Source organism: Pseudonocardia adelaidensis (genome assembly GCF_039543345.1).
Taxonomy (GTDB): domain Bacteria; phylum Actinomycetota; class Actinomycetes; order Mycobacteriales; family Pseudonocardiaceae; genus Pseudonocardia; species Pseudonocardia adelaidensis.
This window is the reverse complement of record NZ_BAABJO010000030.1, coordinates 57672-112822: the sequence shown is the minus strand read 5'-3', so window position 1 is coordinate 112822 and position 55151 is coordinate 57672. Positions and strand designations below refer to the sequence as shown.

The following is a 55151-nucleotide window of genomic DNA, read 5'->3' as shown; positions in this document are numbered from 1 at the left end:
GATCCTGCTGGTGGTGGTGCGACCGCGCCCGTCGGCGTTCAGCAGGCGCGGGTTGGTCACGGCCGTCGCGCTCGGGGTGGTGACTGCCGCGCTCACCCTGTTCTTCATGGCCGCGGTCGCCCGCCTGCCGCTCGGCACGGCGAGCGCACTGGAGTTCCTCGGCCCGCTCGGGGTGGCGGTCGCCCGCGGGCGCGGCGTGGCGAAAGCGTGGGCGCTGGTCGCCGCTGCCGGGGTCGTGCTGCTGACCGAGCCGTGGCAGGGCGGAGCCGATCCGGTCGGGGTGGCGTACGCGCTCGCCGCGGCCTCGTGCTGGGCGGCCTACATCCTGCTCACCCAGCGGGTCGGCGACGAGGTGGCGGGGCTGCGCGGGCTGGCGGTCTCGATGCCCGTCGCCGGGCTGGCGGCGACCGCGGTGGTGAGCGTGTCCGACGGCCCCGAGGTGTTCGGCCACCTGACCGGTGAGCTGCTCCTGGTCGGGCTCGGCCTTGCGGTCCTGCTGCCCGTCGTCCCGTTCAGCCTCGAGATGCTCGCACTGCGCCGGCTGACCACCGCCGCGTTCGGCGTGCTGATGGCGCTGGAACCGGCGATCGCGCTGGTCGTCGGCGTGGTGGCGCTGCGCCAGCTGCCCGGGTGGTGGCCCGTCGCCGGGATCGCGCTGGTGGTGGCGGCCGGCATCGGGGCCGAGCGGGCAGGCGCCCGGCAGGTCCCGGAGGTCGACGGGATCACCAACCGCGCCTGACCCACTCGTCGAGCCGGGGACGCTCGATCGCGACGGTGGTGCCGGGGCCGTGGCCGGGATGGATCAAGGTCTCACCCGGGAGGGCGAGGAGCCTGCGCACCGAGCCGATGATCGTGGGGAAGTCGGAGAGCGGAGGACCGGTGAGCCCGGGCCCGCCGGGGAAGAGCGTGTCGCCGCTCAGCAGGTGGTCCCCGACGAGGAGGCCGATCCCACCCGGCGTGTGGCCGGGTGTGTGCAGCACCCGGGCGGTGAGCGGCCCGATCGGGATGTCCTCGAGGTCGGCGACGGGGGTGAACGCACCGTCCCACAGCCGGTCCGGCGCTGCGAGCCGCGAAGGGTCGACGGCGAGTACGTCGGCCGTCGCCGTACCGGCGTCCCAGTGCCCGTCCCGCCGGACGGTGGCCAGCTCGTGCGGCCACACCGGCGCCTCGGCGGGGTGGGCCAGCACGGGCACCGCCCACGCGTCGACCAGCGCGGGCACCGCCAGCACGTGGTCGAAGTGGGCGTGGGTGAGCAGGATGGCCGTGACGTCCAGGCCCTCGGTCGCCGCGAGGATCCGGTCGGGCTGGTCGCCGGGGTCGACGACGAGTGTCTGGCCGCCTGCGTCGACGATCCAGCAGTTGGTCTCGAGCACGCCGACGACCACCCTGCGCAGGGTCATCCGGCGCGCCGGAGGAGCTCGTCGTACACGCCTGCGTCGTGGGCGTCCACGACCGGGAAGCCCGCGGCGAACGGCCCCTCCCAGTGCACCTCGATCCCCGGGTTGGCAACCGTGGTGCCGTCCGCGAAGCGGAGCGTGGGGCTGGTGGGGATCGCGTCGGTGGCGGCGACGGCGAAGTCGGCCATCACATGCTTGCGGTGCCGTCCGTCGTCGAGCGCCGCGGTCAGCTCCTCGACGTCGACCTGCGCGACCCCCGCGGCGACGTCGAGGATCACCCGCCGGTGGCCGATCGAGCGCGACTCGGTCCAGAACGCACGGCGCAGCGCCAGGTCGAGCTCCACGCCCGCGGCGAGCCCCTGCGCGCTCGCGGCGTGCACGGCCTCGGCGGCGAGCAGCACGGTGTGCGGGTAGAGGTCGTCCGCTGCCGTCCACACCCGGAACCCGGCCTCGGGCTCGATCTGCCCCAGCCCGACGGCCTCGGTGTCGGTGCCCCGGCGCCGGTGCGGCCCGTCGAACAGCTCCAGCGGGAACGTGTGGTGCTCGATCCGCACGTCGAGCCCGAGCCGTTCGCGGGCGCGACGCAGCCGCAGCAGCCCCACGTAGGCGAACGGGCAGAGCAGGTCGGACCACACCTCGATCGTGGACATCGGCATCAGTTCTCCTCGTGCTCGGTGCCGGGCGGGTTGCTCGTGAACCGCGCAGGCCGCAGCAGCACCGCGGTGCGCCGCTCGGCGGCCATCGCCCGGTCGTACTCGTCGAGGTCGGGGTGCTCGCCTCCGGCGGCGACGTAGATGTCGCGCAGCAGCTCCCGCAGGTCCACGCCGGCGAGCGGGTCGTCAGGGCCGGCCAGCTCGACCGGCCCGCGGACGGCCACCCACTCCCACCCCGACCGGAACACGAGCGTGGCCCGCGGACCCTTGCGCAGGTTCGCGAGCTTGGCGGTCGCGCCGCGCGCGACGAACGCGACCGTCGGATCGCCGGTCACGGGGTGCGGCAGCACGCCTGCGTTGACGAGGCTGACCGACGGCGCGTCGCGTCCGCTGGTGACCAGCACCGCGAGCCAGTGCTCCGCGGCGCCGTAGGCGCGCACGAGGCGAAGTCCCTCCCCGGTGGGCAAGCTCATGGGCGGGACGATACGGACTGCGGTCCGATTACGTCAACGTTAGAGTCGAGCGGTGGACCTGCTGGCCGGCGACGCTCCCAAGGAGCGGGCCGACGCCGTGCGCAACCGGCGCAAGGTGCTCGCCGCCGCGGCCGAGCTGTTCGCGGAGCGCGGCGTCGCGAGGGTCAGCATGGACGACGTCGCGGCCGCCGCAGGCGTGGGAAAGGGCACCCTGTACCGGCGGTTCGGCGACAAGTCGGGGCTGGCCGCGGCACTGCTCGACGAGCGCGAGACGCAGCTGCAGCAGCAGCTGCTCAGCGGCCCGCCCCCGCTCGGCCCCGGCGCACCCGCCGTCGAGCGGCTCGCCGCGTTCACCGAGGCGTACCTCGCCTACGTCGACGCGCACGTCGACGTCGTCGCGCTCTCCCAGACCGCGAGCCCCGGCGCCCGGTTGCGGACCGGCTCGCATAGGTTCTGGCGCCTGCACTGCCGGATCCTGTTCGCCGAGGCCGGCGCGCCCGACCCGGACGTGCGCGCGGACGTGCTCCTCGCCGCGCTCACCGCGGAACAGGTCCGGCACTGGCGCCACGACGAGGGCCACCGGCTCGCCGACCTCAGGCGCGCGATGGGCGGCCTCGCCCACAGCCTCGCCGCAGGCTGACGCCATGGATGCCGACGAGGTCCACACCGTTCTGGACGCGCTCGCCGCCGCCGGTTGCGACGCGTGGATCAGCGGCGGGTGGGGGGTCGACGCGCTGGTCGGGCGCCGGACCCGCCCCCACCGCGACCTGGACCTCGCCATCGCCGCCGAGCACGAACCCGCTGCGTTGCGGGCCCTCGGCCGGCTGGGGTACCTCATCGAGACCGACTGGCGGCCGGTCCGGGTCGAGGTCGTCGCCGAGGGACGAGGCCGGGTGGACCTCCACCCCCTGACGTTCGACGACGCCGGCGATGGCCACCAGGCGGGCCTCGACGGTCACGTCTTCCACTGGCCCAGGGCCTGCTTCACCACCGGAACGATCGCCGGCCGCCCGGTCGGCTGCATCTCCGTGGAGCAGCAACTGCTGTTCCACAGCGGGTACGAGCCCCGCGACGTCGACCACGCCGACCTGGCCTCGCTGCGCGGGATCGCTGCGGCACCGCCCTACGCCCCGGCCCAGCTCGTCGACACCGCGCCCGGGGACGTGGCCCGCGACGACCCCACCTGACCGTCGGGGAGCAGCCGGACGCGCACCACCAGCAGGTCGGCGCCGAGCACCCGGACGTTCATGGCGTTGAGCATCCGCAGCGGGTGCCAGCGGATGATCGCCCGCTGCCGTGCCAGCGCGTCCTCGTCGGGGAGGATCTCGGCGAGTCCGGGGACCCAGCGGTAGCCCCAGCCGACGCGCAGCCGGACCCGCACCCGCGGGTCGCGCATGATGTTGCGCACGTACCCGGCCCGCGTCCCGTGCTCGGCGATGATCCAGAACTCGTCGCCGACCCGGCCGTTGCCGACCGGGGTCCGGCGTGGCTCGCCGCTCACCCTGCCCCGGGTCTCCAGCATCGCGAGGCCCAACGGGTTGAGCCCGAGCTGGTAGAGCAGCCGGACCAGCGGGTTCACCACGAACCCCTGCACCGCCCGCACGATGCGGACCTTCGTTCGCCTGCTCCTCGCCGTCACCACCAGGTTGGCCAGGTAGATCGTGGTCTGCGCGATCACGCCCGGCAGTCCCGGCCATGCGCCCGGATCGAGCAGGAACAGGCCCCACGCCAGGGTGATCGCCGCGGCGGTGCCCGCCATCAGCCCTCGCGGCAGCCCCATACGAGCGTATGCCCCCATACGACTGTATGGTTCCCGGGTGTGGCAGAACTGTCAACCCGCCCCACGAAGGACGTCCTCACCGACGTCCTCCTGGACATCACGGCGCAGCACGGCCTGGAGGCGGTGAGCGTCCGGCAGGTGGCGGCCGCCGCCGGCGTCTCGATCGGGACCGTCCAGCACCACTTCCCGACGAAGGACGCGATGTTGGGCGCCGCGTTCACCGAGGTGGTGCGGCGCATCCGCGAGCGCGTCGCGAACGTCGTGCTCGGTCCCGACGTGCAACGCAACCTGACCACGGTGCTGCGCGAGCTGCTGCCGCTCGACGAGCGGCGGGCCACCGAGGTCCGCATCCAGGTGGCGTTCGCCGCCCGCGCCGCCACGGCCCCGGCACTGGCGGCCGTTCAGGCCGACATCCTGGCCGAGGTCACCGAGTCGATCGCCCGGGTGATCGCACTGGCCGGACACGGCACGGACGGTCCGGAGACCTCCCGCCGGAAGGCGCACATCGCGCTCGCGGCCGTCGACGGGCTCGCGCTGCACGCCGTCAGCTCCGGCTCGTGGCTGGACCCGGCCACGCTGACCGACGCGCTGGACCACCTGATCGGCATGCTGCTCGTGCCGTGAGTGCACGCCACCGGCCACGGGGCCGCTACGCGAGCCCGAGCGCCGCGACCTCGTCGGGCGTCACCGTCTCCTCCGGCTCCACGCGGAGCGCTTGGGCGACGACGAGCGCGGCGAGGTGGCGCTCGTCCGGCGCCACGAGGCGCACCGCCGTCCCGCCGTCGTCGTTCGGCCCGACGCAGACGTGATCACCGCCGTCGCGGCCGTGGCCACGGGCCCACGTGGCGCGGACCGTGAAGCGCATCCGGCCGTTCAGGTGGCGCGGTTCGGCCAGGATCAGGGTCGTGGCGTCGTCCGGCGTCTCGACCCGGCACCGCACTCCCGCCCGTCGGACGATGCTCGCCACCAGGTTCATGTCCAGGTCCACCGCGGGGAGGGTGGCGACCCCCGGCGAGGTGGGCAGCGGGCTGTGGCCGGTGCGGCACGCGTGCATGTGGTACGGCCTCTCGGGGTGGGGCGGGCGGTTCGGCGGTCGAGGGCGGTGGTCCGGCGCGGTCGGCGGGGAGCTCCTCCCGGTCGACGAGGCGGCAGGCCGTTCCGAGGAGCCGCTGGACGGTGGTGCGCGTGTCCGCGGCCCAGACCGTCCAGCCGGCCGCCGTGCGGCGCAGGGCGATGTCGCCGATGCGTCGCCGCGGCCCGGCCGCAGCCGCCGTCACCGGGCGACCGAGCGCGTCCCGCACCAGGAGCTGCCCGGTGGAGGGCCGGCCCTCTGCCCGTCCTCGGGCACCTCCCACACTGCCGGTGGGGGGAGTCGCCGGCAGGGGCCGGCCTCGGCGAACTTCTCGCCCACGACATTGCCGAGGTCCGGCAGCGATCAGGCGCTGCTCACGCCGAAGCCGTACCGGGTCCCTCCGGTGGCCGAACAGTCCAGGCGGTCCCGGACGATCGCGATCGGGCAACGGGCGTGGCGCAGGACCGAGCGGCTCACGGAACCGCGCACCGTCCCGGTCAGCCTGCGGCGCCCCCTCGACCCGACGACGACCAGTGCTGCGCCGTGGGACTCGGCGGTGACGGCACGGGCGGGATCGTCGCGCACGAGCCGGGTGACGACCGGGACGTCGGGGTACTGGGCGTGCCACCGGTGGAGCGCGCGCTCGAGGGCCCTGCGCTCGATGGCTTCGGCCGCCGTCGAGGCGCAGTGCACCGCCTCGAGGTCCGCGGGCGGGTCCGGGGACCACGCGTGCACGGCCGCGAGGGGGACGCCGCGTTGCCGGGCGGCCTGGAACGCGAACCCGAGCGCGGGGCTGCGCGTCGAGGCGCCGTCGACGCCGACCACGACCCGCGGCGGACCGGAACCGTCCTCCGCTCGTGCCGGCCGGATGACGACCACCGGGCACGACGCGTGCGCGGCGACGTGGACCGACACCGACCTGGCCAGCCGGGCGCGCAGCCCGCTCCGCTCCCGGTTGCCCAGGACGAGCAGCTGCGCGCGGACGGCCTCGTCCAGCAGGATCCCCACCGCCGACCCGCACACCAGCCGCGCCGTCAACTCGATGTCGGACACCACGCCGCGGGCGCGCGCGACGCCCTCCGACAGCACGGACTCGGCCGCGGCAAGCGCCGCGTGGAGGCTGTCGAACGGCGAGCCCACCCCGTAGGGATCCGCGGGGAGCATCGGGTGCACGACGTGCACGATCCGCAGCGGGCATCCCCGGGTCGCGGCCTCCGCGGCCGCCCAGTCCACGGCGTCGTCGGCGGATCCCGCGTGGTCCACCGCCACGACGACGGGCGCCCGCACCCCGGTGGGGCTCATCGCTGCGCCACCGCGTGCCGGACCGCGTCCCCGGTCTCCGCCCGGCCGATGTGCGCACCCCGCCCGGCGGCCGGATCGTCGATCGTCAACATCCTTCTCCTCCGGCTTCCGTCACGGGTCACGAGTTCTGCCGGTGCGCATCGCCCGCCCACCGCCACGCCAGCCAGACGACCCCGGTCGCGACGGCGAACAGCACCGCCCCGCCCGGAGACCCGGCGACCAGCACGAAGGCGCTGAGAAGGAGCCCGGCGACGACGAGGATCTTGATACCCGGACCACCCACGTGGCGGCGCAAGCGCTGGGCGCGGGCGTCGAAGGACCGGACGAACGCGGGATCCTCGTTCAGGATCTGACGTTCGACACCGCGCAGCACCTGTCGGTCCCGATCACTGAGCACGACGCACCTCCGTCGACCACCGCTTTCTATCGTAGCGCGATGTATCGTGAAGCGATATAAGTTGTGGCGATGCGACGGGCCGAGGTACGTGAGTGGTGTCATGTGACGGTGGCGGCGAACGACGAGCAGGCAGGCCCCGCGGCGCTGACGAAGGAGGACTTCGAGGCGCTGGCGCGGTTCCGCTTCGGGATCCGCCGCTACCTGCGCTTCAGCGAGGAGACGGTGCGCAGCCACGGCCTGGCCCCACAGCAGTACCAGCTGCTCCTGGCGTTGAAGGGCTTTCCCGGCCGGGAGTGGGCCACCGTGCGGGAGCTCGCCGACCGGCTCCAGCTGCGGCACCACAGCGTCGTCGAACTGGTCAACCGGGCGCAGGGACAGGGCCTGGTCGAGCGGGTGCCGCATCCCGAGGACGCACGCGCGGTGCGCGTGCAGCTGAGCCCCGACGGGGAGCGCGTCCTCGTTCGCCTCAGCGCGCTGCACCGCGACGAGCTGCGCCGCCTGCACTCCACGCTCGCACTTCCCGAGTGGCAGGACGATCCAGCGGCGAGCCGCCCCGACAGCTCCTGAGCGACGCAACCGGTTTGCCGGGCCCCGGCAGCGAAACCGTCCGGTACTTGGCTGAGGACAACCCCTGCCGCCCCCGGCGCGGGCGTGCATCGTGAAGAAGAGCGAGGGCTCGCCGCCCTGGAGCCGGCGCGTCGGGACGCCGGTCGTGGGAGGTCAGCCCGTGGAGGTCAGCATGGTGCAGTCGTCCCTCGCCCGGTCACGGCGGCAGCTGCCCGCCTTGCGGGAGGAGCTCGAGCGGCAGCGCGACTTCCGCGAGGAACAGCTCGCCCATCTCCTCGCGCACGACGAGATCCGCACGTCACCCTCCGGGCACGAGCCTCACGCGGCCGACGATGACGGGAGCCGGGCTCTGCGCGAGATCCGCGGACTGGTCGCCGTCGGCGCGCGGCAGGCCCTCGCGGACATCGAACTCGCGCTGGCCCGGATGGACGACGGCACCTATGGACGGTGCCGCGCTTGCGACTCCGCCATCGCGCCCGCCGTCCTCACCGCCATCCCGGCCACCACCCTGTGCCCGGCGTGCCAGGTAGGAACCGAGCCCTAGGAGGTCCACGAACGCCGGTGAGGCCACCATGCCGCCGTTCGCCCGTCGAGCACACGCTACTGTCCGTTTCGCACGTTTGTCAGCGGTTCGCGAAGGATGACAGAGGAGGGCGAACTCGGATGGGTCTGCTCGACAAGCTCAAGGCGAAGCTCGCGGGTCCCGCCGGTCAGGGCCAGGGCTCCGAGGCGCAGGGGTACGGGGCCCAGGGGTACGGGGCTCCGCAGCCGCCGCAGGACCCGGACCAGGCGGCCATCGAGAGGTACCGCTACATGCTGCGCACGGCGCCGCCGGAGACGGTGGAGCAGGCGCACGCGGAGGCGTTCGCGAAGCTGACGCCGGAGCAGCGCCAGAAGGTGCTCACCGACGTGGGGGCGTCGGTGCCGGAGTCCGAGCGGGCCACGTCGACCGATCCGCAGGCGATGGCCCGGATGGCCACCCGGGCGGAGATGCGCCAGCCCGGCACTATGGAACGGGCACTGGGCGGCGGCGGCGGCGGTGCGGGCGGCCGCGGCATGGGGATGGGCGGGATGATCGCCGGCACGCTCCTGGCGAGCGTTGCGGGCGCGTTCATCGGCAGCGCGATCGCCGACGCGTTCTTCGCCGACGACACCGGGTTCTCCGAGGAGGCGCAGGCCGCGGAGGAGCCGGTTGACGAGGGCGGCCAGGAGGACGTCGGCGGGTTCGACGACGGCGGGGATTTCGGGGAGTTCTGACGACTCGTCCCGTGTCCCAACATTCGGAACGTTCATTGCACACGTTGAGACACTGACCCTCCTGTCGGCCCCATGGCGGGTGCGGATCAGAGCTACGGGCAGGGCCACGCCGAGAGCGTGGTGCGCTCCCAGACGTGGCGCACGGCGGACAACTCCGCGCCTACCTCGCCCCGCACCTCCGCCCGGGGCTCGCGGTGCTCGACGTCGGCTGCGGGCCGGGCACGATCACCGTCGACCTGGCCGCCCGGGTGGATGATCGACCTGTCCGAGGCCGTCCTCGAACAGGCCCGGGGCACGGCCGCGGCCCGTGGCGTGCCGAACGTGCGGTTCGAGCCCGGCAGCGCGTACGCGATCGCGGCGGACGGCGCGTCGGTCGACGTCGTGCACGCGCACCAGGCGCTGCTGCACCTGACCGATCCCGTCGCCACGCTGCGCGTGTTCCTCCGCGTGACCCGGCCCGGTGGGGTGGTGGCGGCGAGCGACACGGACTACGGCGGAGCGTTCTGGTGGCCGGCCGACCCCCGGCTCGAGCTCTGGCGGCAGGTCTACCAGGCGGTGGCCCGCGGCAACGGCTCCGAGCCCGACGCCGGCCGCCGCCTGCTCTGCTGGGCGCGGGCCGCGGGCGCGACCGACGTCACGCCCAGCGCCTCGATCTGGTGCCACGCCGCCCCGCCGAGCGCGAGTGGTGGGGCGGCATGTGGGCGCAGCGCATCCTGGACTCCCGCATCGCCGAGCAGGCGCTCGAGGGCGGCCACGCCACGCGCGCGGAGCTGCAGGCGATCTCCGTGGCTGGCGGCAGTGGCCGAGCACCCCGATGCCTGGTTCGCGATCCCGCACGGCGAGATCCTCGGCCGGGTCGGGGTGCCGGCAGTGTGATCGCGGCGGCACTCGTTCCACCGTTCGGGCTCGATCGGGCTATGCGAGCCAGCGGTCGCGGTGCTCGGCGACGAACTCCTCGTCCAGCCAGCCGGGATGGCGGTCCCGTACGTCCTGGATGCGCTCCCGTTGCCCGGGCGAGAGCCGCTCGGCCGCGGAGAGGCAGCGGGCGGAGCGCAGCAGGCCCTGCTGGCGCAGCACCTCGTTGACGCCGGCGACGCAGCCGGCGAAGCCGTGGTCGACGTCGAAGACGGCGGCGTTGATCTCGACGAGGTCGGCCGCGGCCGCGAGGAGCGGGGTGGGCACCGCGCCTGCGTCGCGGGCGGCGCAGGCCTCCGCCACGAGCCCGACCGCTGCGGCGGTGCCGACCGCCCACTGCCCGAGCAGCCCGCCGGCCGTCCGCACCTCGCGGGTGCGACCGCCGACGGTGCGGCGCACGGGCGTGACCAGGTCGTGCACGATCGCGTCGTCGTTGCCGGTGAGCACGGCGACATCGGCCCACCGGTCGTGTTCCAGCAGTGCCTGCACGACGTCGTTGCTGCGGTACCGGTCGAACGGGGCCGACTTGACGGCCACGACCGTCTCGATGTCGAACAGGTCCCGCCAGAACGCGCGGCCGAGTCGCCGGCCGCCCACGCTCTCCTGCAGGTAGAAGCCGATCGTCGGGAGGATCTCCCCGACCGCCCGGGCCCGCTCCAGCAGCGCCTCGTCGGTCGCCTCCTCCATGCCCCACGGGCACAGCAGCGCGGCGTCGTAGCCGAGCGCCGCCGCCGTCCCGGCCTCCCGGACCGCGTCGGCGACGTCTCCGCACACGCCCGCGACCAGCAGCGCGCCCCGGCCGGCGGCGGCGGCAAGCCGCCACACCTCGGCGAGCAACCCCTGGTCGGCGTGCAGCGCGAACTGCGTGGTGTGCACGCCGACGGCGACGCCGTGCGCGCCCGCCTCGGCGTAGTACCGGGTGAGCGCCCGCTGCGCGACGAGGTCGACCGCGCCGTCCTCGGTCAGCGCGAGCGGGTGGGCCGGGATGACGACCCCGCCCCGGAGCCGGTCGGTGAGGCGGGACATCAGAACCGCCCCTCCCGCTGCTGGAACTTCGTCGCCTTGCCCAGCTGACGGCCGCCCGCTCCGACCCACTCGGCCACCCAGCCGACGAGCCGCCGCAGCGGCACCGTGGGGTAACCGAAGCGCTCGTGGCACTCGGCTGCGTCGTTCAGCAGCGCGTCCGGCGCCTCCGCGCCGGAGAAGGTGGGCTCGACCCCCATGCGCTCGGCGAGCAGCAGGGCCAGGCGCCGCACCGGCACGGTCTCCGGGCCGGTCGCGTTGAGCACGTGCGGCGGCACGCCGGCAAGCGAGAGGCTCCGCAGCGCCCACGCGTTCACGTCGCCCTGCCACACGACGTTGACCGCGGGCATGGTCAGGTCCACGGGCTCGCCGGCCGCGAGCTTCACCGCGATGTCGGCGACCACGCCGTAGCGCAGCTCGCAGGCGTAGTTCAGGCGGAAGACCGTGGTGGGGGTGCCCCACTCGTGCGCGGCGTGCGTGAAGATCCGCTCACGGGCGAGGCAGGACTGCGCGTACTCCCCGACCGGCTCGGCGGGGTCGCCCTCCACGGCTCCGCCCGCGGCGAGCGGCCGCAGCGGGTAGACGTTGCCGGTGGAGTAGACCACCGTCGGCACCCCGCGGTAGCGCGCCGCGACGAGCGTGGGGATCGCCGCGTTGGACCACCAGGTCAGGTGCTCCTGGCCGGTGGTGCCGAACTTCATCGCCGCGAGGAAGTACACCGCCGCCGCGCCCGGGAGGTCGGCGTAGGCGGCCGGGTCGGCGAGGTCCACCGCGAGCGTGTGCACCCCGTCCGCCTCCAGCCCCGCCCGCACCCCGGCGTCGGAGAACCGGGACACGGCGAGGACCCGTGCGTCGGAGCCTGCGTCGTCGAGGGCCCGGCGGGCCATCCGGGCCATCGACGGGCCGATCTTGCCGCCGGCGCCGAGCAGGACGATGTCGCCACCGGCGGCGGCCAGCGCCCCGGCCACCCCGGGAACCGGGCGGGAGAGGCGCTCGTCGAGCGCGGGCTCGTCGGTGGGCGGCTCGGTCGGGTCGGTCGGGTCGGTCACAGCAGGTTCCCCAGGTAGGTCAGGGCGAGCACGAGCAGGAAGGCGACACCGGCGCAGGCCAGCACCGTCTGGGCGGCACCGAGCCGCAGCCGGCCGCGGTCGGCGTGGCGGGCGAGTGCCACGAGGACGATCCCGACGAGCGGCACGGCGAAGATCGTCACGGCCTGCGCGGTGACGATGAGCTGCACCGGGATCCCGCCGAAGACGACCGCGACGACACCGCCGATGACCATCACGACCGTGATGCACACCTTGACGCGTGCCGAGGACAGCCCGCCGGACTCCACGTCGAGCGCGCCGGCGATCATGTGGCCGCCGATCGTGCTGTTGCCGATCAGCGAGGAGAACGCGGCGGCCCACAGCCCCACCGCGAACAGCGCCGACGCCCAGCCGCCGATCGTGGGTTCCAGGATCGCCGCCATCGTGGCGGGCGACGTCACCTTGATGCCCTCGGGGTGCAGCACCGCGGCGGCGGCCAGCATGATCACGAGCGAGAGCACGCCGAGCACGATGGTGCCGCTGATGGCGTCCCGGCGCGCCTCGCGGTAGTGCTCGGCGGTCCAGCCCTTCTCGCGGACGAGCTGGATCTGGTAGAGCGCTCCGACCACCGAGAACGTGGTGGCGGCCATGCCCACCACGATGGCAGCGGACCCCTCGGGCAGGTGCGGCACCAGGCCGGCGACCACCGCCCCGAGGTCCGGGCGGCTCAGCACCGCGGTCACCACGAAGACCACCAGCATCACGACGACGATCGCGACCATCAGGGTCTCGAGCGAGCGGTAGAACGACGGCAGCCACAGGAACCCGATCGCGAGCACGGTGAACAGCGCGGCGAACACCGCCACGTTGCCACCGAAGAGCACAGTGGCCGCCGCGCCGGTCCCGACCGAGTTGCCCGCCTGGAACGACGCCGTCACCAGGAACGACCCGATGCCGACGAGCACGCCGACCGGGCGGGAGTAGCGCCGGGACACGGTGGCCACCGGGCCGCGGTCGGTCGTCAGGCCGATGCGCACCGACAGGTCCACGAAGCACAGCATCAGGACGGTGGCGATCACCGGAACCCAGACGAGCTGGTAGGCGTGCTGGGCCCCGATCGAGCTCGCGGTCGTGATGCTGCCGGGCCCGAACACGAGCGCCGCCGTGACGAACGCGGGGCCCAGCCGCGCCCGGCGCGACCGCGTGGGCGCACTGCCGCCAGTAGCCATGAGAAAACCTTTTCTACGAGGTGCGCAGACGGTAGATCCCCGGACGTGGAGACGTCAACCGGACCGGGTCAGCGCTGCGCCGTTCCCAGTGCCGCTCCCAGCTCCTCCACCAGGCGCACCGGCGCGAGCAGGTCGTCGTCGGGCTGGGCGGACGACGGCGCGGCGCAGGCTGCGAGGAACGCCTCGGCGGCCGGCAGCAGGTAGTCCCGCCCGAGGTCCACCACCTCGGTCCGGACCTGGTCCGCAGTCACGGCACTGAGGTGGAACGGGATGGGGCCACTGTCGCCGGGCGGCACGAACGTGCAGGTCACCGGGGTGCCCGCGAGCCTGGTGGTGGCCACGACCGCCTGCGCGGTGGGCTGCACCGCCATCGGCGCCCGCTCCCACCCGGCCGTGCCGAGTACCTCGACCGCCGACTCGAGCAGGTGGATCCCGTAGAACGCGATGCCCGAGTACGGGCTCGCCGGATCCGCGGGGCCCACCAGGTGCAGGTGCCGCAGCTCACCCCCTGCGGCGAGCCGGGCCGCCCGCCGCACCGCCGCCGGGAAGCGCAGCGCTGATCGCGACCACACGAGGGCGCCTGCCCGGCGAGCGGTCCCGATCAGCGCCCGCGCGTCGGCGAGGGACGTGGTGAACGGCTTGTCCACCCACACCGGCAGGCCCGCGGCGAGCAGCGGCTCGGCGAGAGCGCGGTGCGTGGCGCCGTCCCGGGTCAGCACGAGGGCGGCGTCGACGGCACCGATCAGCTCGTCGGGCGACCCGGCCACCAGCGCCGGGTCGATCCCCGCGGCACGCGGGTCCACGTCGACCGGCACCACGGCGACCACCCGCGCACCGGGTACCCGCCCCTCGTCGTTGACCAGCCGCAACAGCTCGCCGGTGTGGCTGCTCTCCGCCCCGACGATGCCGATCCGCCGCACGTCCCGCCCGCCTCGCACGTCCCTATCCTTCTCGACGTGGCGGTCAACCTGCGTGACGTCGCGCGCCGGGCCGGTGTGTCGGTGCCCACGGCGTCGCGGGTCCTGTCCGGCAGCGACTACACGGTCCGGGCCGAGCTGCGGGCCCGCGTGGAGCAGGCCGCCCGCGAGCTGCACTACGTGCCGAACGCGCATGCCCGCGCCCTGCTGGGCGGCGACCTCGCCACGGTCGGGGTGCTCGCGGGCGACGTCGGCGACCCCTACTTCTCCCAGATCATCGACGGGGTCCAGGAGCTGGCCTCCCGGCACCGGATGCTGGTGACCATCTGCAACACCGGCCGCGACGTCGACCGGGAGCTCGAGTACCTCACCCTCCTGCACACCCACCGGACCGGTGTGATCATCGTCGCCGGGAGCGAGCTGGTGGACGAGCGGTACCGGTCGGGCCTGCGGGAGCGGGTGCGGGCGTACCTGACGACCGGCGGCCGCGTCGTCGCCATCGGGCACCCCGACCTCGACGTCGACGGCGTACTCGTCGACAACGCGCGCGGAGCCCGTGAGCTGGGCGAGCACCTGGCCGCGCACGGGCACCGCGAGGTGGGCGTGCTGGCCGGTATCGCCGACCTGACCTCGACGATCGACCGGATCGACGGCCTCCGCGCCGCGCTCGAGAACCACGGCGGCACCGTGCACGTGCGCCACGTCCCCGCCACCCGCGACGGCGGCCGCGACGGCGCGGGACACCTGCTCGCCGAGCACCCGGGGATCACCGCGCTCGTCGGCACCGCGGACCAGATGGCGGTCGGGGCCATGTCACACCTGCGGGAGCGCGGCGTCCGGGTGCCGGCCGAGGTGTCGGTCGCGGGGTTCAACGACATCCTGATCGCGCAGGACGTCACTCCCCCGCTCACCACGGTCCGGCTGCCGCTGGAGGACATGGGCGCCACCGCCCTGCGGCTGGCGATGGAGCCCGCCGGATCGGGCCTCCCACGCACCCGCCGGCTCACCCCGCGGCTCGTGGTCCGGGGGTCGACGGGCCCGGCACGGGCCCGCCGGTGAGGAAGGTCAGCACCGCGTCCAGGAACTCGGCAGGCCGCTCGACGTTCGCCATGTGCACGGTCGGCAGCACGGCGAGCCGCGCGCCCGGGACGATGGAGGCGATCTCCTTGCCGTGGGCGGCGGAGGTGACGGTGTCGTGCTCGCCCGCGATCACCAACGTCGGGTTGGGGATGAGCGCGGCCGTGCGGCGCAGGTCGTAGTCGCGCACCGCGGCCCAGCTGCCGGCCACGCCTTCGCGCCGCGTGGCCAGCAGCGTGCGGCGGAAGCCCTCGACGACCTCGTCGTCCCCCCGCAGCATGTGGGCCGGGAACCAGTTGTGGAGGAAGTTCTCCGTGGTGGCCTGCATGTCGGGGGCAGCCAGCAGTTCGGCGATCGGCCGGTCCCACTGCTGCGGCGGGCCGAGGTACGCGGCGGTGTTGGAGAGCACCAGGCGGTCCACGCGCTCGGGCACGTGGATCCCCAGCCACTGCGCGACGACCCCGCCGAGGGACAGGCCCAGCACGTGCACCCGCTGCAGGCCGAGCGCGTCCAGCAGCTCCACCACGTCACGCCCCAGCCGGTCCAGCGAGTAGGGGCCGCTCGGGACGTCGGAGGCGCCGTGGCCCCGCGCGTCGTAGCGCAGCAGCCGGAAGTGTTCGGTCAGGGCGGCGACCTGGCCGTCCCACATGTGCAGGTCGGTACCGATCGAGTTCGAGAGCAGCAGCACCGGCAAGCCCTGCTCACCGTCGAAGCGGTAGGCGATCCGTACGCCGTCACCGGTCGTGATCGAGCCGAGGGTCGGGGATTCCATGTCCTCAGCCTAGGAACGGCGCTGCAGAAATCCATTACAAAGATCGGACTTACCCTGTAGGCTGCACCGACAATGTCCAGCTTCACGCTGCACGAGTTGCAGTGCTTCGACGCCGTCGTGGACGACGGCGGCTTCCAGGCTGCCGCCGAGCGGCTGCACCGCTCGCACCCTTCGGTGTTCGCGGCGGTCGCCAAGCTGGAGCGCCAGCTCGGCCTGAGCCTGCTGGACCGCTCGGGTTACCGGGTGCGGCCCACCGAGGCGGGCCGGGCCTTCCACCGCAAGGTGCGCTTCCTGCTGCACGAGGCCGAGGACCTGCGCACGTACGCCACGCAGCTGGCGATGGGCGAGGAGGCCGAGCTGCGCGTGGTGCTCGGCGACCTGTGCCCGCTCCCACCGGTGCTCGCGCTGCTCAGCCGCTTCTTCGCGCAGCACCCGCAGACCCGGCTGCACCTGCAGTTCGAGGCGGTGACCGGCCCGTGGGAGCGGCTGCGGGAGGACGAGGCCGACCTCATCGTGCACCGCGTCCCCAAGAGCGACGTCCGGATGGAGTGGATCGACCTCGGCCGCGTCGCGATGGTGCCGGTCGTGGCGCCCGATTTCCTGCCCTTCCCCCCGGACACCGACCTCACGCCGCAGCGGATGCAGGCCTTCACCCAGTGCGTGATCCGGGACTCGGCGCGGCACCCGTCCGAGCCGGGCCACTTCCTGGTCGAGGGCGCGCCACGGTGCTCCGTGCCGGACCACCTGATGAAGAAGGAGCTGATCCTGCACGGCATGGCGTGGGGGCACCTGCCTCGGTTCATGATCGAGACGGAGCTGCGCGACCGGCGCCTGCTCTCGGTGGCCGGACGACACTTCCCCGGCGTCGTCGAGGAGCTGTCCGCCGCGCGCCGGCGCGACCGGCCGCACGGGCCGGTGGCCGACCAGCTGTGGGAGTTCCTGGCCCGGAACGCGCCGATCCTGCGGCCGGTGCTGGGCCGCGTACCCAAGGCGAGGACGCCACCGCGCTAGCGTTCCGAGATGGCGCGTTCCCCGCACCCGTCGTCGGGTTCTCGACAGCGTCGCCGGAGCCGGACCCTGACAATCCCGGCTGTGAACACGCCCGTCCCGGATGTCGTCCTCGACGTCGGCGGAGCGCTCTGCTTCGACGGACGCACGTTGGCGCTCGCCGACCGCCGGGTCACGGGCGCCGAGGTGGCCGCGACGATCGCCTCGCTGATCGGGTCCTGGGTCCGCGTCAGAGCCGCCAGGAGCGCAGCCAGACCGTCTGCGGCGACTGCCGCAGCGCGGACAGGGTGGCGTCCGACAGCACGGCGTCCGTGTCGGTCAGGACGTACCCGTGCCCGCCACGCGTCGACAGCGACTGGCCGACCACGTTCACCCCGGCGTCCGCGAGCAACCGGTTGATCCCGGCCAGCACGCCGGGCAGGTTCTCGTGCAGGTACCCCATCCGGAACGCGCCCTGGGGATGCGGCGGAGCCACCTGCGGCAGGTTGACCGAGAGCGCCGTGCCTCCCGCCTCGACGAACCCGATCAGCTTGTTCGCGACGAAGTGCCCGATCCCCTCCTGCGCCTCCTGCGTCGAGCCGCCGACGTGCGGGGTGAGGATGACGTTGTCGAGTCCCCGCAGCGGCGAGTCGAACGGGTCGCCCTGCGCCTTCGGCTCGAGCGGGAAGACGTCGATGGCGGCGCCGGACAGGTGCCCGGACCGGATGTGGTCGCGCAGGGCGATCTCGTCGACCACCATCCCGCGGGAGGCGTTGATGAACGCCGCACCGGGCTTCATCATCGCGAACTGCTCGGCGCCGAAGAGACCCGCGTTGCCCGGCCTGCCGTCGACGTGGATGCTCACCACGTCCGCCTCGGCCAGCAGCTGCTCCAGCGACCCGACCCGGCTGGCGTTGCCGTGGGCCAGCCGGTCCGCGGTGTCGAAGAAGATCACCCGCATGCCGAAGGCCTCGGCGATGGTGGACAGCTGGGTGCCGATGTTGCCGTAGCCGACGATGCCCAGCGTGCGGCGGCGGACCTCGTGGCTGCCCTTCGCCGACTTGTCCCACACCCCCTCGTGCATCCGCTGGGTCTTCTCCGTGAGCCGCCGGGCCAGCGCGACGATCTCGCCCATCACCAGCTCGACGACGCTGCGCGTGTTGGAGTAGGGCGCGTTGAACACCGCCACGCCCCGCTCGGCCGCGCTCTCCAGGTCCACCTGGTTCGTGCCGATGCAGAAGCACCCCACCGCGAGGAGGTCCTTCCCCGCGTCGAGCACCGCCGGGGTGACGGTCGTGTTGGACCTGATCCCGAGCACCGACACCCCGGGCAACGCGGCGATGAGCTCGTCCTCGCTCAGCGAGCCGGAACGCGCGTCGACCTCGAAGCCCGCACGCCGGAACGCCGCTGCCGCGACGGAGTGGATGTTCTCCAGCAGGATCGCCTTCACGCGGCCAATTTAGTGCCCCATCAGCCCTCACTTCACAAACCCCGCCCCGCCTTCACACAGGGCCGGCCTCATGTGAAGCCCGTGCTGGGTCTGTGAAGTTGCCCCCCATCCGGGCGCGTCGGTCCCTGGGGGCACCAGGTCCTTCGCCGTGGCCTGGGTGAGCTGCCGGGCGATGAGGGCGGCGGGAGGGCTGGCTGTCCGCGCGGCGGGTCAGGCACAGCGTGACCGGCGGCGCGTCGAGCACCGTGCCGGACCCGTCGGTGCTGCGCGCCCTGCGCTGCCGCTTCCCGGCCGGGTGACCGCAGGCGTTCTCAGCCCAGGTACGGCTGCGGATCGCCGCGGAGACCGTGGTCGATCCGAACGCGCATCCGCGGGTGGATGTCGAGGCCGTCGAGCGCGGCCGGCCCGACCCAGCGCACCTGCGTGGACTCGGGGCTCGTGCGCAGCTCGCCGCCGACCCGCCGGGCGCGGAAGCAGATCGAGAACTCCTGCCGCACCTCCCCGTCGTCGTAGGCGATGACGTGCCCGGGATGGGAGTAGATGCCGACGAGGCCCGTCACCTCGACCTCGATGCCGGTCTCCTCCACCGTCTCGCGGACCGCGGCCGCGGGTGTCGACTCGCCGGCCTCCTGGCCCCCGCCCGGCAACGCCCACTGCCCGTTGTCCTCCCGCTCGATGAGCAGCACCCGGCCGCGGTCGTCCTGGACGAACGTCGTCACCCCGACGACAAGGCTGTTCGGCTTCGGCGCCCTCGGGTCGTCGACGTAGTCGGTCTTGGTCACCCCGACTTGCTACCACGGGGTGTGTGCGAACAGCACCGAGTCGAACCGCGTGCGTCGTGCAGGACTTGTGTCCCGAACCTGCCGGGATGGCGTGACGCGCGCCGCCCCGAGCGGAGAAGCTCGGTGGCGCGGGAGCGTCGGGCGCCGCGGTGCAGGCGTCGGGAACCTGAGCCGAGGAGGGCAACAGTGATCGAGCCGTGAGCGCACCCGACGTCGCCGCAGCCGCCGCGGAGGTGCTCCGCCGCGAAGGCGTCGAGCTGCTCCTCGCCTATCCGCTGAACCCGCTCATCGAGTCGGCGGCCGCCGCGGGGATCCGGCCGCTGATCGTCCGGCAGGAACGGGTCGGCATCCACATGGCGGATGCGATCAGCAGGCTCGGGGACACCGTCGGCGTCTTCTGCATGCAGGCCGGCCCGGGCGTGGAGAACTCGTTCGGCGCGGTGGCCCAGGCCCACTCCGAAGGGGTTCCGCTGGTCGTGATCCCCGGCGGGTCGCCGCGCACGCAGACCTGGGTGCCGCCCGCGTTCAACGCCGCGCTGAACTTCCGGCACATCACGAAGGCCACGGAGCAGGTCACCACGGGTGCGGCGCTCGTTCCCGCGCTGCGGCGGGCGTTCACGCAGGCCCGCAACGGGCGCCCGGGGCCGGTGCTGGTGGAGATCGCGGCGGACGTGTGGACGGAGGAGGCACCGGGGCTCGACGCCTACGTGCCCTCGCGGCGGCTGCGCTCCGCGCCGGACACCGAGTCCGTCGACGCGGCCGCGGCCGCGCTGGTCGCGGCCGAGTGCCCGCTGCTCTACGCGGGCCAGGGCGTGCACCGGGCGAAGGCGTGGGAGCAGCTGCGCGTCCTCGCCGAGCTCCTGGAGGCGCCGGTCACCACCAGCCTGGAAGGCAAGAGCGCGTTCCCCGAGACGCACCCGCTCGCACTCGGCTCGGGCGGGGTCGCGATGCCGCGGGCGGTGTTCGAGCACGTCCGCGACGCCGACGTCGTGTTCGGGATCGGGGCGAGCTTCACCGCGACCCCGTTCGGGATCCGCTTCCCGACGGCCGGGAAGACGTTCGTGCACAACACCGTCGACGCGGGCGACCTGAACAAGAACGTGCCGACCGAGCACGCGCTGCTCGGCGACACCGCGCTCGCACTGGACCTGCTGATCGAGGCCGTCCGGGAGCGGCTCGGCGGTGGGCCGCGGGGCCGGGCGGGCGAGGTCGCCGCCCGGATCCGGGAGCAGGCCACGCGGTGGCTCGACTCCTGGATGCCGCTGCTCACCAGCGCGGAGACGCCGCTCTCGCCGTACCGCGTGATCTGGGACCTGCTGCACCTCGTCGACGTCGAGCGCACGATCGTCACGCACGACGCCGGGAGCCCCCGCGACGAGCTCTCCCCGTTCTGGCGGCCCGTCGCACCGCACAGCTACCTGGGGTGGGGCAAGTCCACCCAGCTCGGCTACGGCCTGGGACTGGCGATGGGGGCCAAGCTGGCCCGGCCGGACCGGTTGTGCGTCAACGTGTGGGGCGACGCCGCGATCGGCATGACCGGCATGGACCTGGAGACCTGCGCCCGCGCCGGCGTCCCGATCCTGTCGGTGCTGTTCAACAACTTCTCCATGGCCATGGAAGACCGGATCATGGCCACCTCGCGCGAGCGCTTCGGCAGCACCGACATCTCCGGCGACTACGCCACGATGGCGCGCGCCTTCGGGCTGCACGGCGAGCGGGTCACCGAGCCCGGGCGGATCGCGCCCGCGCTGCGGGAGGCGATCGCGGCGACGGAGGCGGGCACGCCCGCGCTCGTCGAGTTCGTCACCACCCGGGAGAAGAAGTACTCGACCTTCGACTACACGAGCTACCAGGGTTAGGAGTGGTCATGCGGGCAGTGCAGCTCGTGGCACCGGGCAGGCTGGAGACGGTCGAGGTCCCCGTCCCGGAGCTGGGCGACGACGAGGTGCTGGTCCGCTCGCACCGCGGCTCGATCTGCGGCAGCGACCTGCACATCGTCTTCGACGGCTTCCACCGCGGCGAGTTCCCGGCGGCGCCGGGGTTCCCGGGGCACGAGGGGGTGGGGACGGTCGCGGAGTCCCGGTCCCCCGGCTTCGCCCCTGGCGACGCCGTGCTCGTCGCGCCGGTGCCGCGCGACGCACGGTGCTTCGCCGAGTGGCAGGCCGTCGCGGCCCGGTCGCTCGTGAAGCTGCCCGACGGTGGGGACGTGGACCGGCTGCTGATGGCCCAGCAGCTCGGCACCACCGTGTACGCGATGCGCCGGTTCTGGCCGGAGGCCGTCGTCGGGTCCGCCACCGGGCGGACGGCCGCGATCTGCGGCGCCGGGTCAGCGGGCCTGTTCTTCGCCCAGCTGACGCGGCGCGCGGGCTTCTCCACGGTGGTGATCGCCGACAAGGCGCCGTCGCGGCTGCGGATCGCGAAGGAGTTCGGTGCCGACGTCGTCGTCGACGTCACCGAGGGGTCGTTCGTCGAGGCGGTGCGGGAGGCCACCGGTGGGGCGGGCGCCGATCTGGTGATCGAGGCCGTCGGGTACGACGAGACGCGCATCCAGAGCCTGCACGCGGTGCGGCCGCGGGGCCGCGTCGGCTACTTCGGCTTCCCGGAGAAGCCCGAGGGCCCCACGACCTGGGACTACAACGAGGCGTGGAACAAACAGCCCTCGATCGAGCACAACCACAGCACCCAGGTCGAGCCCGGGCTCACGGCCTTCCGCGAGGCGGTCGACCTGATCCACACCGGCGCGGTCGAGGTGGGCCCGTTCCTCGACCCGGTCTTCCCGCTGGAACGGGCGCAGGAGGCGTTCGAGGCGGCGCGGGACCAGCTGGGCGGCAAGATCGCGATCGCGCTGGGCGGTTGACCCGCACCTGCCCGCCTCACAACGCACCGGCGAACGGGGAGCTCGACGATGACGGGGCGGTGCGGCCGAGCACCCACTCGTAGCTGCCCTCGAACGTGTCCGGGATGGCGCCGAGCACGTGCTCGCCGACGATCCGGACAGGACGGTGGGGACGTCGGCCGGTGGTGGGGGCGGGGCCCCCACCGGACGCGGGAGGCGGGTGCGACGAGGTCCTCCTCGCCGAAGCCGGCATCACCCTGGACCGGGCGTTGTTCCCCCTGCTGGTGGGCATCCAGCGGTACGGCCCGATCGGGGTGGGCGAGCTCGCCGACCGGGCGGGACGCGACTACACCACGGTGAGCTACCGCGAGCCCGGCTGCCACCAGCGGCGGCGGGGCCGGACGTCTCGCAGTGACCGGAGCACCATGTCGATCAGCTCGGCCGGCTGTGCCGTGCTCCCCACCGCACCGCGGCACACGGCCTCGTCGTAGTGGGCGGCGCTGTTCGAAGAGCTGTAGATGACGAACGGGGCGTCATAGGCCCGCTCGCGCATCCAGTCCAGCAGAACGTAACCGGCGCGCGGGTCTTCCGGGCGTGCCATGTCGGAGATCACCAGGTCGTACGTGGTGCGGCGCTGGAGCTTGCGCTGGGCGTCCGCGGTCGACGTGCTGAGGTCCACGATCATGCCCATGCTCTCCAGGGCCGAGCGCTCGTGTCGGTTGTTGCTCGGCCGGTCGTCGACCCACAGCAGGCGAGGGCTGCGGCCGAGGCGCCGCACCGCGGCCCCGACCGCGCGCACCTGGTCCGCGACCTCGACCGCCGACACCGGCCGGCCGTCGCCGTCCCCGGCCGCACGGCCCGGCGTACCGCCGACTGCGCTGCGGTTCTTGTCCTCCTCCGCATCCAGCAGTGCCCCGGTGGCCCGACGGGCGCTGAACCCGATCCCACCTGGCCCGGTGAAGGACACGTCGTCCCTGGTGAGGATGTCCCGAACCGCTCTGCGGAACAGCAGAGCACTGAACACGACCACGATCGGCCACACCACGACCCCGATGAGATCGGTCCACTGCTGCATACCCGGCATGATCGCCCATTCCGGTGGTGCGCCGAACCGCAGGTGGGCATCGCGCGCCGACGTGACCGAGGCGGTGTCACTGGTGGCGGCCGCCACCATCCTCGCCGATGGGCTGATCACGCGTCCGGAGACGCCATGGAGGTGCTCGTCGACTGCAGAGAGGAGCGGCGGTGAGCGGCATGTTCGATCTCACCGGGAAGCTCGCGGTGGTCACGGGCGCAGGACGCGGGATCGGGCGGTCGATCGCCGAGGCGCTGGCCGCCGCGGGTGCCGACATCGTGGGCGTCAACGCCACGATGCCCGACGACGCCGGTGCCGTCGGAGAGACGGTTCGTTCGCTCGGCCGGTCGTTCGATGCCCACCGGGTCGACTTCGCCTCCCGCGAGGCGTGCGCGAGCTCGCCGGCACGCTTCGGGCCGGGCCCCGCCCGGTGGACGTCCTCGTCAACAACGCGGGCACGATCGCGCGACGCGCCGCCGCCGAACACCCGACGAGCTGTGGGACCGGGTCATCGAGGTCGACCTCACCGCCCCGTTCGTCCTGGCCCGCGAGGTCGGAGCGGCGATGATCGGGTCGGGCCGCCCAGGGAAGATCATTTTCACCGCCTCGCTGCTGAGCTTCCAGGGCGGTGTCAACGTTCCGGGCTACACCGCCGCGAAGACCGGCCTCGCCGGTCTGACGCGCGCGCTGTCGAACGAGTGGGCCGCGTCGGGGATCTGCGTCAACGCGATCGCGCCCGGCTACATCGCAACCGACAACACCAAGCCGCTGCGGGACGACCGGCAGCGCTCACGCGCCCTGCTCGACCGCATCCCGATGGGCCGCTTCGGCGAGCCCGACGACCTCGCAGGTGCCGCGGTCTTCCTGGCCAGCAGCGCGGCCGACTACGTCACGGGCATCGTTCCCGTGGACGGTGGCTGGCTCGCGCGCTGAGCCCGCCGGACGCCTCCGTGCCCGAGATCCCGGCGCCCGCATCCGATCCGTGGGACCGGGTACCCGCGACCGGCGATCCGGTCACCGGACCGATGGAACTGGACGCCCCCGGACGCGCGGACCCCGTCGCCGGTCTGAAGGATCGCCACCGCACCGCCGACGCGGCGACGAGAGGAACAACCCGTGGCACTCGAACAGATCCCGCAGCCGCACCCGACACCGCTGGTGGGCAACCTGCCCGACATGGATCCGCGGGGCACGGTGCAGGGCCTGATGCGGCTCGCCGCCGAGCACGGGCCGATCTACCGGCTCGACCTTCCGGGGACCGCTCTGGTGGTCGTCGGCGGCCAGGAGCTGGCTCACGAGCTGTGTGACGAGACGCGGTTCGAGAAGCAGTTGCACCGGCCGCTGCGGGAGGTGCGGGAGTTCGCGGGCGACGGGCTGTTCACCGCCGAGACCGGTGAGCACAACTGGCAGGTTGCGCACCGGATCCTCATGCCCGCGTTCGGCCCGCCCGCGCTGCGCACCATGTTCGACGGCATGGCCGACATCGCCGAGCAGCTGCTGCTCAAGTGGGAGCGGCTCGGCCCGGACAACGTCATCGACGTCGCCGACAACACCACCCGGCTCACCCTCGACACCATCGCGCTGTGCGCGTTCAGCTACCGGTTCAACAGCCTCTACCGCGACGAGATGCACCCGTTCGTCGGGGCGATGGTGCGCGCACTGGTCGAGTCCGGTACCCGGACCCGGCGGCTACCCCTGCAGAACCGGCTCATGCTCCTGTCCCGGCGGCAGTTCGACGAGGACAAGAGCATCATGTACTCGATCGCCGACCGGCTCATCGCCGAGCGCCGCCGACAGCCGTCCCCACCCGGGCAGCGCGACATCCTCGACACGATGCTCGAGGCGGCCGACCCGGAGACCGGTGAGCGGCTGTCGGACGAGAACATCCGCTACCAGCTCGTGACCTTCCTCATCGCCGGGCACGAGACCACCAGCGGCCTGCTCACGTTCACCCTCTACGAGCTGCTGCGCCACCCCGGGGTCCTCGCGCGGGCCCGGGCGCAGGTCGACGAGGTCCTCGGCGACCGGCGCGCCACCCTCGCCGACCTGCCCCGCCTCGGCTACCTCGACCAGATCCTGCGCGAGACGCTGCGGCTGTGGCCGACCGCGCCCGCGTTCGCGGTGCGGCCGCTCGACGAGGAGACGAGGATCGGTGGCGGCCGCTACGCGGTGCGTCGCGACGACGTGCTGCTGGTGCTCACCCCCGTGCTGCACCGCGACCCGGCGGTGTGGGAGGACCCGGAGCGGTTCGACCCCGACCGGTTCGCGTTCGACCGCGCCCAGCAGCTGCCGCCGGATGCGTGGAAGCCGTTCGGCAACGGTCGCCGCTCGTGCATCGGGCGGGGTTTCGCGCTGCAGGAGGCGCAGCTGTTCCTCGCGATGTTGCTGCAGCGCTTCGACCTCGAACCGGCCGACCCGGCCTACGAGCTGGTCATCCACGAGACGCTGACGATGAAGCCCGAGGGCTTCACGATGCGGGTGCGCCGCCGCCCCGTCGCCATCGTCGACGCCGGCGTCCGCTCCGCCGGGGACGAGGCGGCGGCCGAGCGGCCCGAGCCCGCCGTCACCGGCAACGGCGTTCCGATCCGGGTGCTGTACGGGTCGAACTCCGGCACCAGCGAGGCGTTCGCCCAGCGCATCGCGAACGACGCCCGCCGCCGCGGCTACACCCCGAGCATCGACCCGCTCGACACCGCGACCGGGCACCTGCCCACCGACGGCGTCGTCGTCATCGTGACCTCCTCCTACGAGGGGCAGCCGCCGGACAACGCCCGCCGCTTCACCGCGTGGACCGACTCGCTCGCCGCCGGCAGCCTCGACGGCGTCCGGTACGCGGTGTTCGGCTGCGGGAACACCGACTGGGCCCGCACCTACCAGGCCATCCCCACCCTGATCGACGACAAGCTCGCCGCCGCAGGCGCCGAGCGCCTCATGGAACGCGGCGCCGCCAACGCACGCGGCGACTTCTTCGGCGACTTCGACGCCTGGTACGAGGGGTTCTGGCCGGCGGTCGCGACCGCGCTCGGCCACGCGTCCGCCGAGCCGGAGCCGACCGCCGAGCTCGAGGTCGCCTTCGTCGGCGCGGTCCGCGAGCCGCTGCTGCGGACGAACGAGCTCGCGCTCGGCACGATCGTCGCGAACCGCGAGCTGACCAGCCCCGACGCGCCCCCGGGGCGCAGCAAGCGGCACCTGGAGATCGCGCTGCCCGAGGGCATGAGCTACCGCGCCGGGGACTACCTGGCCGTCCTGCCGCTCAACCCCGCTGCCGCCGTGGACCGCGCGCTCTCCCGCTACGACCTCGCCTACGACGCCCAGCTCGTCGTGCAGTTCTCCGGAACCGGCGACACGTTCCTGCCCACCGGGCAGCCGATCACCGCCGGGGAGCTGCTGTCGAGCTACGTCGAGCTCTCCGCACCGGCGGGCCGGCGCCAGATCGCCCAGCTCGCCGACAGCACCCCGTGCCCGCCCGAGCGCGACGCGCTGCGTGCCCTCGTCACCGACGACGACACCTACACCCGTGAGGTCCTCGACAAGCGGGTCAGCCTGCTCGACCTGCTCGTGCGGTACCCCTCGGTGCAGCTGCCGTTCGGCACGTTCCTCCAGACGCTGCCGCCGCTCGCACCGCGCCAGTACTCGATCTCCTCCTCGCCGCGGTGGAGCGACGACCACGTCACGCTCACCATCGCGGTGCTCACCGCACCGGCGCTGTCGGGCATCGGGGTCTACGAGGGGGCCGCGTCGACCTACCTGGCCGGCGCCCGCCCCGGCACGAAGGTCGCGGTGAGCGTGCGGCCCTCGCAGACCGCGTTCCACCCGCCGCAGTCCCTCGACACGCCGATCGTCATGGTCGCGGCCGGGTCCGGCATCGCCCCGTTCCGCGGCTTCCTGCAGGACCGCGCCCTGTGCGCGGCCGAGGAGGGCGTCACCCCGGCGCCTGCGCTGCTGTTCTTCGGCTGCGACCACCCGGACGTCGACCTCCTCTACCGCGACGAGCTCGCCGAGTGGGAGCAGGACGGCATCGTGTCGCTGCGCGCGGCGTTCTCCGGCCGGCCCGACGGCGACGTCCGCTACGTCCAGGACCGGCTGTGGGCCGACCGCGCCGACGTCGTCGACCTCGTCCGGCGCGGCGCGATCTTCTACGTCTGCGGCGACGGCCGCCGCATGGCCCCGGCCGTCTACGACACCTGCACGCGCATCTACCAGGAGGCCACCGGAGCCACCGCCGCCGACGCCGAGGCCTGGATCGCCGACATGCAACGCAACCGCGCCCGCTACGTCGCCGACGTCTTCGCCTGACCAGGCGAGGAGTTCGACGAGACCACGGATCTCGGCGAACGAACATGCCTCAGCTGCTCGCCATGCCGACCGGCGTCACCGCGGAGACGGCACGGATCACACCTGTCCGGTGAAGATCGCCGGCTCACCGAGGAAACCGGGGGTGACCTCGAGCTGCAGCTCGTCCACGGCCTCCCCGAGCGACAACGCGATGGTGAACGTGGTCGACTTGCCGGGCAGCACCGTCCCGGCGGGGTTCTCGCTGCCACCGTTCGCGCTGTCGAAGATCCTCGACACCTGGCGCCCACCGTGCGTGGCGTTCACGACCGTCATCACGGCGTCGTAAGGCTCGTCGGACCCGTTGACCACGGTGATGTCGAACGTGACGGCGCGGTCCCCGTCGTGGCCCGCCGCGTACCGGCTCGGCTTGTACGGCTGGGGCGTGCTGACCTCGACGGCGAGCCCGTCATCGAAGGTCGCCCGCTGCCCGAACGCGGTGGTCAGCGGCCCAGTTGCGCCGGCGGGCCGCTCGGCTTCGATGACGGGCTGCTGCCCAGCCGGGCCGGGCACCGCAGGGGCGGCGATGGGCGCCGGCCCGGACAGGTCCTCGGCGAGCTGGTCCACCGCTCCGAACACGATGGTCATCCCCCAGACACCGAGCGCCAACGCGCCGGCACCCAGGACCAGACCGGTCATCGCGGTCTTCCCGTTGGTCGCCTTGCCCCTCCTGACCCGGGACCAGCCGACGAGGGCAAGCGGAACAGCGACCAAGGCGCAGATCACGGCGATGAACCCGGTCAGCGGGACGAGACCGAAAACGATGCCGACCGGCGCGACGATCGCGGCAGCCAGTCCGAGGCCATTCCTGGCCACCGGCGCCACGGGCTGCGTCACGGCAGCGGTGGCGCCGTGCCGCGGCGCGGGCCCGTACGGATCGGCGATGGCGCGGCCCCGGGCGTCCGCATCGGCGACATCCCGCTCGGCGCGCAGACGAGCCACTGCGGCGTCGGCAGCCGCCCGCTCCTCTGGCGTGAGCCCGTCGGGCAGCCCGTAGCGCTGCTCCGGGCCGGCCTGCGGACGCCGAATCGGGTAGTTCGGGTGGGACATCGGGGTGTCTCCTATCTCGAATGATCGGCTCCCCACTCGCGGACCGTCGTCGAGTCGTTACGGCTCACCCCGAACCGCGCCGTTACGTTCTGCAGCGGGCATCTCGACCCCGCTGCCGTTCGTGCACGCCAGAAGCAGCACCGGAGCGACCGGCCGGCCGACGCTGCCGCAGGTTCAGCGCGGCCGAGGCACGCACCCGGCACTCTGACTGCCAGCACGGGCAATGGGCGGCGCTGACCTGCGCGAACGGCGGTTCCGCCGGCCACGGGAGAATGGCGTGGGCGGACGAGCGTCGGCGACCGGGCGACGTGTCGGTCAGAGGGGGCGGCGCGCCACGACGTAGAGGCGGTCGGTGGGCGTCTCGACGTCGGGGAGCGGGGAACGCAGGTACCACTCGACGTCCACCAGCCCGGCGGCGGTGACGGCGGCGACCACTTCAGAGGGGTTGTGCAGCACGAGGTCCAGGTCGACGGGCGCGCCGAAGAGCTCGTCGACGTGGCGCACCTCCTCACCCGCGTGCAGGGCGAACGCCAACCGTCCGCCGGGGATCAGCACCCGGGCGAGGCCGGCGATCACGGCCGGGAGCTCGGAGGCGGCCATGTGCACGAACGCGTACCACGCCGTGATGGCCGACCACCCCGCCGCGGCGCGCGGGCGCAGCAGTCTGGTCAGGTCACCCACCTCGAACTCGACGTCCGGGAACAGGTTCCCGGCCGCGTCGATCATCGCAGGCGACAGGTCCACCCCGAGCACCGAGGCCCCGGATGCCGCGAGCCGGGCAGCGACGTGTCCCGGCCCGGTACCGACGTCCGCGACCGGTCCGCCGTCCGCGTCGCGGGCGATGCGGTCGAGCAGCCAGCAGTCGAACGGCTTGTGCGCCAGCTCGCCCGACAGCTCCCGCGCGTAGCCCGCCGCAGCGGCCTCGTATCCGGCGAGCACACGGGCGTTGCGGACGTCGGCACCCTCGGCGATGACGACGTCCCGATCGACCGGTGCGGGCGGGGGTGCCGCTTCCGGCAGCGGTCCGAGCAGATGGGCCCATCGGCGATCCTGCTGCCCCGGCCCGCGTTCCAGCTCGACGACCAACGGCTCCGGCAGCTCGGCGAGCCCGCGGAGCGTGGCCTCCACCTCGGCGCGGTCCTCGAACGGATGCAACCGCGCGGTCCGGGCCCGCAGCTCGCCGGGGGTCTGCGGCCCACGCAGCAACAACACGGTCAGCACCGCCAGCTCGGGCGCACCGACCCCGAGGTGCTCCTCGAGCCGCTGGTGGAACTTCACCACCCGGGATCCCGCGCCGGTCCACACCGGCCGGACCAGCTCGCGGTCCCTGAGCTCCTTGAGCGTCGCCTGCAGCACCGAGTCGTCGTAGTCGGTGACCGGCTCACGGCTGCTCGCCTGGTTGCACGCGGTGCGCAAGGAGTTGAGGGTGAGCGGGTAGCTCGCCGGGACCGTGCGCTGCTTCTCCAACAGCGCACCGAGCACTCGCTGCTCGACGGCGGACAGCTGCGGTCGCGACTCGGCCACGCCGGGAGCGTAGTACTCCTCACTCGTCCGACACCGAATGCAGCGAACAGCCGAAGAACCCGCGCTCGGCTCGTGCGGGCGCGGATGTCACCCCGTCTCGACCTCGGCCGAGCCGGGCCCCGGCAGCGGATCGACGTCGTGGGCGTGCATCGGCTCGCCGCAGTGGTCGCAGCGCAGGTCGACGTTGCTGATCTGCCCGCACGCGTGGTGCCGGTAGAGCACGGGCGGCCCGGCCGTTCCGGCTCGCCAGCGGTCCCCCCAGCCGGTCATGACCATGAGCAGGTCGACGAGCTCGCTGCCCTTCTCCGTCAGCACGTACTCGTAGCGGGGCCGGTTGTCGTAGGGGCGACCCGGCTGCGCCTCATCGATGCCGTCGCCGTCCCCGGCGTCACCCACCTGCACCACGCGGTCGAGCGCTGACCCCCTCGCCGCCGCCAATCGACAACAGGAGATCGACCACCATGATCGATGCAGACGTCCGCCGCGTGCTCGACACCACCGTGATCGCCCACCTCGCCACCATCCTCGCCGACGGCGCCCCGCACTCCGTGCCGGTCTGGGTCGCCGCCGAGGGCGAGCGCATCGCGATCATCACCGGCCCCGGCTATCGCAAGACCCACAACATGCAGCGCGACCCGCGCGTGGCACTGTCGATGACCCCGATCGACAACCCGTTCGAACCGATCAGCATCCGGGGCAGGGTCGTCGAGTGGGTCGAGGGCGACGCCGCGTGGGAGATCGTCGACCGGATCGCCACGGACTACATCGGCGGCCCGTACTCCCGGGCCGGGGAGCGGGTCGTCGCGCTCATCGAGCCCGAGCGGCAGACCGTCGGCAGGTAGCGGTGAGGCGCAGCCGGGACGGGACGTCCGGCCCGAACGATGCTTCCGATCGCGCCCGGCGTCGCAGATGTTCATGCTGGACCGATGACGGCAGCCACCGGTCAGTACCGGATCCGGTTCGCGGCCGACCCGGTGCAGTTGATCTTCTTCCGGGCCGGGCTCAACGCCTGGCTCCGCGGCCTGCGATGGCCGGAGCCCGAACGGATCGACGCGGTGTTGGCGGTCAGCGAGGCGTGCACGAACGCCGTCGAGCACGCCTACCGGTCAGCGGAGCCGGGGGACGTCGAGGTCATCGGCCGCCTCGTCGTCGACGGGTCCGCCCGCCGGATCGTCGTGGTCGTGCGCGACGAGGGTCGGTGGCGCACCCGGGCGAGCGAGCGCGGCTACGGGCTGAGGACGGTGCACGAGTGCATGGAGAAGGTCCGCATCCGGCACGGCGTCGACGGGACCGCGGTCACCATGATCAGCAGGCCCGTTCCCGTGCTCGAGGTCGATGGCGGCCGTTCCCCGGACGCGGCTCCCCCCGGGCCTCCCCGGTCGGCGGGGGCCCTCGAGCGCAGTCCGGCACCCCGCGGGCCTGATCGGACGTCGGGTGAGATCGCCGGGCACGAGCCACGCGATCGGTCGAGGCGCTCCCCGCCAGGAGGCCGCAGCTAGCCTGTCCGCATGCCCGTCCTGCGATCCGTGGTCGAGATGCTCGGCGGGGCACTTCGCGTCGGATCCGGTGCGGACGAGCTGGACGTGACCGTGACCGACGTGCGGCTGCACGGCCGGGGCGAGCCGCTCCCGGACGTCCCCGAGACCATCCTGCTGTGCGTCGACGGGCTCGTGTTCGAGCCCGGTGAGCGTCCCGTCGCCGCGGCGCTGGTCGTCCGCGACCAGGACGTGCCGGAAGGGGTGGCGCGGGAGGCGAGCAGGTGGGTACCGCCCGTCCTCGTGCTCTGCGGCTCGACCCCGTGGCAGCACGCGCTGCAGATGCTCACCGCCGCGGTGCGCAGCGCGCCGGGAGGCGCCACCGGGGCGACCGGAGACCTGTTCGCACTCGCCGACACCCTCGCCGCGGTGCTCGGCGGCGCGGTGGTCATCGAGAACGTCACCCGCCAGGTCCTCGCCTACTCCTCGCACGCCGACCAACCGATCGACGAGGTCCGGCGGGCCGAGATCCTGGGGCGCCGGGTTCCCCACCAGGAGCTCGCCGACGAGAAGTACGCGCGCGTCTACCGGTCCACCGAGGTCCTCCACCTCCCGGCCGACGCGGACAGCGGGCCCCGGGTCGTCGTCGCGGTGCGATCCGGCTCGCAGGTGCTGGGGTCGATCTGGGCGATCGAGGAGACTCCGGTGGACGCCGCCGGCGAGAAGGCCCTGCTGTCCGGGAGCCGGCTCGCGGCGCTGCACCTGCTGCAGCTGCGCGACGGAGCCGAGCTGGAGCGCCGGACGCGCGCGGAGCTGCTGTGGGAGCTCTTCGAGGGGCGGACGCTGCCCTCGGTCGTCGCACCGCGGCTGGGGCTGTCCACGGGCAGCTCCGTGACCCTCCTCGGCGTGCGTCTCTGCCGTCGGGCCGGCCGGGAGAACGGCGACGCGCGGGCGGATGCGGGCGCCGTCGGCGACCTCGCGCGGGTGCTGGCGTCGTCGGTGGAGTCGGCGGTCGTCGTTCTGGAGGAACGCGACACCGTGTACCTGGTGGTCTCGGCCCCGGACACCTCCCGCGGGTGGCTGCGCCGGCTGGGCGAGGAGATCGTCGGGCGCAGCCGGTCGGCGCTGCGCACCGACGTCGGCGTCGCGGTCGGCGCGACCGTGGAGGGGTTGGGGGAGCTGGGACGGACCCGCACGGACGTCGAGCTCGTCCTCCGCGTCGTGGCCGCAGGCGCCACCGCGCTCGTGGAGGACGTCCGGGCCCAGATGGCCCTGCTGCAGCTCACCACCGTCGTCGACGCCGACGAGCGGATGCGGTTGCCCGCGGTCGCCGACCTGGTGAACAGCAACGAGAGCGCGATCCCGTACGCGCAGACGCTGCTGACCTACCTCGACACCGGCGGGGACATCATCCGCGCCGCCGCCGGGCTGCACGTGCACGAGAACACCCTGCGGTACCGGCTGCGCCGGCTGCAGGAGCGGTTCGGCATCGACCTCGACGACCCCGACACCCGCCTCGTGGCCTGGTTGCAGCTGCGGACGGCGATCGCGCGACCGACCGCGCAGTGACCGCCGGGGGCACGACCCGGGTCAGCGCCGGCGCAGCAACCGGCCCGCGGGCTCACCGGTCACCTCCCCGTGCCGGCCGAGGACCACGCGTCCACCCATCACGACGAGCTCCAGGCCGTCGGGCGAGTTCCGGGGATCCTCGAACGTGGCACGGTCGTGCCACCGGCCGGGGTCCAGCACGACCAGGTCGGCGACCGCGCCCGGGCGCAGCTCCCCGCGGTCGGCGAGCCCGAACCGGCGCGCCGGCAGCCCGGCGATCCGGTGGGCGGCCGTGGCCGGGTCCCACGGCCTGCCGTCGCCGGTGTAGCTCTCCAGGACGCGCGGGAAGGTCCCGTACAGGCGGGGGTGCACGTATCCGGAACCACCGGGCAGCCCGTCGGTGCCGATCATCGTGTACGGCCAGCGCATCGCCTGCTCGACACCGCCGGGGTCGGTCTGGAACAGCACGGCCGTGAGCAGACCGTTCTCCTCCAGCAGCAGATCGGCCAGGCACTCTCCGGGCTCCTGGCCGCGGTCGCCCGCGATGGCCGCGAGCGGCGCACCCTCGTAGCGGGCGGACGCCTGGGCGGTGAACCCGGCGAGCAGGATCCGGTCGGGGCCGAGGCACCGCAGGTAGTTCTCCACCCGGGGCCACGGGCGGTCGAGCTCCGCGAGCAGGGCGGCCCGGGACGTCCGGTCCCGCAACGCCCCGAGCAGCGAGGTGAGCCCGTCGGCGAGGGCGGACGGGGGGAACAGCGTTGCGGCCGTGGTGCTGCCCGCGGTGTACGGGTAGACGTCCGCCGTCACGTCGAGCCCGGCCGCCCGGTAGGAGCCGAGCAGCTCCAGCGCGCGCGGCATGGAGCCGGCGGCCTCCGGACCGGTGACCTTGAGGTGGCTGATCTGCAGGCCGCACCCGGCCCGCTGGGCGACGTCGCAGACCTCGCGCAGCGAGTCGAGCAGCTGCCCCGCCTCGTTGCGCACGTGCGCGACGAGGAGCCGCCCGTGGCGCGCGACGACCTCGGCGAGCGCCCCGAGCTCGTCCGGGGCGGCGGCGTTGCCGGGCGCGTACATCAGGCCGAGCGACAGCCCCGCTCCCCCGGCGGCGAGGGCGTCGGAGAGCAGGCCGGCCATGCCGTCGACCTCGCCGGCCGAGGCCGCCCGCGCTCCGGCTCCCATGACGGCCGCCCGCAGCGGGCCGTGCGGGACGAGGGCCGCGACGTTCGTCGTCCGCGGCGCCGCGGCCACCGCGTCCAGGTAGTCGCCGAACGTCGCGAACACCCGGCCCGGGGCGCGGCCGATGACCGGTGCCGAGTAGTCGGCCAGCACGCCGCCCGCCGTCGGGGCCGGGCCGTGCCCGCAGTTCCCGACGACGACCGTGGTGACGCCCTGCCGCAGCTTGGGCAGGCACCCGGCGGGATCCAGGACCGCGAGGTCGTCGTGGGCGTGGACGTCGATGAACCCCGGCAGGACGTACCGGCCCGCGACGTCCACGACCTCGGTGCCCTCGCCCGCCGCCAGATCGGGTCCGAGCGCCGCGATGCGCTCCCCGTCGAGGAGCACGTCGCAGGTTCCGCGGTCGGCTCCCGTCCCGTCGAGCACCCGGCCGCCGCGCAGCAGCATCATCGGGCGCGCGCCGTGACGTGGTCGACCGCCTCGCCCACCGACGTGACCACCGTGGCGGGCGCCGCGGACGTGGGCGGGTGCTTGAGGCCGTGCCCGGTGAGCAGGCACACGACCCGCTCCGCGGGGGCCAGCCCCCCGCCCGCTCCCAGGGAGAGCAGCGCCGCGACGGCCGTGGCGGCGGCGGGCTCCACGTCGATCCCCTCCTGCTCGGCGAGCAAGGCCCGTGCCGCCGCCGTGTCCTCGTCGGGCAGCGCGACGGCCGCGCCGCCCGTCTCCCCCACCGCCCGCAGGGTGACGGTCCCGTCGCCGGCGTACCCGCGCAGCGGGTCGTCGAGTCCGGAGACCGCGGTGCGCACGTCGTCCCACTCCCGCACGGCGGCGGCTCCCGCCGCGAACGCACGGGCGACCGGCGCGCAGCCCTCGGGCTGGGCCGCGACCAGCGCAGGCACCCGAGCCGCCCTGCCGGCGGCGACCGCGTCCTCGAAACCGGTCCGCACGCCGTGCACGAGGGGCCCCGCGCTGGTCGGGACGACGACGCGGTCGACCGGCGCGGGCAGCTGCTCGACCAGCTCGTACGCGACCGTCCGCAGCCCGGTGACGGCCGCCGGGTTGACGTAGGTCGTGGTCACGTTCGCGAACCCGAGCTCCGCCGCGAGGTCGACGGCGAGGGCGAACGACCTGCTGTAGTCGCCGGGGACGAGCACCTGCACGGCCCCGTACGCGGCGATCGCCGCGAGCTTCCCGGGCGGTGCGCCCTCGGGACAGACGACGACGGCCGGCAGACCTGCGCGGGCCGCGTAGGCGGCCGCCGATGCGGCCGCGTTGCCGCTGGACCCGCAGACGATCCCGCCGGCGCCCCGGCGCACGGCGTCGGCGACGCCCACGGCCACCGCGCGGTCCTTGAACGAACCGGTGGGGTTGAGGTGGTCGAGTTTCAGCCAGACCTCGGCGACCCCGGCCGCGGCCGCCAGCCGCGGTGCGCCGAGCAGCGGCGTCCCGCCCTCCCCGAGCGAGAGGTGCTCGGTGCCCGCAGGCAGCGGCAGCAGGTCGGCCCACCGCCACACCCCCGGCCCCCGCCCCGGCCGGACCGGGGGGACGGGACCGTCCCGGTCGAGCAGGTCGACGCCTGCCGGTCCGGCTCGCAGGCGCCAACCGGCGGGGGGCGTCACGACAGGACGTCCGCCAGTTCGACGGGCGACCCGGTCTCGAGCGACCGCTCCGCGGCGTGGATGGTCGCGGTGTTGAGCAGGCCCTCCTCGAACGTGCACTCGGGGGTGACGTCGTCGAGGACGCAGTCGACGAGGTACCTCATGGGGGCGTACATGAAGTGGTCGAGCTGCCCCCAGCGGTTCTTCTTCCCCAGCGGGACCCACGGGTAGGAGTAGCCCTCCTGCGTCGCGAAGGAGATGCCCGAGAAGTCCTGGTCGTACTCGATGCGGGCCTTCGAGCCGTACATCGTCATGTGGCAGTCGGTCACGCTCGGGTTGCTGTTCGGCACGACCCAGGACGTCTCGAGCGTCGCGTGGGCGCCGCTGTCGAACGTCACCATCGTCTGCATGCAGTCCCAGGCGTCGATGCCCTCGGCTGCGAGGATGCCCTTGTGGCCGTTCGCGTACACTCGCACCGGCCTCGCGTCGAAGATCCATCCCATGAGGTCGAGGATGTGCGGGTAGAGGAACCAGTGCGGCCCGCTCTTCCCGGCCCACGAGAGCCACTTCTGCGCGACCTCGATGATGTCCGACAGCCGGATGTAACCCATCAGCGGCTTCCCGACCTGGCCGGACTCGACGGCCTCCTTGATCATCGTCCACTGCGGGTCCCAGCGCAGGTGGTAGTCCACCATCGCCTTGCCGGAGCTCTTCGCCGCGATGGCGGCGAGCTCCTTCGCCTCGTCGACGTCGGTCGTCAGCGGCTTCTCGACCAGGACGTTCTTGCCCGCTTCCAGCAGCGCCTTGACCGGCCCGAAGTGCGCGTGGTCCGGCGTCGCCACGCTGAAGGTCGTGATGTCGCTGGACACCAGCTCGGCGACGTCGGTCGTGTAGTCGCAGCCGAAGGTCTCGGCGACCGACTTGGCGCGCGACTCGTCGAGGTCGCAGACGACCTCGAGGTTCGCGCGGTGGTAGTCGCCGTAGACGAGGGGGTGGTTCTGGCCCCACATCCCCAGGCCGACCACGCCGACGTCGAGGGTTCCGCTCATCCTGGTTCCTCCTGCGTGTACTGCTGTGCGGGCCGGGCGCCTCAGAACGACGAGGTCCCGAACGTGATGGTCTTGATCTCCGTCATCTCCAGCAGGGTGTGCATGCCGCCCAGGCGCCCGGTCCCGCTGAGGGTTCCGCTGCCACCGCCGAACGGGACGTGGATCTCCCACCACGTGCTGGAGTCGTTGATGTTGACGATTCCGGTGCGCAGCTCCTCGGCGACCGCGAACGCGCGCCGGGCGCTGCGCGACCAGACCGAGGCGACGAGCCCGAACTCCGGCCCCGACGCGATGTCGAGGGCCTCCTCGGCGGAGTCGACCGGGACGAGCGGGACGATCGGCCCGAACGACTCCTCGCGGACCAGCCGGGCCTGCGGGGGAACGCCGGACAGCACCGTCGGCTCGTAGAACAGCCCGGAGCGGGCGCCCCCGGTCAGCGTCGTCGCCCCGCGCTCGACGGCGTCGGCGACGTGGTCGTCCATCTTGGTCGCGACGCCGTCGTTGTTGAGGGGACCCATCGTGGTGTCCCCGTCGGTTCCCGGGCCGAGGACGACGTCGCGCACGCGGTCGGCGAGCAGCCGGGCCAGCTCGTCGTGCGCGCCGCGCTCGACGAGGACCACCTCGGTGGCGGCGCAGGTCTGGCCGGCGTTGAAGAACGCGCCGCTTGCGATGGCGACCGCGGCCGCCTCGAGATCGGCGTCGTCGAGCACGATCGTCGGCCCGTTGCCGCCGAGCTCCAGCAGCTGCGCCTTGCCGGCGGCCCGCCGTGCGATGTGCGCCCCGGTCGCGGAGCTGCCGGTGAACCCGACGCCGTGGACGTCCGGGTGCGCCACGGCGGCGTCCCCGACCACCGGGCCGGGACCGGTCACGAGGTTCAGCGTTCCGGCCGGCAGGCCGGCGGAGGCGATGATCCGGGTGAACAGGACCGCGACGTGGCTGGTCGTCGGGGCCGGGACCCAGACGACCGCGTTCCCGGTGGCCAGGGCGGGCGCCAGGTACTCCGTCGGGATGTTGACCGGGAAGTTCCACGGGGTGACGACCGCGTACACGCCGCGGGCGACACGCCGGCTGAGCACGCGCTTGTCCGGGTCGGACACCGGGGTGATCGTGCCGTCGAGGTGCCGGACGTGCCCCGCGGCGGCGCGGAAGCCCAGTGCCGCCGTCACGACCTCGCCCTCCGCTTCGGCCAGCGGCTTGCCCTGCTCCGCGCTGAGCGCCCGGGCCAGCGGACCCGCCTGCGCCTCGATGGCGGCGGCGACGGCTTCGCACCACCCGGCGCGGGTCTCGACACCGCTGCGCCGCAGCCGGGGGGCGACGGCGGCCGCCGCGGCCACCGCCCGGTCCACGTCGTCCGGCGTGCCCTCCTGCAGCGTCGCGACCCGCTCCCCGGTGGCCGGGTCGGTCGAGGCGAAGGTGCGGCCGCTGTCCGAGCGCACCCATTCCCCGCCGATGTACAGCAGGCAGTCCTCGCTCACGACAAGGATGTCCTCTCTCGCGCGGTCGGGCGGATCAGCCCTTGACGGCACCGAAGGTGAGGCCGCTGACGATGTGCCTGCGGAACGCGAAGAACAGCAGCATCGGCACGAGCATGCTGACCACGGCGGTGGCGCCGATGTAGCTCCAGGAGACACCGCTGGTGGCGAAGAAGCTCAGCGCGCGCACCGTCAACGGCACCGTCTCGCCGCCGGTCAGCGGCATGGCGAACAACAGGTTGTTCCAGCAGAAGCAGAACGCGAAGATCGCCGAGACGAGCAGGCCCGGACGGACCACGGGCAGCAGCACGCTCCACAGCACGCGCGGGCGGCTGCAGCCGTCCATCATCGCCGCCTCCTCGAGCTCCACCGGGAGCTCTTCGAAGAAGCCGCGCAGCAGCAGGACCGCGAGCGGCAGCGCGAACGTCTGGAAGGCGATGACGACCGCCAGATCGGTGCCGATGACCCCGATGCGGGCCAGGAGGATGAACAGCGGGATGACGAACACCACGGGCGGGGCGAGCATCAGCCCGAGGTACCAGGCACCGATGACCTGGCGTCCCCGGTACTCGAACCGGGTGAGCCCGTAGCAGGCCAGCGTCGCGAGCGGCAGGGCGACGGCGGTGGCCCCCAGCGACTGGATCAGGCTGGACACCAGCCCGTTCATGCCGGGCCCGCCCGGGCCGAAGACGTACCCGAAGGCGCCGAGGTCGGGGACGAACGAGAAGTCGAGCGGGTTCGCGACGGTGATGTCCGACGGCCGGATCGCCAGCACGAGCAACCACAGGACGGGAACCGCGAACAACGCGGTGACGATCCACATCAGCACCTGCAGCGGCCAGGAGCGCTTGCCGGTCATGCGTTCCTCCGGTTCGTCACCACGAGGTAGACGTTCACGAGCACCGCCACGACGACGCTGGCGACCCAGGTCATCGCCGAGGCGAGGCCGATGTTGTAGTCGGAGAGACCCGTGAAGTAGATGTCCAGGCCGAGCGTGGTCGTGCTCGTTCCGGGGCCGCCGCGGGTCTGGACGTAGAAGATGTCGAAGACGTTGACGCTCTGGATGAACCGCAGGATCGCCACCGTCGCCAGCGTGCTGCCGATGAGCGGCAGCACCATCGACCACAGCACGCGGACGGTGCCCGCACCGTCCAACCGCGCGGCCTCGACGACCTCTCCGGGGACGCCCTGCATGGCTGCGAGCACGATGAGCGTGACGAACGGCGTCCACTGCCACACGTCCGTGACCGCGACGGCGAGCATCGCGGTACCCGGGTCACCGAGCAGTCCCCCCTCGGGCGTCCCGATGCCGATCGCCGACAGCACGTTCGGCACGAGCCCGGTCGCCGGGTCGTACATGCTGCGGAAGGCCAACCCGGCCACGGCGGGCGCGATCGCCACCGGCATGACCAGGACGCTGCGCGCGACCCCGGTGCCCGGCAGGTCGAGCCGGAGCAACAGGGCGAGCAGCACCCCCAGCACGACCTCGACGACCGTGACGCACCCGGCGAACAGGAGCGTCCGGGCGATGGAGCCGAGGAAGGTGGCGTCGGTCAGCGCGGCCCCGTAGTTGTCGAGCCCGACGAACCCGCGGGGGTCGAGGTCCACGCCGAGGTTGTAGAACCGCAGGCTGTTGACCAGCGCGTAGACCTGCGGGAACAGGCTGACCGCCAGCAGGACCAGCACGGACGGCAACAGCCACGGACCGGGTCCCGCGCGCCAGGGCCTGCGCCGGGCGCGCGGGCCGGGCGGGACCTCGACGGGCTCCACGGCTCGACGGGTGAGGACGCCCTCCGTCATCTCGGCTCCTGTCCGGTGTCGGTCATGCGGAGAGTGCGACGAGCCGGTCCTGCATCGCCTGCTGCGTGTCGGCGTAGCTGCTGCCGGAGAACGGGACGAACTGCTCGTCGGTCATGATCTGCTCGGCGGCGCGCTGGATCGCGTCGGCCGTCTCCCGGGCCGGGACGTCGGAGCCGAGCATCCGGTTGAGCTCCCGGCCGATCTGCGTCTCCAGCGTCGTGTAGTTCTGCACCGGCGGCCGGACCTGCTTGCCGTCACCCTGCTGCATCGCGGCGAGCTGGGCGGGCAGGTAGGGATAGGCGGCGACCAGCTCGTCGTCGTCGTACAGGCTGCTGCGGGCGAAGTCGGCGAACTGCCGCATGGGCAGCAACGCCATCTTCCGCTGGGTCTCCTTGCTCGTCGCCCACTTGATGAACGTCCACGCCTGTTCCTGCTTCTCGCTGCGCGCGCCGATGCCGAAGGCGTAGCCGCCGATGTTGCCGACCTGCTGCTGCCCGGGCTGGACGGGCAGCACACCGAGCGCGTAGTCGTCGACGACCGCGGACTCCACCTCGCCCATGTACTCGGTGCGCTGCACCAGGTACGCATAGGCGGTCCAGTGGTAGAAGATCCCGACGTTCCCGGCGCCGAACGCCGTTCCGGCGTCGAACCACAGGTAGTTGATCGCCTCGGGCGGCGAGCAGGCGAAAAGGTCCTTCCAGAACTGCAGCGACGCCACGCTCTGCTCGCCGGCGAACTGCGGGGTGAAGTCCCACGGGGTGTCGGCGGGGAACCGCCGGAACCAGCGGGCCCCCTTGCTGGCCGCGACCTGGCTGTACATGTGCGTCACGGGCTGGGGACCGGACCCGCACACGACCGTGCCGTGCATCCTGGTGCCGGCGACGTCGGTGCCGTCGATGGCGCGGACGCAGCGCAGGTACTCGTCCCACGTCCACCCCGCGTCGGGCACCGAAGGCGGCGGTTGCAGGCCGAGCGCGGCGAAGACGCTCGGGCGGTAGAGCACGGCGCTGGTGTAGGCGGCCACCGGCAGCGTGTAGAGCCCGCCGCGCCACTCGCTGAGGCTGTACAGCGTCGACGGCACGAAATCGGCGACGTCGACCTCCGCCGCGTCCCGGCGGACGAGATCGGTCAGGTCCAGCAGCCACTCGTTCTCGGCGAACCGCGAGAGCCACATCGAGTCCGGGGAGATGACGTCGATGTCGGTCTGCCCGGTGAGGAAGGAGTTCGTGGCCCGGGCGTTCAGGGTGTCGTAGTCCGGGCCCTCGAGGCTCACCTTGATGCCGGTCTGCGCCTCGAACTCCGGCAACAGCGACTGGACGGCGTAGAAGAACGGGTCGCCGAGCGAGAGCACGTTGAGCGTGTCCGGGCTGCTGCCGGTCCGCAGCCCGCAGCCGGACAAGGCAGTGCTCAGAGCCCCGGCCGCCGCGGCACCGAGCAGACCTCGCCGCGAGATGCGCGGCCCGGTCCATCCCGGCTGCGGCTCTGGGTGCCAGGTGCTCATGGCGGTGAAGGCAACCAGGCGACGACCTCCGGGCGCACCGTGGAATGCCACGACGTTCGGCGTCGATCTTCGTGGTATCCGACGACGCACCGCGCGTGTCGCCCGGAGCGGGCACATATCGTCGGCATGTCGAGAACCGCATACGTGCCGGCAACACCACGTCGCCTTCACTGGCGGCCATGGACCGGTGCGAAGGGAAGGCAGCATGATCGCGGAGGGGTACCGCTGGTTCGGCACGTTCACCGGCGTGGCCCTCCTGACGGTGGCCACACTGCCGGTGGTCGTGCTGCTGGTGTGTGCTCTGGCCGCTCGTCGGAGTGCCACGGGCACCGCGCCGGCGTGGGCGTGGCGCAGGTCGCTGGCCGAGGCCGGCATCGTCTACGGGACGGTGCCGTGGGTCTGGATGACCATGCTGCCGGGCAGCCGGGCCGGTGAGATCGCCGGCCGGGTGAGCCCGGTGCCGCTGCTGGACCTGCTCACGATGGGGCCGGCCCAGATCGTCGGCAACCTGCTGGTGTTCGCGGCGCTGGGGTTCTTCGCCCCGCTGCGGTTCGCGGCGCTGGCCTCGGTACCGCGGATCCTGGCGCTCGCGGCGAGCTGCTCGGCGCTGGTCGAGGTCGCGCAGTACGTCCTGCAGCTGGACCGGGTGTCCTCCGTGGACGACGTCCTGCTCAACGCCGCCGGCGCCGGACTGGCCGCGCTGGCCTCGCACCGTTGGTGGCGGACGCCGGGCCGAACGTCGGTCCAGAGCACCGCGCCGAGCTTGCGGTAGGCGGCGTATACGCCGGGCAGCACGGCGGCGAGCGCTGTTGGTGGGCAGCGGGCCACCGAGCGCGAGGCGGCCGTCCTGGACGAACGCCCCACCCTCGCCGATGCCGCAGTAGCCGAGCCCTTCGAGGCAGAGGCTCGCCCCCGGGTAGCGGTGCTCGGTGGCGAACTACCCCGAGGACGTCGAGCACGATGGCCGGTCTCGCCGGACCGCGGGACGGGTCAAGCGCCTTCCGGACGCCGCCAGTCGGTTGCCGAGCGGCGCGGCCGTGTCAGGTGCCGTCCGGTGTGGGGTCGGCGTAGATACCTTCGAGCATGCCCGTGGCTTGGCCGATCTCGACGAGGTAGCCGTCCGGATCGCGGAGGTAGCAGCGCAGCTCGGCCTTGCGGTCCACGGGCTCGGTGAGGAACTGCGCTCCCTTGGCGGTGGCGGCCTCGTAGAAGGCGGCGATGTCGGCGACCCGGACGTTGAGGAATGCCGACACCGGGTCCCCGGGCTTCGGCGGGGTCAGCGTGACCTCGGGCTTGTCCGGGGTCGGCCCTCCACCCGGGTTCATGATGATCCAGCCGTTGGCGATCCGGACGATGGCCGGGTTCTCCTCCAGCACCACCTGACCGCCGAAGACGTCGGCGTAGAAGTCGCGGGAACGTGCGACGTCGTGCACGGTCAGGAAGTGGGTCAGGACCAGCCCCTCGGTCGGGGCCGGCAGGTTGCTGCGGTCGGGCATCGTCGCCTCTCCTCTCCGCGGCCCGAGTTCGGTCGCCGTTACCGGTGGCCGGCCAAGCGGTGCGGGTCGTCCTCGAGCGCCTGCCGGTCCCACTTCCCGAGCTCGGCGGCCGCCTCGTAGCTGGTGCGCAGGAACTCGCTCACCGCTCGGTCCGGGTCGGCCGCGGTCCGCACCGCCTCGTACGGCAGCAGGAACTGCCCGAACTCGTCGCTGAAGTAGGCCTCCGCAGGCCCCACCGGGTACTCCCGGAACCCTTCGGGCTCGGGATAGGCGTAGGCGTAGAAGGCGCCCTCCGCGCCGCCGCCCGGCCAGAACCCGCAGCTCGACAGCTCGCGCGAGTAGCCCTCGACCATCACCCAGTCCGCGCAGTTCGGGGCGCCGCCCGGGTGCGCGGGCGCGAGCCTGCCGGAGAACCGGGTGCAGGCGAGGTCCATCGCGCCCCACCAGAAGTGGACCGGGCTGACCTTGCCGACGAAGTGCGACCGGAACTCGCCGATCACCCGGGCGGCCTGCAGCAACTGCCGCCAGAACAGCTGGGCGGCGTCGGGGTCGTACGAGGCGTGCGTGTGGTCCTCGGCGAAGGGGATCGCCGGGTCCACCTCGTTGGGCCGCGCGGAGATGCGCGTCTCGAGCCCCAGGTCGGACAACGCGCCCATGACGCGGTCGAAGAACAGCGCGACCGGCATCGCCTCGAGGGCGATCGCGCGGCTGCCCCCGTCGCTCGCGCGGATGAGCAGCTGGTGGCCGACGAAGTCGAACTCGATGTCGAACGCCCGGGAGCCGTACGGGATCGTCGAGGTGGTCAGCCCGCGCGGGCTGATGTACAGCGTGACCTGCCACCAGTGGTTCAGCAGCGGCGCGTGGGCCATCCGGATCTTGCCCACGATCTGGAGCCACATGTGCAGGGTGTCGCGGGTGGGGCCCCAGTCCGCGACCCGCAGGCTCGGCCAGCCCGTCGTCGCGCTGTTCGCTGCTGTCACCGGCACTGCCTCTCGTCGGATGGACACGGGCGTCGAACGGCTATCCGCCATGGCCGCCGGCGAAACGCTCCCCGGTCGCGCGAGCCTCACCGAGCTCGCCGCGGCGAGCGCCCTCCCCCCGCCCGACGTGCGGGGCTCCTGTCGCAGCGGTCCGACAGCGAGGAGGGTAGCGACGCCGAGCACGGGTACGACAGCCACGGCCGCGAAGCCGGCGCCGCCGAACGCCCTTGACGACCAAGTCGATGCCCAGGGAGAACTCCCACGTCGCGATCGGAGGGCCAACAGCGCTGATACGTGCTGTGCCCAGAGGTCGAACAGCGTGGCGATGGCCGAAGCGACGAGTAGCGGCGCGCGGCAGCTCGTGGCGAAGGACGAGAGCTACTACGCCGACGAGGGTGTCGACGTCGAGTTCGTGACGAAGGGCTACGCGAACGCCGGCATCGCCCCGCTGGAGGACCACGAGCTGCTGAGCTCGTTCGGCGCCACGAAGAGCCACTTCGAGAGCGGCGAGGCTTCGCTGTACCGGGCGTGCGAGTGGGGTCAGATCCGTCGCGTCCAGGACACCACGATCGGCGGCCGCGTCGTGAGCAAGCGCGCGGCCGTGAACAGCCAGGCGATCATGGTGCGTCCGGACGCCCCGGGGAACCACCCGCAGGACCTCGCGACCACGAGGTACTGGCCGGGCACGCGGCCAGGCCGCTCACCTGCCGGTGGACGTGCGGCACGACCGAACTCCAGCGGCCATGATCATTGCGTCGGCGCGAAAGCGCGCGGATCCGGCCGGAGAACACCCACCGAAACGAGGACGGTGTCGAGGTCGGTCTTCACGAACTCCGATCAGAACCGGCTCTCGTATTCGTCGTCCGGAGCAGGAACCGGTCGCGCCTGAACGACATCGATGTACGGGATGACGCCGTTGTTGATGGGGTCTGTGGTCTGTTCGGCGGTGTAGGTGCCGGTGATCTCGTACCAGCTGTCGGGCTGCAGGATGGGAGGTATCCGGCCGGTGAGGCCGACCTTCACGGGTTGGGCGTCGGCGGCGCAGCAGTTGAGGACCATGCGGACGAGGTAGGGCGTGCCGCCCTCGTCGAGGCTGATGAACCCCGACGTGGTGATCTGCCGGTCGCCGATGGAGCTCCCGTGGTCGAAGACAGCGCGACCCGCGTAGTCGACCAGGCCGAGTCGTACCGGGTCGCCCGCGGGGAGAGCAGAGAGGTCCCAGGGCGCGTGCAGGGCTGTGCCGGTGCGCACGGCCACGTAGGAGCCCGGTGGGGGTGGCGCGACGAAGATCAGCGCTAGCAGGGGCAGGACGAGGAGCCACGCGATCCGCGGCTCGCGGTGCTCGTGCTCGGTGTGCTGCCCGACAGCCGCGCGCGGGCGCCGCCATTCGAACCAGGTGGTGACGATGGCGGCGACGATGAGAACGGCGCCGGACGCGAGCAGCAGCGGGAGCAGGGCGGACTTGACGTAGCGCAGGTAGAGATCGGTGAGGCCTGCGTACAGGACGGCTCCCCCGAGGAGGAACAGCACGCTCGCCTGCGCGGTCCGGTTCACAGCAGTACCGCCCCGACCACGGCCGCCGTCAGGACGGCCAGCGCGAACGTGGTGGGGGCGAACCGCAGCGCGAATCCGCGGCCGAACGTGGCGGCCTGCATGGCGAACAGCTTGAGGTCGATCATCGGTCCGACCACGAGAAAAGCCAGCTGGGCCGTGGGCGAGAACTGGGGCAGCGACGCGACGACGAATGCATCCGCCTCGGAACAGATCGACAGCAGCACCGCGAGGACCGCCAGGGTGAGGATCGACACCACGGGGATCCCGGCGGCGGTGTAGAGCCAGCTCGCCGGTATCACGGTCTTGAGCGTGGCGGCGGCCATCGCGCCGACGACGAGGAAGCCGCCGGCATGCATCACGTCGTGGCGCACGGATCCCCAGAACGCCGCCGCCCTGCCGGAACCGGCGGACGACGGCCGGGTCGGTGGGCGCAGCCAGTCGGTGCGGCCCACCCGCTGCCACAGCCAGCCCATCACGCACGCGACGAGCAGGCTCGCCACGAACCGGGCGAGCACCATGCGCGGGTCGTCGGGGAACGCGACGGCGGTGGCGGTCAGCACGATCGGGTTGATCGCCGGGGCGGACAGCAGGAACGCCAGCGCCGCGGCGGGGGTGACGCCCTTGCGCACCAGCGCCTCGGCCACCGGGACGGAGGCGCACTCGCACCCGGGAAGGACCATTCCCGCCACTCCGGCGACCGGCACCGCACGGGCGGGGTGCCTCGGCAGCGCACGGGCGAGGAACGAAGGTGGGACGAACACCGCGATGATCGCCGAGAGCAGCACCCCGAGGACGAGGAAGGGCAGTGCCTGCACGACGACCGCGACGAACACGGTCGTCCAGCCCTGCATCACCGGTTCGGACAACACCCGGCGGATCGGTCCTTGCCCGGCGACGGCCAGGAGCAACAGCATGCTCAGGACGAGGGTGGAGTTGAACTGCCAGCCCTGCGTCTCGTCCGCCTCGCGCCGAGCGCCCTGCGTCGGCGCAGCGTTGGTGGTCACGGGTGATGCGCCTCCGGGTCGGCGACCGTCGTCGGGTGGCCCCACCCCCAGCACGGATCCCCGGCGGGAAAGGTTCGGCGGCCGGCGGCGGGCTGAACCGGCACGGCCCGGCATCCGTGCTACGGGAGTAGCCCAGCGCGGGAAGGACCCCGGCCGTTGTCACGCAGCACCCGTTCACCGGCACCGCTCCCCGACGAGACGTCCGAACCCGGCCCCGCGGACGGTGGAGCCGCCCGAACCCGCCGCGTCGTTCGGGCTGTCGTCACCGCTCTCGCCGGCATCCTGGTGTTCCTCGCGCTCGCCGCGCCCCGGGAGGCCGGGCAGCTCACCCCGCTCGCGTTCCTGCGGATTCCCGTGGAGAGCGTGGTCGGCCTGGCGATCCTGCTGGTCCTGCCGGAACGTATCCGCCGGGTTGCCGCGCTCGTCGCCGGAGCACTGCTCGGCCTGCTGACCCTGCTCCGGGTGCTGCAGATGGGTTTCCTCGCGATCCTCGCGCGCCCCTTCGACCCGATCTTCGACTGGCCGCAGCTGGCCAGCGGCGCGAGCCTCCTGCACGGCCCGCTCGGCGCAACGGGCGTCGCGGTGGGCGCCGCCGCGGCCGCTGCTGTGCTGGTCGTCCTCACGGCGCTGGCAACCCGGCGCCTGGCGGGCTGTGCGGCCCGGCACCGGACCGCCACAACCCGGCTGGTCGCCGTGGTCACCGCCGCATGGCTCGCCTGCTCCGCGCTCGGCGCACAGCTCGTCGCCCCGGTGCCCGTCGCGGCGAGGAGCGCTGCGGCCAGCGCCTACGAGACCGCCCAGCAGATCGCCACGAGCCTGCACGACCAGCAGGTCTTCGACGAGCAAGCGGCCACGGACCCGTTGCGCGGCATCCCGGACGCGAACCTGCTCACCGCGCTGCGCGGCAAGGATGTCGTCTTCACCTACGTCGAGAGCTACGGGCGCGCCGCGCTGGAGAACCCGGAGTTCGGACCGACCATCACACCGATACTCGACGACGGAACCCGCAGGCTCGCCGCTGCCGGCTTCGGTGCCCGCAGCGGGTTCCTCACCTCATCGGTGACCGGTGGGGGGAGCTGGATGGCGCACGCAACGCTGCAATCGGGCATACGGGTGGCCAACCAGCACAGCTTCGACAAGCTCATCGCTAGCGACCGGCTGACTCTCACGGCTGCGTTCCGGCGCGCGGGCTGGGAGACCGTGGCGGTACAGCCCTCCAGCCTGGGACCGTGGCCGGCCCGTGACTTCTACGGCTTCGACCGGGCCTACGACTCCACGAACCTCGGGAACCGGTCCCGGATCTACGACGGCTTCCAGACGCCCGACCAGTTCACGCTGGCCGCATTCGAACGGGCCGAGCGTGGGCGGCAGGACCGCGGCCCGCTCATGGCCGAGATACCCCTCGTCTCCAGCCACTGGCCGTGGGCGGAGATCCCGCAGCTGCTCGACTGGAGCGCGGTCGGCGACGGCTCGGTGTTCGATCGGCCCGGTGCGGGGCAGAGCGACCCGGCGGACGCCGTCGAGGCCGACCCCGACCGCATGCGCGACGGGTACCGCCGGTCGATCGCGTACTCGCTGTCCGCCCTGATCTCGTACGTGGAGACCTACGGCGACGACAACCTCGTCCTCGTCTTCCTCGGGGACCACCAGGCCGCCCCCTTCGTCACCGGCGACGGCGCAGGCCGAGACGTCCCGATCACGCTCGTCACCCGGGACCCCGCCGTACTCGACGGGGTTGCCGGGTGGGGCTGGCAGAACGGGCTGCGGCCCGACCCCCAAGCGCCGGTCTGGCCGATGGAAGCCTTCCGCGACCATTTCCTGACGGCTTTCGACGCTCGACCAGGGACGCCCGCCGGCGATCCACACGCAGCTCCCCACTGAACGCGCGCACGGGGGCGGTGGAGCAGGCACCGGCTCGTCCGAGGTGTGGCAGCGACGGGTGCCGCGGCCGTGGTCGGGGTCGCGACCGGCGCCGCCCTGACCACCTACATCCGGGCGGACGTGCGCGAGGAGGCCGACGGCCAGCGGTTCGTCGACGCCGTCGCCGAGCGGTACGGCGGGCTGGACGCCTGCTTCAACAACGCCGGAATCACGATCCAGAAGCCGCTGCACGAGTACACGAGCGCCGAGTGGGACGACGTGATCAACACACCGACCTGCGCGGCCGGTTCCTCTCGCTCGACGAGATACCCCACCTCCTCCGGCGGGGTGGCGGCACGGTGGTGGTGACGTCATCGTCGAACGCGATCACGACCTCGGAGGGCAGGGCCGCCTACACCGCGGCGAAGCGAGGGCTCGTCGGAACGGTCGACTCGGCGGCGTTCGACTACGCGGCGCACAACATCCGCGTCAACACCCTGGCCGGCCGCCCCGATGGCGCTAGGAAAAAATCTTGGAGGAAATGCCGCGGCGATGTCGAACCGTGGAGGGCCCGTTCGTGGCCATGGTGAGAGAGCGGCAACCGAGCCGGTCTCCGCACCCACCGGAGGTCCCGATGACCACCACCGTTCCCGCCACCGTCACCCCGGCCGCCCCGGCCGTCGGCCCGCTGCTGCTGACCGGCTCGGGCGCCACGGTCGCCGCCGCGGGCGCCACCGCGCTCGTGGCCGCCGCCGGCGAGGCCGTCGGCATCAGCACGGCCGTCTCCGGCACGCCGATCCCGGCGTCCGGGTTCGCCGTCCTGACGGCGATCTTCTCCGTGCTCGGTCTGGTCATCGCCACGGCCCTGCGGCGGTTCGCCCGCCGTCCGCGCACCGCGTGGCTGCGCACGACCGTCGCGCTCACCGTGCTGTCCTTCGTGCCCGACCTGCTCGCCGACGCCGCCGTCGCCACCAAGATCCTGCTGATGCTGACCCACGTCGTGGCAGCGGCGATCGTGATCCCCGCCGTCGCCCGCCGCCTGCCCGCCTGATCCTCCGAGGAGTTCGCCGTGACGCAGTACCTGCTCGCCGTCCAGTTCGACGAAAGCGCGCCGCCGGAGCCCGAAGAGGAGGTGCGGGCGCAGATGGCCCGGACGGGCCGGGTGACCGCCGAGATGAAGGCCGCCGGTGTGTGGGTGTTCGTCGGCGGCCTCCAGCACTCGCACGCCAGCACGGTCGTCCACCCCTCGGGCGGCACCACCACCCTGACCGACGGCCCGTTCGCCGAGACGAAGGAACAGCTCGGCGGGTTCTGGGTGATCCGGTGCGACGACCTCGACCAGGCGCTGGCCTGGGCCGAGAAGTGCGCGCTGGCCTGCGGGCAGCCGATCGAGGTGCGCCCGTTCGACGACGGGTCGCGCCGTCGCTGACGGATCTGGACCCGCGGCTACCGGGCGGTCGACCGCCCGCCACAACCGATCAACCGCACTCGAGGAGAGCGCCATGACCGCCACCTACACGTTCGACGTCTTCTCCAGCCTCGACGGCTTCGGCGCCGCCGGCGGCGACTGGGGCGGCTACTGGGGCAAACAAGGCCCCGAACTGCTCGACCACCGCCTCGCCCTGTACGGCGAGGAGCAGCGGATGGTCTTCGGTGCGAACACGTATCGGGCCTTCGCGCAGATGCTGGCCGCGAGCACCGAGGAGTCCGATGTCCGTGATCCGTGGGTCACCCGGATGAGAAGCCTGCCGGCAACGGTGGTGTCGACGACGCTGCAAGGACCGCTCGACTGGCCGGACGCGACCGTCGTGAACGGTGACGCCGTCGACGTCGTCGCCCGGCTGAAGGAGGAGTCCGATGTGCCGTTGCGCTCACACGGCAGCCTGTCGATGAACCGGGCCCTGATGGCCGCGGGTCTGGTCGACCGCGTCCAGGTGACGCTCTTCCCCGTGATCACCGGTCGGACCGGGGCGGACCCGATCTTCCGGGGGGCGGCCGACTTCGACCTCGAGCTGATCGAGAGCCGGACGCTCGACGGCCGCACCCAGCAGCTCGTCTACCGGCCCACGCTGCACGTCTGAACGTCGAATCGCCGTGACCCCGGCGCGGACGGACTACGACAATGAAGCTGACGACCGTCACGAACGTCTCCGTCGATGGGGTGACGCAGGGACATCGACGGATCGATGCAGGGACGCGCGGCGCAGGCGGGCCGGACGAGGAGGGCAGCGGCGGGTTCGAGCGCTTCGGGTGGGCTCCGCCCCTGCTCGACGACGAGGCCTCGACCTTCATCGGCCAGACCTTCCAGCGCGCCGACGCGTTCCTGTTCGGCCGGCGGACCTACGAGATCTTCGCGGGCTCGTGGGGAGCGGGCATGGATCCGGGGAACCCCGTCGGCGAGGCCTTGAACACGCGGCCCAAGTACGTCGCCTCGACCACGCTCACCGACCCGCGATGGCCGGGAACGACCGTCCTGTCCGGCGACGTCGCGGGCGCCATCGGCGAACTGCGAGCCGAACCGGGCGGTGAGCTGCAGGTGTGGGGCAGCGGCACCCTGATCCGCTGGCTGCTCGACCAGCGGCTGGTCGACGAGATCGTCCTGCTCACCTATCCCGTGGTCGTCGGCCGGGGCACCCGGCTCTTCCCCGCCACCGGCCCGGACCTGGCACTCGACCTGGTCGACCTGCGGTCCACCCCGAAGGGGCTGACGATCCAGACCTACCGCACCGCCGGGCGCCCGAGGTACGAGACGGCCACGACCTGAAGCAGGTGACGGCGGCCGGGCCCTCGTGCACCTGGACGGCGAATCCCTGCGAGGTAGCGCAGGTAGCTCGGGGTCGGCGGCAGGGACACCCTCTTTGAGCCGCCGCACGGTGGGTAGCCCAGAACCGTACGAGGTGGAGGACTGACAGCATGGTGTGGCAGTTCGGGGGCGGCCTCTCGTTCGCCGACCGCGCCGATGCCGGAGCGCGGCTCGCCGATCGGCTGGCGGACATGCCGTGGTCCGACCCGGTGGTGCTCGGTCTGGCCCGCGGCGGCGTGCCGGTCGCGGTGCACGTCGCCGACGCCCTTCGAGCTCCTCTCGATGTGGCGGTGGCCCGCAAGATCGCGGCTCCCGGCCGTCCTGAGTTCGGGATCGGCGCGGTGACGGCCGACGGCCCGCCCTGTTACGACGAGCGCACGCTGGCGGCGCTCGGTCTGACCCCGGACGACCTGAGGGAGGACTGCGAACGCGAGCGCGCCGAGGCCCGGCGCCGGCTGCGGCGGTACCGGCAGGGCCGGGACCCGATGCCGCTGGCCGGTCGGGACGTGCTGCTGGTCGACGACGGGCTCGCCACAGGGGTCACCGCGCGGGCCGCGCTGGGCGAGCTGCGCGGAGCCCGGCCGTCCCGGCTGGTGTTCGCCGCGCCGGTGTGCGCCCGCGAGAGCCGCGACGCGCTGTGCGCGGGAGGGGACGCCGACGATGTGGTCTGCGTGTCCGCCCCGCGCGAGTTCGGCGCGGTGGGGAGCTGGTACCGCGACTTCGGCCAGACCTCCGACGAGGAGGTACTCGCGGCCCTCGCCGAGAGGACGAGAACGTGACCCGGTCGACGACGTGCGGGCTCGCGACATCGCCGCCGCCCGGCGCGCCGCGTTGCCCCTGCGCACCGGCGCTGACCTGGACCCGCTGCTGCACGAGGCCACCGGCGGCACCGACGCCTGCTTTCGTCCTCGCCGACCACACCGCCCCGGCTCCGTCGGTGGTGGCTGTCCCACCGCCGAGGCACCCAGCGGCGACAGGACCGGTTCCGTTGACCACGTGGTGTGCGACGACGCGGCGACGTTGGTCTACCTGGCCAACCAGGCTCGGAGGTGTCCGGGCTGGAGAAGGGGGACGTGGTCGTGTCGAGAAGGTGCGCGAGCTGACCGGTGGCCACGGCACGCACGCCGTGCTCGAGGCCGAGCTCCCGCGGTTCGCCGCGAGAACGGCGTCATCGGTGCCGGCCTGACCGCGGTCGGCGCGTGCCGGGAGGCGACCCTGGCCTACTTCGACCGGGTCGTCGAGGTGTTGGGTTGTCCTCCGTGGGCGATGTCGCGCTCGGAGGAGCCGATCGTGGCGGCCTCGCGGCGATTCGTGCGTACTCTGAAGTATGGGACGACGAGAGGTGCTCACCGTGGTCCCCGAGTTGGTGGGACTTCCGGTCAGGGTCGCACAGGACGTGGCGTTGGATGCCCGGTTGCTGGCGGTCGACCAGGCACCGGCACCGTCGCGAACGGCCGCCGGTGTCGTTACCGAGCAGAACCCGCCTGCGGGGAGTTGTCTGCGCCCGGGCAGCCGGGTGAGGATCTGGGCGAAGGAGCCCGACGACGGTGACGGCAACGGCGGCAGGGGCGGGTTGCGGCTGCCGACAGGGCCGATCACGGTGACCCCCTCGGGCTGCAAGTGAGGGACATCCGGCCCGTGCTGGGCTCGGGACGTCGGCAGCGCCGGACGAGGCCGGCCCGCGTTCCCGCCGCCGGCTGGTGGCCCTTCGCGGAGGCCGCGGCGCGGCGCGCCTTCGTCGGCATCGCCGGGCTCGCCGCCATGGCGGTCCTGGCCGCCGGATGCGCAGCAGCGCCACCGGCGCGACCGGACACGCCGGAGCAGCCGGCGGCACCGGCACCGTCGACACCATCCCCGGGCCAGGCCGGGACGCCGGACTGGCAGGTGACTCGGCCCGGCCCCGAGCACGCCATCGAGGGTTTCGCCGACCGGACGAGCGTGGCCCCGGGCCAACCGGTCCGGTTGTTCGTCTCGACCACGACGAGCAGCTACACGGTCACGGCCTTCCGCATCGGCGCCTACACCGCGTCGGACGCGCTCGAGGTCTGGGCCTCACCACCGCAGCCGGGCCGGGTGCAACCCGCTCCCTTCGTCGATCCACCCCGCAACACCGTCGTGGCGCCCTGGTCGCCCTCGCTCACCGTTTCGACCGACCGGTGGCAGCCCGGGGACTACTTATTTCGCCTCGACGCCGACGACGGCTCACAGCGGTTCGTTCCGCTGACCGTGCGTACCCCCTCCAACGCGGGCCGCGTGCTGATCGTCAACGCGGTGACGACGTGGCAGGCCTACAACCAGTACGGCGGCTACAGCCTCTACAAGGGGCCGGACGGACGCCGGGAGAGCCGCGCCCGCGCCGTCAGCTTCGACCGGCCCTACGAGGCGCACTTCCTCGGCGCGGGGCAGTTCCTGCAGTTCGAGCTCCCGGCCCTGCGGGTCGCAGAACGGGCAGGGGTACCGCTCGGCTACGCCACCGACATCGACCTGCACGCCGACCCGCACCTGGTCGACGGGGCCGCGGCCGTCCTCACGCTGGGGCACGACGAGTACTGGTCTCCCGCGATGCGCCGGTCGATCACCGCGGCCCGCGACGGCGGTGTGAACCTCGCGTTCCTCGGCGGCAACGAGGTCTACCGGCGGATCCGGTTCGAGGCGTCTTCCCTCGGCGAGAACCGCGTCGAGGTCAACTACAAGTCGGCGGCCGAGGACCCCGCGGCCCGCACCGCTCCCGCCGAGGTCACCAGCGACTGGCGGCAACCACCCGATGCGCAGCCGGAGAGCGAGTTGACCGGCAACTACTACGGCTGCTTCCCCGGCCGGGCCGCGCTGGTCGTGGCCGATCCGGGCAGCTGGTTGCTGCAAGGGCTCGTTTCCGCGGGTGAGGCGTTCCCCGATGTGGTCGGGATCGAGTACGCCAAGGTCGATCTGTCGGTGCCGACGCCACGACCTTTGCAGGTGCTGTTCCACTCGCCCGTCGTCTGCGGGAGCACCAAGCGCGCCGAGTTCTCCGACGCGGTCTACTACAGCACCCCGAGCGGGGCAGGAGTCTTCTCGACCGGTACCCAGGACTGGGTCGCCGGCCTGGACCCGGCCGGAATCGGCGGTGGCAACGGCGGACGCGTCGCCCAGGTGCTCGGCGCGGTCACCACGCGCATGCTGCAGCAGTTCGCCGCCGGGCCCGCCGGCCGCGCCCACCCGGCCGTGGACAACCTCGCCCGGCTCGGCATCGGCCCGTAGCCCGACCCTCGCACCACGCGACGCAGTGGCTCGGCCGTCGCCTGCCCTCGTGCCGCGCGGCTCCACCGCATGAGGCTCGCCGGTGCACGGGCATCTCTCCGCCACCGGCGTGTACCTCTACATCCTGATCGGCGGGATCCTGTTCGCCCTCGCCACGGTGATCGCGGCCGTCCTGGCACGGAGGCGGTTCCCCCCGCGACAGAGGCCGACGAGCGCGGGAGCGTCGGGGCGGACGCAGGTGACCGCGGCGCACCGGGCGGCGCCGCCCACCCGCCACCGGGCACCCACCCCGCCCGCCGCCCGTGGCGTGAGGAAGCCGGCGCAGCTCCTCGCCGCCGGGGTCGGCGGAGTGCTGCTCATCGGGATGGCGATGTTCTTCGGGACCCAGGTCCTCACCGCCGACGACGGCACGGCGCTGCTGGGCAGCAGGCAGGTAGCCGTCGGGCCCGACCAGGAACGGGTGGAGGTGGGTGCGCTCTTCGGCAGCGTCGACGTCGTGGTGCCCGACGGCATGCGCGTCCGGGTCGGCGCCCGGGTGGTGTTCGGCGGCACCGAGTGCGAGCGGGCCTGCAGCGGGCCGGGGCGCGAGGTCGTGGTGGACGCCGTCGGTGCGTTCGCGATGGTCGACGTGATGCGCCCCGGCGAGATCCTGGCCGATGAGCGCGAAGAGGCGCGGGAGCACGCCGCGGATGCCGCGGAGGACGCG

The 55151-nt window shown here is 73.1% G+C and carries 59 protein-coding genes and 1 pseudogene (2 of these 60 cut by a window edge); 31 read left to right on the top strand and 29 right to left on the bottom strand.

Annotated elements, in window-relative coordinates:
- Positions 1 to 739, top strand: the 3' portion of a protein-coding gene (locus ABEA81_RS31600) for an EamA family transporter (RefSeq protein WP_345610162.1). Its footprint begins 140 nt before the window's first position; 739 of the gene's 879 nt are visible here — the last part of the coding sequence; the start codon falls outside the window, past its left edge; its stop codon occupies positions 737 to 739.
- Here ABEA81_RS31600 and ABEA81_RS31595 read toward each other — a convergent pair.
- From ABEA81_RS31595 to ABEA81_RS31585, 3 genes are read right to left on the bottom strand one after another with little or no spacing between them, the layout of a single operon-like run.
- The gene (locus tag ABEA81_RS31595) at positions 723 to 1400 is read right to left on the bottom strand and encodes an MBL fold metallo-hydrolase (RefSeq protein ID WP_345610160.1); all 678 of its coding nucleotides are present in this window, start codon (positions 1398 to 1400) and stop codon (positions 723 to 725) included. The two genes, ABEA81_RS31600 and ABEA81_RS31595, sit on opposite strands and share 17 nt — an antisense overlap.
- On the bottom strand, positions 1397 to 2053 hold the full coding sequence (locus tag ABEA81_RS31590) for a DsbA family oxidoreductase (protein WP_345610158.1): 657 nt from the start codon (positions 2051 to 2053) through the stop codon (positions 1397 to 1399). The genes ABEA81_RS31595 and ABEA81_RS31590 overlap by 4 nt, the downstream gene beginning before the upstream one ends.
- Entirely contained in the window at positions 2053 to 2523 is a 471-nt protein-coding gene (locus tag ABEA81_RS31585; RefSeq protein WP_345610156.1) for a pyridoxamine 5'-phosphate oxidase family protein, read from the bottom strand. The genes ABEA81_RS31590 and ABEA81_RS31585 overlap by 1 nt, the downstream gene beginning before the upstream one ends.
- Positions 2524 to 2575: 52 nt before the next feature.
- Between ABEA81_RS31585 and ABEA81_RS31580 the strand changes: the two genes are divergently transcribed.
- Complete coding sequence (locus tag ABEA81_RS31580) at positions 2576 to 3163, top strand: TetR/AcrR family transcriptional regulator (protein ID WP_345610154.1); 588 nt, start codon at positions 2576 to 2578, stop codon at positions 3161 to 3163.
- A 4-nt stretch (positions 3164 to 3167) separates the two neighbouring features.
- Positions 3168 to 3710: a nucleotidyltransferase domain-containing protein gene (locus ABEA81_RS31575; protein WP_345610152.1), complete on the top strand. Its 543-nt coding sequence runs from the start codon at positions 3168 to 3170 to the stop codon at positions 3708 to 3710.
- Here the strand turns inward: ABEA81_RS31575 and ABEA81_RS31570 are convergent.
- Complete coding sequence (locus ABEA81_RS31570; RefSeq protein ID WP_345610150.1) at positions 3647 to 4282, bottom strand: nitroreductase/quinone reductase family protein; 636 nt, start codon at positions 4280 to 4282, stop codon at positions 3647 to 3649. The two genes, ABEA81_RS31575 and ABEA81_RS31570, sit on opposite strands and share 64 nt — an antisense overlap.
- A 60-nt stretch (positions 4283 to 4342) precedes the next feature.
- Here ABEA81_RS31570 and ABEA81_RS31565 point away from each other — a divergent pair, with 60 nt between their 5' ends.
- A complete protein-coding gene (locus tag ABEA81_RS31565) occupies positions 4343 to 4927 on the top strand; it encodes a TetR/AcrR family transcriptional regulator (protein WP_345610148.1) in 585 nt (194 codons plus the stop codon).
- Positions 4928 to 4952: 25 nt separating this feature from the next.
- On the opposite strand, the gene ABEA81_RS31560 is transcribed toward ABEA81_RS31565, so the two are convergent.
- The 3 genes from ABEA81_RS31560 to ABEA81_RS31550 form a co-directional block, all read right to left on the bottom strand.
- Positions 4953 to 5357, bottom strand: a complete 405-nt coding sequence (locus ABEA81_RS31560; RefSeq protein WP_345610146.1) for a hypothetical protein — start codon at positions 5355 to 5357, stop codon at positions 4953 to 4955.
- 381 nt (positions 5358 to 5738) lie between these two features.
- Positions 5739 to 6677, bottom strand: a complete 939-nt coding sequence (locus tag ABEA81_RS31555; protein ID WP_345610144.1) for a universal stress protein — start codon at positions 6675 to 6677, stop codon at positions 5739 to 5741.
- Between the two features lie 118 nt (positions 6678 to 6795).
- A complete protein-coding gene (locus ABEA81_RS31550; RefSeq protein WP_345610142.1) occupies positions 6796 to 7074 on the bottom strand; it encodes a DUF3040 domain-containing protein in 279 nt (92 codons plus the stop codon).
- A gap of 108 nt (positions 7075 to 7182) precedes the next feature.
- Between ABEA81_RS31550 and ABEA81_RS31545 the strand changes: the two genes are divergently transcribed.
- From ABEA81_RS31545 to ABEA81_RS31530, 4 genes are all read left to right on the top strand, one after another.
- Entirely contained in the window at positions 7183 to 7641 is a 459-nt protein-coding gene (locus ABEA81_RS31545; protein ID WP_345610140.1) for a MarR family winged helix-turn-helix transcriptional regulator, read from the top strand.
- Between the two features lie 172 nt (positions 7642 to 7813).
- On the top strand, positions 7814 to 8185 hold the full coding sequence (locus ABEA81_RS31540) for a TraR/DksA family transcriptional regulator (RefSeq protein WP_345610138.1): 372 nt from the start codon (positions 7814 to 7816) through the stop codon (positions 8183 to 8185).
- 119 nt (positions 8186 to 8304) lie between these two features.
- Positions 8305 to 8898 carry a hypothetical protein gene (locus tag ABEA81_RS31535; protein ID WP_345610136.1) on the top strand — a complete coding sequence of 198 codons (594 nt, stop codon included), beginning with the start codon at positions 8305 to 8307 and terminating at the stop codon, positions 8896 to 8898.
- A gap of 72 nt (positions 8899 to 8970) precedes the next feature.
- Positions 8971 to 9774: a class I SAM-dependent methyltransferase gene (locus ABEA81_RS31530; protein WP_345610134.1), complete on the top strand. Its 804-nt coding sequence runs from the start codon at positions 8971 to 8973 to the stop codon at positions 9772 to 9774.
- A gap of 39 nt (positions 9775 to 9813) precedes the next feature.
- Here ABEA81_RS31530 and ABEA81_RS31525 read toward each other — a convergent pair whose 3' ends face one another.
- From ABEA81_RS31525 to ABEA81_RS31510, 4 genes are all read right to left on the bottom strand, one after another.
- A complete protein-coding gene (locus tag ABEA81_RS31525; RefSeq protein ID WP_345610132.1) occupies positions 9814 to 10839 on the bottom strand; it encodes a dihydrodipicolinate synthase family protein in 1026 nt (341 codons plus the stop codon).
- Positions 10839 to 11885 (bottom strand): NAD-dependent epimerase/dehydratase family protein, encoded by a 1047-nt coding sequence (locus tag ABEA81_RS31520; RefSeq protein WP_345610130.1) that lies wholly within the window; start codon positions 11883 to 11885, stop codon positions 10839 to 10841. Before ABEA81_RS31520 ends, ABEA81_RS31525 begins: the two co-directional genes overlap by 1 nt.
- On the bottom strand, positions 11882 to 13093 hold the full coding sequence (locus ABEA81_RS31515) for an Nramp family divalent metal transporter (RefSeq protein ID WP_345610128.1): 1212 nt from the start codon (positions 13091 to 13093) through the stop codon (positions 11882 to 11884). Before ABEA81_RS31515 ends, ABEA81_RS31520 begins: the two co-directional genes overlap by 4 nt.
- 68 nt (positions 13094 to 13161) lie before the next feature.
- The gene (locus tag ABEA81_RS31510; RefSeq protein ID WP_345610126.1) at positions 13162 to 14031 is read right to left on the bottom strand and encodes a Gfo/Idh/MocA family oxidoreductase; all 870 of its coding nucleotides are present in this window, start codon (positions 14029 to 14031) and stop codon (positions 13162 to 13164) included.
- Between the two features lie 18 nt (positions 14032 to 14049).
- On the opposite strand from ABEA81_RS31510, the gene ABEA81_RS31505 reads away from it, so the two are divergent.
- Positions 14050 to 15069, top strand: a complete 1020-nt coding sequence (locus tag ABEA81_RS31505; RefSeq protein ID WP_345610124.1) for a LacI family DNA-binding transcriptional regulator — start codon at positions 14050 to 14052, stop codon at positions 15067 to 15069.
- On the opposite strand, the gene pcaD is transcribed toward ABEA81_RS31505, so the two are convergent.
- Positions 15014 to 15859, bottom strand: coding sequence for a 3-oxoadipate enol-lactonase (gene pcaD / locus ABEA81_RS31500; RefSeq protein ID WP_345610122.1), 846 nt, complete (start codon positions 15857 to 15859; stop codon positions 15014 to 15016). The genes ABEA81_RS31505 and pcaD overlap by 56 nt on opposite strands.
- 72 nt (positions 15860 to 15931) lie before the next feature.
- Between pcaD and ABEA81_RS31495 the strand changes: the two genes are divergently transcribed.
- Complete coding sequence (locus ABEA81_RS31495) at positions 15932 to 16870, top strand: LysR family transcriptional regulator (protein WP_345610120.1); 939 nt, start codon at positions 15932 to 15934, stop codon at positions 16868 to 16870.
- Between the two features lie 226 nt (positions 16871 to 17096).
- Here ABEA81_RS31495 and serA read toward each other — a convergent pair whose 3' ends face one another.
- Together serA and ABEA81_RS31485 are read right to left on the bottom strand one after the other, a co-directional pair.
- Positions 17097 to 18296, bottom strand: a complete 1200-nt coding sequence (gene serA / locus ABEA81_RS31490) for a phosphoglycerate dehydrogenase (RefSeq protein WP_425570755.1) — start codon at positions 18294 to 18296, stop codon at positions 17097 to 17099.
- 311 nt (positions 18297 to 18607) lie between these two features.
- A complete protein-coding gene (locus tag ABEA81_RS31485; protein WP_345610118.1) occupies positions 18608 to 19078 on the bottom strand; it encodes an NUDIX hydrolase in 471 nt (156 codons plus the stop codon).
- A gap of 197 nt (positions 19079 to 19275) precedes the next feature.
- Here ABEA81_RS31485 and ABEA81_RS31480 point away from each other — a divergent pair, with 197 nt between their 5' ends.
- Both ABEA81_RS31480 and ABEA81_RS31475 read left to right on the top strand, forming a co-directional pair.
- Complete coding sequence (locus ABEA81_RS31480; RefSeq protein WP_345610116.1) at positions 19276 to 20937, top strand: thiamine pyrophosphate-requiring protein; 1662 nt, start codon at positions 19276 to 19278, stop codon at positions 20935 to 20937.
- Between the two features lie 8 nt (positions 20938 to 20945).
- Positions 20946 to 21935: a zinc-binding dehydrogenase gene (locus tag ABEA81_RS31475; RefSeq protein ID WP_345610113.1), complete on the top strand. Its 990-nt coding sequence runs from the start codon at positions 20946 to 20948 to the stop codon at positions 21933 to 21935.
- Positions 21936 to 22275: 340 nt separating this feature from the next.
- Here the strand turns inward: ABEA81_RS31475 and ABEA81_RS31470 are convergent, their stop codons facing one another.
- Positions 22276 to 23109: a response regulator gene (locus ABEA81_RS31470; protein WP_345610110.1), complete on the bottom strand. Its 834-nt coding sequence runs from the start codon at positions 23107 to 23109 to the stop codon at positions 22276 to 22278.
- Between the two features lie 59 nt (positions 23110 to 23168).
- On the opposite strand from ABEA81_RS31470, the pseudogene ABEA81_RS31465 reads away from it, so the two are divergent.
- The 3 genes and pseudogenes from ABEA81_RS31465 to ABEA81_RS31455 all read left to right on the top strand — a co-directional run.
- Positions 23169 to 23324, top strand: a pseudogene (locus ABEA81_RS31465) (SDR family NAD(P)-dependent oxidoreductase); the annotation flags it as partial.
- Positions 23325 to 23343: 19 nt separating this feature from the next.
- Positions 23344 to 23922 carry an SDR family oxidoreductase gene (locus ABEA81_RS31460; RefSeq protein WP_345610107.1) on the top strand — a complete coding sequence of 193 codons (579 nt, stop codon included), beginning with the start codon at positions 23344 to 23346 and terminating at the stop codon, positions 23920 to 23922.
- A 183-nt stretch (positions 23923 to 24105) separates the two neighbouring features.
- Positions 24106 to 27285: a bifunctional cytochrome P450/NADPH--P450 reductase gene (locus ABEA81_RS31455; RefSeq protein WP_345610105.1), complete on the top strand. Its 3180-nt coding sequence runs from the start codon at positions 24106 to 24108 to the stop codon at positions 27283 to 27285.
- Positions 27286 to 27381: 96 nt separating this feature from the next.
- Here the strand turns inward: ABEA81_RS31455 and ABEA81_RS31450 are convergent, their stop codons facing one another.
- The 3 genes from ABEA81_RS31450 to ABEA81_RS31440 all read right to left on the bottom strand — a co-directional run bounded on the left by ABEA81_RS31450 (position 27382) and on the right by ABEA81_RS31440 (position 30291).
- Complete coding sequence (locus tag ABEA81_RS31450; protein WP_345610103.1) at positions 27382 to 28371, bottom strand: DUF4190 domain-containing protein; 990 nt, start codon at positions 28369 to 28371, stop codon at positions 27382 to 27384.
- Between the two features lie 315 nt (positions 28372 to 28686).
- Positions 28687 to 29895: a DUF480 domain-containing protein gene (locus tag ABEA81_RS31445; protein ID WP_345610101.1), complete on the bottom strand. Its 1209-nt coding sequence runs from the start codon at positions 29893 to 29895 to the stop codon at positions 28687 to 28689.
- 87 nt (positions 29896 to 29982) lie between these two features.
- The gene (locus tag ABEA81_RS31440) at positions 29983 to 30291 is read right to left on the bottom strand and encodes a winged helix-turn-helix transcriptional regulator (RefSeq protein ID WP_425570754.1); all 309 of its coding nucleotides are present in this window, start codon (positions 30289 to 30291) and stop codon (positions 29983 to 29985) included.
- A gap of 65 nt (positions 30292 to 30356) precedes the next feature.
- On the opposite strand from ABEA81_RS31440, the gene ABEA81_RS31435 reads away from it, so the two are divergent.
- From ABEA81_RS31435 to ABEA81_RS31425, 3 genes are all read left to right on the top strand, one after another.
- Complete coding sequence (locus ABEA81_RS31435) at positions 30357 to 30737, top strand: TIGR03618 family F420-dependent PPOX class oxidoreductase (RefSeq protein ID WP_345610099.1); 381 nt, start codon at positions 30357 to 30359, stop codon at positions 30735 to 30737.
- Between the two features lie 84 nt (positions 30738 to 30821).
- On the top strand, positions 30822 to 31394 hold the full coding sequence (locus ABEA81_RS31430; RefSeq protein WP_345610097.1) for an ATP-binding protein: 573 nt from the start codon (positions 30822 to 30824) through the stop codon (positions 31392 to 31394).
- Positions 31395 to 31403: 9 nt separating this feature from the next.
- Positions 31404 to 32939 carry a PucR family transcriptional regulator gene (locus ABEA81_RS31425; protein WP_345610095.1) on the top strand — a complete coding sequence of 512 codons (1536 nt, stop codon included), beginning with the start codon at positions 31404 to 31406 and terminating at the stop codon, positions 32937 to 32939.
- 21 nt (positions 32940 to 32960) lie between these two features.
- On the opposite strand, the gene ABEA81_RS31420 is transcribed toward ABEA81_RS31425, so the two are convergent.
- From ABEA81_RS31420 to ABEA81_RS31390, 7 genes are read right to left on the bottom strand one after another with little or no spacing between them, the layout of a single operon-like run.
- Positions 32961 to 34541, bottom strand: a complete 1581-nt coding sequence (locus ABEA81_RS31420) for an N-acyl-D-amino-acid deacylase family protein (RefSeq protein WP_345610093.1) — start codon at positions 34539 to 34541, stop codon at positions 32961 to 32963.
- Positions 34538 to 35710: a pyridoxal-phosphate dependent enzyme gene (locus ABEA81_RS31415; protein WP_345610091.1), complete on the bottom strand. Its 1173-nt coding sequence runs from the start codon at positions 35708 to 35710 to the stop codon at positions 34538 to 34540. Before ABEA81_RS31415 ends, ABEA81_RS31420 begins: the two co-directional genes overlap by 4 nt.
- The gene (locus ABEA81_RS31410) at positions 35707 to 36738 is read right to left on the bottom strand and encodes a Gfo/Idh/MocA family protein (protein ID WP_345610089.1); all 1032 of its coding nucleotides are present in this window, start codon (positions 36736 to 36738) and stop codon (positions 35707 to 35709) included. The genes ABEA81_RS31415 and ABEA81_RS31410 overlap by 4 nt, the downstream gene beginning before the upstream one ends.
- Before the next feature lie 41 nt (positions 36739 to 36779).
- Positions 36780 to 38213 (bottom strand): aldehyde dehydrogenase family protein, encoded by a 1434-nt coding sequence (locus ABEA81_RS31405; protein ID WP_345610087.1) that lies wholly within the window; start codon positions 38211 to 38213, stop codon positions 36780 to 36782.
- 34 nt (positions 38214 to 38247) lie between these two features.
- Complete coding sequence (locus ABEA81_RS31400) at positions 38248 to 39069, bottom strand: carbohydrate ABC transporter permease (protein ID WP_345610085.1); 822 nt, start codon at positions 39067 to 39069, stop codon at positions 38248 to 38250.
- Complete coding sequence (locus ABEA81_RS31395) at positions 39066 to 40010, bottom strand: carbohydrate ABC transporter permease (protein ID WP_345610083.1); 945 nt, start codon at positions 40008 to 40010, stop codon at positions 39066 to 39068. The genes ABEA81_RS31400 and ABEA81_RS31395 overlap by 4 nt, the downstream gene beginning before the upstream one ends.
- 22 nt (positions 40011 to 40032) lie before the next feature.
- Positions 40033 to 41511: an ABC transporter substrate-binding protein gene (locus ABEA81_RS31390; protein ID WP_345610081.1), complete on the bottom strand. Its 1479-nt coding sequence runs from the start codon at positions 41509 to 41511 to the stop codon at positions 40033 to 40035.
- 205 nt (positions 41512 to 41716) lie between these two features.
- On the opposite strand from ABEA81_RS31390, the gene ABEA81_RS31385 reads away from it, so the two are divergent.
- Positions 41717 to 42283 (top strand): VanZ family protein, encoded by a 567-nt coding sequence (locus tag ABEA81_RS31385; RefSeq protein WP_345610079.1) that lies wholly within the window; start codon positions 41717 to 41719, stop codon positions 42281 to 42283.
- A gap of 268 nt (positions 42284 to 42551) precedes the next feature.
- On the opposite strand, the gene ABEA81_RS31380 is transcribed toward ABEA81_RS31385, so the two are convergent.
- Positions 42552 to 43007, bottom strand: a complete 456-nt coding sequence (locus ABEA81_RS31380) for a VOC family protein (RefSeq protein ID WP_345610077.1) — start codon at positions 43005 to 43007, stop codon at positions 42552 to 42554.
- Between the two features lie 38 nt (positions 43008 to 43045).
- On the bottom strand, positions 43046 to 43987 hold the full coding sequence (locus tag ABEA81_RS31375; RefSeq protein WP_345610075.1) for a DUF5996 family protein: 942 nt from the start codon (positions 43985 to 43987) through the stop codon (positions 43046 to 43048).
- Positions 43988 to 44006: 19 nt separating this feature from the next.
- On the opposite strand from ABEA81_RS31375, the gene ABEA81_RS31370 reads away from it, so the two are divergent.
- Positions 44007 to 44876 (top strand): type 2 periplasmic-binding domain-containing protein, encoded by an 870-nt coding sequence (locus ABEA81_RS31370; protein WP_345610073.1) that lies wholly within the window; start codon positions 44007 to 44009, stop codon positions 44874 to 44876.
- Here ABEA81_RS31370 and ABEA81_RS31365 read toward each other — a convergent pair.
- Positions 44825 to 45541, bottom strand: coding sequence for a TIGR03943 family putative permease subunit (locus ABEA81_RS31365; RefSeq protein ID WP_345610071.1), 717 nt, complete (start codon positions 45539 to 45541; stop codon positions 44825 to 44827). The genes ABEA81_RS31370 and ABEA81_RS31365 overlap by 52 nt on opposite strands.
- A complete protein-coding gene (locus ABEA81_RS31360; RefSeq protein WP_425570757.1) occupies positions 45538 to 46455 on the bottom strand; it encodes a permease in 918 nt (305 codons plus the stop codon). The genes ABEA81_RS31365 and ABEA81_RS31360 overlap by 4 nt, the downstream gene beginning before the upstream one ends.
- Positions 46456 to 46701: 246 nt before the next feature.
- Between ABEA81_RS31360 and ABEA81_RS31355 the strand changes: the two genes are divergently transcribed.
- From ABEA81_RS31355 to ABEA81_RS31310, 11 genes are all read left to right on the top strand, one after another.
- Positions 46702 to 48426, top strand: a complete 1725-nt coding sequence (locus ABEA81_RS31355; protein WP_345610067.1) for a sulfatase-like hydrolase/transferase — start codon at positions 46702 to 46704, stop codon at positions 48424 to 48426.
- 45 nt (positions 48427 to 48471) lie between these two features.
- A complete protein-coding gene (locus ABEA81_RS31350) occupies positions 48472 to 48774 on the top strand; it encodes an SDR family NAD(P)-dependent oxidoreductase (RefSeq protein WP_345610065.1) in 303 nt (100 codons plus the stop codon).
- Entirely contained in the window at positions 48675 to 48995 is a 321-nt protein-coding gene (locus ABEA81_RS42795; RefSeq protein ID WP_425570752.1) for an SDR family NAD(P)-dependent oxidoreductase, read from the top strand. Before ABEA81_RS31350 ends, ABEA81_RS42795 begins: the two co-directional genes overlap by 100 nt.
- A 44-nt stretch (positions 48996 to 49039) precedes the next feature.
- Positions 49040 to 49456 (top strand): DUF6069 family protein, encoded by a 417-nt coding sequence (locus tag ABEA81_RS31345; protein WP_345610063.1) that lies wholly within the window; start codon positions 49040 to 49042, stop codon positions 49454 to 49456.
- A gap of 18 nt (positions 49457 to 49474) precedes the next feature.
- Positions 49475 to 49834, top strand: a complete 360-nt coding sequence (locus ABEA81_RS31340; protein ID WP_345610061.1) for a YciI family protein — start codon at positions 49475 to 49477, stop codon at positions 49832 to 49834.
- Positions 49835 to 49907: 73 nt separating this feature from the next.
- Positions 49908 to 50486 carry a dihydrofolate reductase family protein gene (locus ABEA81_RS31335; RefSeq protein WP_345610059.1) on the top strand — a complete coding sequence of 193 codons (579 nt, stop codon included), beginning with the start codon at positions 49908 to 49910 and terminating at the stop codon, positions 50484 to 50486.
- 41 nt (positions 50487 to 50527) lie between these two features.
- Positions 50528 to 51169: a dihydrofolate reductase family protein gene (locus ABEA81_RS31330; RefSeq protein WP_345610056.1), complete on the top strand. Its 642-nt coding sequence runs from the start codon at positions 50528 to 50530 to the stop codon at positions 51167 to 51169.
- A 149-nt stretch (positions 51170 to 51318) separates the two neighbouring features.
- A complete protein-coding gene (locus tag ABEA81_RS31325) occupies positions 51319 to 51987 on the top strand; it encodes a phosphoribosyltransferase (RefSeq protein WP_345610054.1) in 669 nt (222 codons plus the stop codon).
- 563 nt (positions 51988 to 52550) lie between these two features.
- Positions 52551 to 52832: a PASTA domain-containing protein gene (locus ABEA81_RS31320; RefSeq protein WP_345610052.1), complete on the top strand. Its 282-nt coding sequence runs from the start codon at positions 52551 to 52553 to the stop codon at positions 52830 to 52832.
- Positions 52833 to 52846: 14 nt separating this feature from the next.
- Positions 52847 to 54445, top strand: coding sequence for a N,N-dimethylformamidase beta subunit family domain-containing protein (locus ABEA81_RS31315; RefSeq protein WP_345610050.1), 1599 nt, complete (start codon positions 52847 to 52849; stop codon positions 54443 to 54445).
- Positions 54446 to 54527: 82 nt separating this feature from the next.
- A protein-coding gene (locus ABEA81_RS31310; protein WP_345610048.1) for a hypothetical protein crosses the window boundary here: on the top strand, positions 54528 to 55151 show its 5' portion. The gene runs 36 nt beyond the window's last position; only the first 624 of its 660 coding nucleotides appear in the window; it begins with the start codon at positions 54528 to 54530; its stop codon lies beyond the right edge, outside the window.

What these genes read in the sequence shown, in the direction of transcription:
- ABEA81_RS31450 (WP_345610103.1), bottom strand. Translation starts at nt 28,371, where the DNA reads ATGTCCCACCCGAACTACCCGATTCGGCGTCCGCAGGCCGGCCCGGAG.
- ABEA81_RS31425 (WP_345610095.1), top strand. Translation starts at nt 31,404, where the DNA reads ATGCCCGTCCTGCGATCCGTGGTCGAGATGCTCGGCGGGGCACTTCGC.
- ABEA81_RS31585 (WP_345610156.1), bottom strand. Translation starts at nt 2,523, where the DNA reads ATGAGCTTGCCCACCGGGGAGGGACTTCGCCTCGTGCGCGCCTACGGC.
- ABEA81_RS31595 (WP_345610160.1), bottom strand. Translation starts at nt 1,400, where the DNA reads ATGACCCTGCGCAGGGTGGTCGTCGGCGTGCTCGAGACCAACTGCTGG.
- ABEA81_RS31385 (WP_345610079.1), top strand. Translation starts at nt 41,717, where the DNA reads ATGATCGCGGAGGGGTACCGCTGGTTCGGCACGTTCACCGGCGTGGCC.
- ABEA81_RS31360 (WP_425570757.1), bottom strand. Translation starts at nt 46,455, where the DNA reads ATGCTGTTGCTCCTGGCCGTCGCCGGGCAAGGACCGATCCGCCGGGTG.
- ABEA81_RS31530 (WP_345610134.1), top strand. Translation starts at nt 8,971, where the DNA reads ATGGCGGGTGCGGATCAGAGCTACGGGCAGGGCCACGCCGAGAGCGTG.
- ABEA81_RS31475 (WP_345610113.1), top strand. Translation starts at nt 20,946, where the DNA reads ATGCGGGCAGTGCAGCTCGTGGCACCGGGCAGGCTGGAGACGGTCGAG.
- ABEA81_RS31345 (WP_345610063.1), top strand. Translation starts at nt 49,040, where the DNA reads ATGACCACCACCGTTCCCGCCACCGTCACCCCGGCCGCCCCGGCCGTC.
- ABEA81_RS31535 (WP_345610136.1), top strand. Translation starts at nt 8,305, where the DNA reads ATGGGTCTGCTCGACAAGCTCAAGGCGAAGCTCGCGGGTCCCGCCGGT.
- ABEA81_RS31570 (WP_345610150.1), bottom strand. Translation starts at nt 4,282, where the DNA reads ATGGCGGGCACCGCCGCGGCGATCACCCTGGCGTGGGGCCTGTTCCTG.
- ABEA81_RS31330 (WP_345610056.1), top strand. Translation starts at nt 50,528, where the DNA reads ATGAAGCTGACGACCGTCACGAACGTCTCCGTCGATGGGGTGACGCAG.
- ABEA81_RS31395 (WP_345610083.1), bottom strand. Translation starts at nt 40,010, where the DNA reads ATGACGGAGGGCGTCCTCACCCGTCGAGCCGTGGAGCCCGTCGAGGTC.
- ABEA81_RS31420 (WP_345610093.1), bottom strand. Translation starts at nt 34,541, where the DNA reads ATGATGCTGCTGCGCGGCGGCCGGGTGCTCGACGGGACGGGAGCCGAC.
- ABEA81_RS31390 (WP_345610081.1), bottom strand. Translation starts at nt 41,511, where the DNA reads ATGAGCACCTGGCACCCAGAGCCGCAGCCGGGATGGACCGGGCCGCGC.
- ABEA81_RS31575 (WP_345610152.1), top strand. Translation starts at nt 3,168, where the DNA reads ATGGATGCCGACGAGGTCCACACCGTTCTGGACGCGCTCGCCGCCGCC.
- ABEA81_RS31590 (WP_345610158.1), bottom strand. Translation starts at nt 2,053, where the DNA reads ATGCCGATGTCCACGATCGAGGTGTGGTCCGACCTGCTCTGCCCGTTC.
- ABEA81_RS31540 (WP_345610138.1), top strand. Translation starts at nt 7,814, where the DNA reads ATGGTGCAGTCGTCCCTCGCCCGGTCACGGCGGCAGCTGCCCGCCTTG.
- ABEA81_RS31525 (WP_345610132.1), bottom strand. Translation starts at nt 10,839, where the DNA reads ATGTCCCGCCTCACCGACCGGCTCCGGGGCGGGGTCGTCATCCCGGCC.
- ABEA81_RS31515 (WP_345610128.1), bottom strand. Translation starts at nt 13,093, where the DNA reads ATGGCTACTGGCGGCAGTGCGCCCACGCGGTCGCGCCGGGCGCGGCTG.
- ABEA81_RS31555 (WP_345610144.1), bottom strand. Translation starts at nt 6,677, where the DNA reads ATGAGCCCCACCGGGGTGCGGGCGCCCGTCGTCGTGGCGGTGGACCAC.
- ABEA81_RS31370 (WP_345610073.1), top strand. Translation starts at nt 44,007, where the DNA reads ATGGACACGGGCGTCGAACGGCTATCCGCCATGGCCGCCGGCGAAACG.
- ABEA81_RS31435 (WP_345610099.1), top strand. Translation starts at nt 30,357, where the DNA reads ATGATCGATGCAGACGTCCGCCGCGTGCTCGACACCACCGTGATCGCC.
- ABEA81_RS31430 (WP_345610097.1), top strand. Translation starts at nt 30,822, where the DNA reads ATGACGGCAGCCACCGGTCAGTACCGGATCCGGTTCGCGGCCGACCCG.
- ABEA81_RS31460 (WP_345610107.1), top strand. Translation starts at nt 23,344, where the DNA reads ATGCCCACCGGGTCGACTTCGCCTCCCGCGAGGCGTGCGCGAGCTCGC.
- ABEA81_RS31495 (WP_345610120.1), top strand. Translation starts at nt 15,932, where the DNA reads ATGTCCAGCTTCACGCTGCACGAGTTGCAGTGCTTCGACGCCGTCGTG.
- ABEA81_RS31400 (WP_345610085.1), bottom strand. Translation starts at nt 39,069, where the DNA reads ATGACCGGCAAGCGCTCCTGGCCGCTGCAGGTGCTGATGTGGATCGTC.
- ABEA81_RS31380 (WP_345610077.1), bottom strand. Translation starts at nt 43,007, where the DNA reads ATGCCCGACCGCAGCAACCTGCCGGCCCCGACCGAGGGGCTGGTCCTG.
- ABEA81_RS31325 (WP_345610054.1), top strand. Translation starts at nt 51,319, where the DNA reads ATGGTGTGGCAGTTCGGGGGCGGCCTCTCGTTCGCCGACCGCGCCGAT.
- ABEA81_RS31335 (WP_345610059.1), top strand. Translation starts at nt 49,908, where the DNA reads ATGACCGCCACCTACACGTTCGACGTCTTCTCCAGCCTCGACGGCTTC.
- ABEA81_RS31410 (WP_345610089.1), bottom strand. Translation starts at nt 36,738, where the DNA reads ATGAGCGGAACCCTCGACGTCGGCGTGGTCGGCCTGGGGATGTGGGGC.
- ABEA81_RS31560 (WP_345610146.1), bottom strand. Translation starts at nt 5,357, where the DNA reads ATGCACGCGTGCCGCACCGGCCACAGCCCGCTGCCCACCTCGCCGGGG.
- pcaD (WP_345610122.1), bottom strand. Translation starts at nt 15,859, where the DNA reads ATGGAATCCCCGACCCTCGGCTCGATCACGACCGGTGACGGCGTACGG.